Here is a 56,720-nt window from a genome sequence, read left to right as displayed (position 1 = left end):
TTATCGACCCGTTTTTCGTGAGCTGCTGTACGTTGTGGCCGTCGTAATCCATCAGGAAAATCGCCTTGGCGCCGGCCCTGGTGGAAACAAAGGCGATCTTTCCCGTGAAGGGGCCCCGCTCCCCCGTCAGGGCCTCCATCACGTCGTCCGAGAAGGTGTGTGCGATCCGCCGTACGTCACCGGGGCGTCCCGAGTAGCGCTTGGCCAGTATCTCCTTCCCCTGGGTGATGTTGTAAAGACGAAACTCCATGGTCATGGAGTTTCCGGAAACCGTGTAGCCGCTTTTTATGAGGAGATCGACCCCCGCTCCGCGCCAGGGGGAAAAGTCGAACTCACCCGGCCTGATGCCGGCGGCTGCCGCCGAGGCGGGTGGGGCCGTAACGGTGAAGGGTCCCGCCAGGACCATGTCGAACTGGAGGGCTTCGGCCGTTTCACTGGCCACCTTTGCGTCATCCGAGCCGCCCATGCGCCGCGGCGTGTCCACGGTAAGGGTCAGCTTGTGGGCTCCCGATGCCGTCACTTCCCTATACCCTTCCTGGGAATGGAGCAATGCCGGAATCAGGCAGAGGATGATGGTGAAAAGGAAACGTCTAGTCATTTTTTTCCCACTCCCTGGGGTTTGAATATGAAGCCGTATTCGAATTCACCGCCGCCCGGTGGCGGGACAAAGGTCTTTTCGGCCCGGTCAATTGCCTTGAAGACCGATTCGTCGAAGATCCGGTCGCCGCTTGAGCGCTCGATCCTTTTGCGGATGACACGTCCGCCGGCATCAATGGTGAGCCTGACCACCATCTCGGGGGTCTTGCTCTGGTGGGCGATGGTGGACTGGAAAGCGTCCGTGAGCCGCGACTGGATATAGCTGGCGTAGTCGCTTCCGGCTTCCTTTCCGGTGCCGCCCGGGGTCCCAACCCGCTCCGGCTTGCGGCCGCTCCCCGCTGCCTTGCGGCGCAGGGCGTCGAGGGCGGCCTCCTGGCGGCGTTCCTCGATGGCTTCCTGCAGTTTGGCCATCCTCTCCTCGAAGGCACGGTTTGCATCGCTTTCCCGGGAAGAGGCGGAATTCTTCGGAGCGACGGCCTTCGCCATGGTGTGCTTCCGGGGCAGCGCCATCTCCGCGGGCTGCGGGGGAGGCGCAATCGTGGCCGGTTCAGGAGTGCCGCCCGTTGAGGGGCTTCCCGCCTGGGGAGACGCCACCGGCAGGTTCACAACGTCCACGTAGTAGACTGGTGTCTCCAGGGGCGCGGGGGAGGAAAAGCGGAAGAAGAGGATAAAGGCGGCGAGGGAGGCGTGGATGGCAAAGGAAACGGCGAAGCCCCATCCCAGCCCGGTATCTCGTGGCGGGCGGGTGCGGCTCATTTTGTCGGGGCGGGCTCCGTTACCATGCCGAGGCGCTCGATGCCGGCTCCCTTGATTTCGGCCATGGTACGCACCACCTCACCATAGGGAACATCCCGGTCGGCCTTGAGAAAAACCTCTTTTTTCGTCCGGTTGGCCACCATGGTGGTCAGCTGTGCCCTGAGGTCGCCCGGGACAACCTCCGTAGCGTTGATGAAAACCTTGCCGCTTCTGTCCACGGAAACAACCACGGCTTCTTCCTGGGTGGCCATGGCCTTGGTTTCCGCCTTGGGGAGATTCACCTGGACCCCCTGCTGCATCATGGGGGCCGTCACCATGAAGATTACGAGGAGTACGAGCATGACGTCCACCAGGGGGGTGACGTTGATTTGCGACATGGTGCCGCGGTCGCCGTTGTTTCTGCTGCCGATTTCCATGGGGCGCTCCTACTTCTTGGCCACTGTCCGCTGGACGATGTTCAGAAATTCGGTGGAGAAGTTGTCCATGGTGGCAATGAGGACCTTGATCTTGTGCTGGAAATGGTTGTATGCCATTACCGCCGGGATGGCAGCCACCAGGCCGATGGCGGTGGCGATGAGGGCTTCCGAGATGCCCGGCGCCACGACGGCCAGGGATGCGGAACCCGATTCGCCGATTCCCTTGAAGGCGTTCATGATCCCCCAGACCGTGCCGAAGAGGCCGATGAAGGGGGTGGTGGAGCCGGTGGTGGCCAGGAACGTCACGTACTTCTCCAGGCGGGTGATCTCCGAGGTGGTGGCGCGGCGCAGGGCCCGGGCGATGTTCTCTATCCCTCCCAGTTCCGTGCTCATGATGTCCAGCTCTTCCTTTTGGTCGCCCTTTTCCACGAGGCGCTTCAGCTCACTGTAGCCCTCGCTGAACAGGACCGTGAGGGGAGAGTTGGCGAACCGGTCAAGCTGGGAGTTGACGGCATCGAAGCGCTTGGTCTTCCAGAAGAAGTCCAGGAACCGTTCCGATTCGCTGTTGGCCCGGTAGACCTGAAGGAGCTTGAAGAAGATGATTGCCCACGAAACCACCGAGAAGAAGATGAGGATGAGCAGAACGAGTTTTACGACAAGACCGGTTCCCGCAAGGTGTAACACGGCATGAACCTCCGGTATTCATTTAATGAGATATGCAGATGGCTGAACAATAGTACCGGCCGGCTGCCACGTCAACCGTTTTCAGGAAGGCAGGCGGCGGACCGGGGTGTTTCTAGTAACATTCGGGCTTTCTATCTGTAAAACACGGGATCTGGCGGCGCCATGATTCCATCTCGCCGAAATCGAGGGTTGCGCTTATCTCGCAGGGCTCGTACCCTCCTTCGGCCAGGTGCTCCCCCTTGGGGCCTATGATGAGGCTCGATCCGAAAAAGTCTAGCTTCCCCTGGATTCCGCAGCAGTTGGCCGCCACGACGAAGAGCTGGTTCTCGATGGCGCGGGCCTTGAGGAGCGCTTTCCAGTGCTCGTCCCTCGGCTTGGGCCATTCGGCCGGCACCACGATAATCTCGGCTCCCTCCAGGGCCAGGCGGCGGGCCAGTTCCGGGAACCGGAGATCGTAGCAGATGAAGACCCCGATGCGGCCCGCGCTGGTATCCACCACCAGCCACTGGTCGCCGCCGTCCAGGGAGCGGTCCTCGCCCATGAGGGAGAAGAGGTGGATCTTGCGGTAGGTGCCGATGAGGTCCCCACGGTCGAGCACATAGGCGGTGTTGCAGACCTTTTCCCCATGGGGTTCCGGCATGCTTCCGACGATCACCATCCCCAGTTCACGGGAAAGCCGACCAAGCTCCGCCACCACGCCGGGAGTCCGCTTGGCCAGTTCGTTGAGCTCCTTGTAGGCATAGCCCGTGTCCCACATCTCGGGGAGGACCGCCAGGGTGCATCCTGCGGCGGCAAGGCGGCGGAGGGCGTCCTCGACGTAGCGGACATTGGCGTCCACGTCGCCGAGCCTGATGTTGAACTGGACGGCTCCCGCCTTTACGGTGCGTGACATTGCCGGTTTCCTCCCTGGCAGTTGATAAGAGCGCCTTGCAGAACGTCGTTCAGTGTAACGGCATCCCCGGTCATTTTCAACCAAAGATGTTGGACTTCCTCGCAAATCATGGCGTATCATCGGCAATGATGGACAATACGACAGCACTTTATATCCATATTCCATTCTGTGTGCGCAAGTGTCTTTACTGCGCCTTCACTTCCACGGATAAAGTCCCCGGCGATACCGGCGGATATGTGGACCTCCTGCTCAGGGAGATGGAGCTTCGCGCCGACGCCCTGGCGGTGCCCTTGCGCGCCGCAACCCTCTACATGGGGGGAGGGACGCCGTCGCTTCTCGATCCCCCGCTCGTCGGAAATATCATAGATTGCGCCGTCCGGACGTTCAACCTCGACCTTTCTGCCGAGGTTACCCTGGAAGCGAATCCCGGGACCGTTACTGCCGCTTCTCTTGCGGGCTACCGGACGGCCGGCGTGAACCGCCTTTCCCTCGGAATCCAGTCCTTCGACGACCGGATGCTGGCCAGCCTCGGCCGGATCCATACGGCCCTGGAGGGGCGGGAGGCCTTTGCCCTGGCTCGCCGGGCCGGTTTCGACAATGTCGGTATCGACCTCATACACGGGCTTCCGGGGCAGGATTGCGACCACTGGCGGGAGCAGCTCCTGGCCGCGGTGGAGCTTCGCCCGAATCATATATCCACCTATGGGCTCACGGTGGAGGAGGGGACCCCCTTCGCCCTGCTGGAAGCCGAGGGGGGGCTGCCGTTGCCGGATGAGGATGATGCCGCCGCCATGTTCGAGGACATCGCCGATGTGCTGGTGGCGGCAGGCTATGAGCATTACGAGATTGCCAACTTCGCCTTGCCGGGAAGCCGGTCCCGGCATAACCAGGTGTACTGGAAACGGGGCAATTACCTCGGCTTCGGCGCCGGGGCCCATTCGTTCCTGCGGGAGCCCCGGCCCGGTGCTAGATGGCGCAACCCGGACGATATCGGGGAGTATGGCGGTTCGCTTGCGTCAGGGGTTCTCCCGGAGACCGACAGGATTTCTCTTTCGGAAAAGGATGCAATGGCCGAGTGGTTCTTTCTTGGGCTCCGGATGCTCGAAGGGGTTGAGGAAGAGCATTTCCGGGCGGAGTTCGGGGTGTCGCCGGCCGATGTTTACGGGTCCCAGTTTCAACGCCTCTGCGCTTCCGGCCTCCTCATCCGCGAGGGGGGGCGCCTGCGGCTCAGCCGTCGCGGTGTTATCCTCTCCAACCGGGTCTTCGCGGCCTTTCTCTGACCACCTTTCCGTGCCGGAAATATCCTTGACAAAGCGGGGGGGCATTGTTACCTTTACCTCAGTTAGCACTCACCAAGCCTGAGTGCTAATCTTCTTTGTGGGGTCGGTATGGGAGATGGGCTTTCAGAGCGCAATAAGAAGATTCTCGAGGCAATCATCGAGGACTACATTGTCACTGCGGAACCGGTCGGAAGCCGGGCCGTAGCGCGGAGCCACGGTCTTGCCCTGTCGCCGGCAACGGTGCGAAATGTCATGTCCGACCTGGAGGAGATGGGGTTTTTGACATCTCCCCACACCTCGGCCGGTCGCGTTCCCACCGACCAGGCCTACCGCTTTTACGTGGATTCCCTCCTGGCTGTGGGGCGCATCGACAAGGCCGAGCGGGAGCGGATACGCAAGCGCTACACCGGAGCCGGGCGCGACATGGGTGCGGTTCTCCACGAGACGAGCCGGCTGCTGTCGTCGGTTTCCCACTACATGGGGATCGTCCTGGCTCCCCGCTTCTCTTCCACCACCCTCCGGCACATGGAATTCGTGAAGCTGGGGGGGCGCCGCATCCTGGCCATTCTGGTGGCCGATAACGGCGCGGTCCAGAACCGGCTCATCGAGACTGATGAGGAGTTTGCCGAGGCCGACCTGGTTCGGATGTCCAACTATCTGAACGAGCTTCTCCAGGGGGTTCCCGTCGCTGAAGTGCGGGCCCGGATTCTGGAAGAGATGCAGAACGAGAAGGTCCTCTATGACACGCTCCTGTCCCGGGCGTTGAGGCTTTCGGAGCAGACCCTGGTGGAGAGCGGCGCCCAGATATTCATGGAGGGGCAGACCAACATCCTCGATCAGCCGGAGTTTTCCGACGTGGGGCGCATGAAGGAGGTCTTCAAGGCCTTTGAGGAGAAGAGCCAGCTGGTGAACTTGCTGGACCGCTGCATTTCGGCCCAGGGGGTCCAGATTTTCATCGGCGCCGAAACCCACCTGAGCCGCATGGAAGGGCTGAGCATCATCACCTCCACCTACGTGTCGGGGAAAAACACACTCGGAGTTCTCGGGGTTATCGGTCCGACCCGCATGGGATACGGCAAGGTTATCCCCATCGTCGACTACACCGCAAAACTCGTGAGCAAGCTCCTGGAAGACGAATAGAGATTAGCCGGTACGGAAAGGATTATCCTATGATGGACAAGAAAAAGCATGGTTCCCACGCCGGAACCCCCCATTCCGAAGAGCCTGCCGCCGAAGCCGCGGCGCCGGCGTCCGAAGCGGCTCCTGCCGCCGACCGGGTGACGGAGCTGGAAGAGGCCCTGGCTGTCAAGGAGTCAGAGGCGGCCGCCAACTGGGACAAGTTCGTCCGGGAGCGGGCCGACCTGGAGAACTACCGGAAACGGACCCAGAGGGAGAAGGAAGAGCTTCTCAAGTACGGCAACGAGAGCCTAATCGTGGAGCTCCTCCCGGTGGTGGACAACATGGAGCGGGCATTGGACCACGCCAGCGAGGATAATGACTCGGCGGTGATTGAGGGGGTCCGGATGACCCTGGGGATGCTCCAGTCCGCCCTGAAGAAGTTCGGGGTTACGGCCGTGGAGGCCGAAAAGGGGACCCCTTTCGATCCGGCGGTCCACCAGGCCATGTGCCAGGTTGACAATGCCGAGGTTCCGGGCAACAGCGTCGTGGAGATCTTCCAGAAGGGGTATCTCCTGAACGAGCGGCTGATCCGCCCGGCTATGGTTTCGGTATCCAAATAGATTTTTTTCGTCGTCCCCTTGTTTTTCGCCGGGGCGATAACTAGGTTCTGTCTCAGAGACACTCTAAAGGAGGAACAGTAACATGAGCAAAGTCATCGGTATCGACCTGGGTACCACCAACTCCTGCGTTGCCATCATGGAGGGTGGGGAGCCCGTTGTCATAGCCAACTCCGAGGGAAGCCGCACTACGCCGTCCATGGTGGCCTTCGCCGAGAGCGGCGAGCGTCTGGTTGGCCAGCAGGCCAAGCGCCAGGCGGTCACCAATCCGGAGAACACCCTCTTCGCCATCAAGCGCCTCATCGGCCGCAAGTTCGACACCGAAGAGGTCCGCAAGGATATCTCCATATCCCCATTCAAGATCGTCAAGGCCGACAACGGCGACGCCTGGGTGGACGTGCGGGGCAAGATGTACTCCCCTCCCGAGATCTCGGCCATCGTGCTCCAGAAGATGAAGAAAACCGCCGAGGATTACCTGGGCGAGACGGTCACCGACGCGGTCATCACGGTGCCGGCTTACTTCAACGACTCCCAGCGCCAGGCCACCAAGGATGCCGGCAAGATTGCGGGGCTTAACGTCCTGCGGATCATCAACGAGCCCACTGCAGCGGCCCTGGCCTACGGCCTCGACAAGAAAAAGGACGAGAAGATCGCGGTATTCGACCTGGGGGGGGGCACCTTCGATATCTCCATACTGGAACTGGGCGACGGCGTCTTCGAGGTGAAGTCCACCAACGGCGACACCTTCCTGGGGGGCGAGGACTTCGACCAGCGGATCATCGACTGGATCGCCGACGAATTCAAGAAAGAGCAGGGGATCGATCTCCGGGGCGACAAGATGGCGCTCCAGCGCCTGAAGGAGGCGGCCGAGAAGGCCAAGTGCGAGCTCTCCTCCTCCATGGAGACCGACATCAACCTGCCGTTCATCACCGCCGATGCTTCCGGGCCCAAGCACCTCACCATGAAACTCTCCCGGTCGAAGCTGGAGGCCCTCTGCGCCGAACTTCTCGACCGTCTGGAAGGCCCCTGCCGCACCGCCCTCAAGGACGCCGGGCTCTCCCCGTCCGAGGTGGACGAAGTTATCCTGGTGGGTGGGATGACCCGTATGCCGGCCGTCCAGAAGCGGGTCCAGGACATCTTCGGCAAGACCCCCAACAAAGGGGTGAACCCGGACGAAGTCGTTGCCATCGGCGCCGGCATCCAGGGCGGGGTTCTCCGGGGCGATGTGAAGGACGTGCTCCTTCTGGACGTGACGCCGCTCTCCCTGGGTATCGAGACCCTCGGCAGCGTCATGACCAAGCTCATCGACAAGAACACCACCATCCCGTGCCGCAAGTCCCAGGTCTTCTCCACGGCCAGCGACAACCAGCCGGCGGTTACCATTCACGTCCTCCAGGGGGAGCGTGAGATGGCTTCCGACAACAAGACCCTCGGCAACTTCGAACTGACCGGTATCCCGCCGGCACCCCGCGGCGTCCCCCAGATCGAGGTTACCTTCGACATCGACGCCAACGGCATCGTCCACGTGTCGGCGAAGGATCTCGGCACCGGCAAGGAGCAGTCGATCCGGATTACCGCATCATCGGGTCTCTCCAAGGATGAGATCGACAAGATGGTCCGGGAGGCCGAGTCCCATGCTGCCGATGACAAGAAGAAGCGGGAGCTGATCGAGGCCCGCAACCACGCCGATTCACTCGTCTACTCCACCGAGAAGTCTCTCAAGGAGTATGGTGACAAGATCGGCGACGACGAGAAGAAGAAGATCGAAGAGGCCGCAGCCGCCCTCAAGAAAGCCATGGAGGGTGACGACCTGGATGCCATCAAGCAGGCCACCGAAGCCCTGACCCAGGCATCACACAAGCTGGCCGAGGCGGTCTATGCCAAGGCCCAGGCCGAGGGTGCCGCCCAGCCGGGCGCCGAGGCGGCCGGAGATGCCGGCGACACCGGCGCCAAGGGTGGCGAGAAGGTTGTGGACGCCGATTTTGAAGAAGTGAAGGACGACAAGAAATAACTCAATCATAACTGGCTGAAGTCCCGGGGCCAGGGGCACGGGGGGGATGGGCGACACCTCCTCCGGTGCCCCTGGCCCTGAGCTGTTTGCCCCAAAGGATATCCCTTGGCAGAAAAACGCGATTACTACGAGGTGCTCGAAGTCCACCGCAATGCGTCGGATACCGAGATCAAGAAGGCATTCCGCAAGCTGGCCATCCAGTACCACCCGGACAAGAACCCCGGGGACAAGGAAGCGGAGGAGAAGTTCAAGGAGATTACCGAGGCCTACGAGGTTCTCTCCGATTCCCAGAAACGGGCGCAGTACGATCAGTTCGGCCATGCGGGGATGGGGGCCGGAGGCTTTTCCGGCGGCGGTTTCGGCGGTTTTGGCGCCGGCACCCCGTTTGGGGATATTTTCGGCGACATCTTCGGTGACATCTTTGGGGGGCGCCCCCGGGGAAGCAGGGGGCGGCGGGGGGACGACCTCCAGTACAATCTGGAGCTCACCTTCGAAGAGGCGGCGTTCGGCATCGAGAAGGAGATTGAGGTCCCCTTCGGCAAGCGGTGCGGAGATTGCGGCGGCAGCGGCGCCAAGCCCGGCACCGAGCCAAAGGTCTGCCCCACCTGTCGCGGCGCAGGCCAGGTCAGGTTCCAGCAGGGGTTTTTCAGTGTCAGCAAGACCTGCAGCCATTGCAACGGCGAGGGGCGCGTGGTGGAGAACCCCTGCCCCACGTGCCGCGGCAAAGGGATGGTGCGCGATACCAAGACCCTTTCCGTAAAAGTTCCGGCCGGTGTCGAGACCGGCACCCGTCTCAAGATGACCGGAGAGGGGGGGCAGGGGACGAAAGGGGGAAGCAACGGCGACCTCTATGTGGTCATCGCCGTGAAGGAGCACCCCATCTTCACCCGTGAGGATAACGACGTCGTCTGCGAAATCCCCATCAGTTTCGTCCAGGCGGCCCTGGGATGCGAGATAGAAGTGCCGACCCTTGACGGCAAGGTTTCCATGAAGGTCCCCGAGGGTACCCAGTCGGGGAGGATATTCCGCCTCAGGGGCAAGGGGGTTCCCCAGCTCCAGGGCTACGGCCGGGGCGACCAGATGGTGGTGGTCAAGGTTGAAACCCCCTCAAATCTCAACAAGCGGCAGCGGGAGCTTCTTGAGGAGTTTGCCCGCATCAGCGGCGAAGATGCGCACCCCATGAAGAAGAACTTCTTCGACAAGGTAATGGATCTCTTCAGCTGATTTCCCTCCAACGGCTGCGGCCGCCATCTTCTCCTGATGGCGGCCGCGCTTTTTTGTTAAGCCCTCTTTTTCTCCCCTTAAACTGATTCCATCACCCCACAAGTGGATAACTCGCCTCCCGCCGGTGGATGGCCCCCTTTGCCGTGAGGATGCTCGAATAGAGGTGGAATGCGTCCACCATGAACGGCCCGCTCGCAAAGGAGGCGTTTTGCGCCAGGAAGGGGGCGACGTCACCTCCCCGATGGTCCCGCAGGCGGGCCAGGGTGATATGGGGGGAGAAGGGGCGCTCTTCCGTCGGGAGCCCGGCTGCCGCCACTGCCGTTTCCACCTTTTGCTGGAGTTCCATGAGGGGCTCGCTGCTGTTGAGTCCCACCCAGAGAACCCGGGGACGCCGGGGGGAGGGGAAGCAGCCCGTGCCGCTGAGGGTGAGGGGGAATGGCGGGCTTGCGATTGTTGCCAGTCCTTTGCGGATCGCCGCGTTGACGGCATCGTCCGCTTCTCCCATGAACCGCAGCGTCAGGTGAAGCTGCTCCGGCGGCAGCCACCGCACGCCGGCCAGTCCCCGGCAGATGTCAGTCACCGACTGCCTGACCTCTTCAGGAAGATCGATTGCCACGAACAGGCGCATGGGTCCGTCTCCTTTCGCCGGTTCAGCGGACGACGGCGAGGCGCTTCTCGCTTCCGGGGGCCCTGGCAGTGAACCGCTCCGCCGAACCTGAAATCACCGTGCCGAAGGGAAGCGACAGCCGGTTCAGCCGTTCCTTGAGATCTGCCCCCTTCGGCCCCGCCAGTATGGCCGGCTGGTATCGGGTCTCCCGATAAAGGACGTTCAGGGGGATCAGGTCCACGGCACATCCGTCACCGGTGAAGGTCAGCTTTGCCATGACGCTCCGGTCGGCGGCGGTGCTCCGGCTGCCGAAGGCGAAGTTGCCGAGGCTGTAGAGTATCGGCTTGCCCCGGTAGAATTCGATCCCCTGGAGCACATGGGGGTGGTGGCCGATGATGGCGTCGGCGCCGGCATCGATTGCCATCCGGGCCGTCTCCATCTGGTACTGTTTCGGGAATTCCGCCCGTTCCGCTCCCCAGTGGAACGATACCACCACATAGTCGGCTTTTGTCCTTGCCCGCCGGACATCCTCCCGTACGTAAACGGGGTAGCCGGGGGCGGTGCCCGGCTGGTTCACAGTGGCATAGAACTCGGAGGGGAAGGTGAGGGAGTAGGCGAGGAAGGCGACCCGTTTTCCCCTGGCCTGCACCACGGTCTCCCGGCGGGCAACAGCCAGCGACGCTCCTGCTCCGGTATGGGCAATGCCGTGGCGGGCGAGAATTGCCAAGGTGTCACGGAGTCCATCGGTGCCGTAATCCATCATGTGGTTGTTGGCAAGGGTAAGGACCGAAAAGCCCGCCCGCTTCAATGCCGCAGCGGCAGCCGGGTTTGCCCGGAAGCGGTACGTTTTTTCCCGGAACTCCGTACCTCCTGTGGTAAGGGGCGCTTCAAGATTGCCGATGGCGATGTCGGCCATCCGAAGCTCCCTGGCCGTTTTCGCGAAGGGGTGGTCGTACCCCGTCCGGGCAAGGGAAGGGGTGGCGCTGCCCGCGAGCATGATGTCGCCGACGCAGGTGACGACGATCCCGTCGGCGCCGGAGGCGGGGACAGCGAGCGTGGCGATGAGGATGGCAATAATAGCCGGAGTCAGGCGCATGGGGGCTCCGTACGGGAAAAACGGTTGACTCTTCAGGATGCGAATGCTAAGAACTATAGCTTTAATGCCTGAAAAGTAAAGGACTTACCATGCTTGACCCCAAATATCTGCGGGAAAATCTCGAGGTCGTTGAACAGCGTCTTGCCACTCGTGGCGGAGGGCTAAACCTGGGCAGGTTCCGGGAACTGGACTCCCGCCGCCGTGAACTGCTCAGGGAGGCGGAATCCCTGAAGGCAGTGCGCAATGCTGCCTCCGAAGAGATCAGCCGGATCAAGGACAAGAGCCAGGCCCAGCCCCGCATTGCTGAAATGCGCGAAGTTTCGACAAAGATAAAGGCGCTCGATGAGGAGCTTCGGGGGGTTGATGACGAGCTTCAGCCGGTCCTGTTGACGATTCCCAACGTCCCCCACGAATCGGTGCCGGTCGGCGCATCCGAGGCCGACAACAGGGAAGTGCGGAAATGGGGCGAGCCACCGCGGTTCGGCTTTACACCCAAACCCCACTGGGAGATAGGCGAAGGGCTCGGCATTCTTGATTTCGAGCGGGGGGCAAAGCTCACCGGTGCCCGTTTCACCCTTTACCGGGGGGCCGGCGCAAGGCTGGAGCGGGCGCTCGTCAATTTCATGCTTGATCTGCATACCGGCGACCACGGCTACGTAGAAATGCTCCCGCCGTTCATGGTGAACCGCGAGAGCATGACCGGAACCGGTCAGCTTCCCAAATTCGAGGAAGACCTGTTCCGTCTGGATGGCACCGATTACTTCATGATTCCCACGGCAGAGGTGCCGGTGACCAACATCCACCGGGGCGAAATCCTGAAGGGAAGCGACCTTCCCCTTTCTTACACTGCCTATACCCCCTGCTTCCGTAAGGAAGCGGGCTCTTACGGCAAGGATGTGCGGGGGCTGATCCGGCAGCACCAGTTCAACAAGGTGGAGCTGGTCAAGTTTGCCCACCCGTCATCCTCCTACTCCGAGCTGGAGCGGCTTCTGGACAACGCCGAGGAAGTGCTGCGCCGGCTCGGCCTCCACTACCGGGTGGTGGAACTCTGCACCGGCGACATGGGGTTCTCGGCTGCAAAGACCTACGATATCGAAGTGTGGGTCCCTGCCCAGGACACGTACCGGGAGATATCCTCGTGCAGCAACTTCGAGGACTTCCAGGCCCGCCGGGCGTCCATACGCTTCCGTGAAGACGAAAAAGCCAAGCCCGAATTCGTCCATACCCTGAACGGTTCCGGTCTGGCAGTCGGTCGTACCCTTGTTGCAATACTTGAGAATTATCAGCAGGAGGATGGGACGGTTGTGGTTCCGGAGGCCTTGAGGCCCTATATGGGCGGCTGTACGGTCATCGGTCTGTAGAGGTGCGCGGCTAAAAAATCCGTTGCACGCCCCATGAAAGTGTGGTACATAAAACGTTCCGCTTGGATGGCTTTGCACGTAAGAAGAAGGATGTGAAGCCCCTTGCTTGGGCGGTCAAGTGGGATCGGCAGGATCGGTTGGGCTCCCGGAGGAGTGGCCGAGTGGTTTAAGGCGGCGGTCTTGAAAACCGTTGAACGAAAGTTCCGTGGGTTCGAATCCTACCTCCTCCGCCATTAATTATAATAATGAGTTTCAGGGAGAGATGGCCGAGTAGGTCGAAGGCGCTCGCCTGCTAAGCGAGTATACTGGGAAACCGGTATCGAGGGTTCGAATCCCTCTCTCTCCGCCAGTTACTGCGCGTCGGTGGTGGCGCTGCCTAAGGATTGAGGAGGCATTGTGGGTTCGGTTTTAAGGCTGTTTGCCGTAGTTGCCGTTGTGACGTTTGCTCTTTCCGCATGCAGCAAAAAAGAAGAAGCAAAAACCGAGGGAATGCCTTCTCCTCACGAGGGTGTGGCGCCGAAAAAGAAAGAGTCGGTAGTCGTTGTTCCCGACAGCGTCAAGGGTAAGTGGAAAGCGGTCAAAATAGCCGTTACCGACAAAACCGCCAACAAGGAGACCGTCTACACGGTCAATATCGGCTCTTCGCTGACGGTTCCCGATTCCGGTCTTACCATTGCGGTGGACGCGTTCCTCCCCCATTTCACAATGGACGGAACGACTTTGACGTCTCAGTCCAATGAGCCCAAAAACCCGGCCGCACAGATCCGGATTCTTGAGGGGAACAAAGAGCAGTTCAAGGGATGGCTTTTTTCCCTTTATCCGACAACCCACTCATTCAGTCATCCGAAATATGGATTCACGCTGGTGGATTTCATCCCTGCCAGTTAATACGCGCTCGTAGCTCAGCTGGATAGAGCATCAGACTACGAATCTGAGGGTCGGGAGTTCGAATCTCTCCGAGCGCGCCATAAAATCAGGGGGTTACGGCAAATGCCGTAACCCCTTTGTTTTTGGTTTTTCACCCGTCCTGCCCGAGATAATTACTCCTCCTCCCCTTTGCGACAGCCTGTTTTCGTGGGGGTATCCCTGTCGTTTGGCTGGGCCGGATATATGTCCGGGGGAGGGAAGATGGTATAAAACATGCTTCACCAGTCAGTGAAGCGTCCATATCCGATTTGGAGCATCTGTGAAATTCAAGAGTCGATACAGTCTCATTTCGTGCATTTTTCTTGTATTGGGGGCCGTCTGCGTCATCTCCTTCGCCCCTGCAGGATGCAAGCTTAATAAGGTTCAGCGGTCGGATGAACAATCCATTGACACTGCCAAGTCAAAAACTGTCGCGAACAGCGCACTGCCGCCGGCGGAGCCTGTTGCCCCGGAGTTCAAGCCCCTGAGCAGCGCCAAGGGTCCGGTTTCTGCCATTAAGTACAGGGCTGGCGAGGATCCTGTGGCGGCTGCAGAGGCAGGGTGGCCGGTGAAGGGCCCCAAGCAGTTGGCGGGAGCGGTTCTTCCCACAAAGCGCATTGTGGCGTATTACGGCAATCCCCTTTCCAGGAGGATGGGCGCTCTCGGCGAGTACGAGAAGAATGAGATGCTGCACCGCCTGAGGGATGAGGCTGCGCGATGGGAAAAGGCAGACCCGGCGATGCCGGTGCAGCCGGCTCTCCATCTTATTGCGGTGGTGGCCCAGTCTGATCCGGGCAAGAGCGGCAAGTACCGGATGGTCATGCCGGATGATATCGTGACCCAGGTGCACAGCTGGGCCCGAGAAGCGAAAGCGCTCCTGTTCGTGGATATCCAGACGGGACATGAGGATATCCGGACACTTCTCCCGCGGTTCGAGTGGATACTTAAGAATCCCGATGTACATCTGGGAATCGACCCCGAGTTCAACCTTGTCAAGAGCGGTGCAAAACCTGGGACAAAAATAGGTACCTATGATGCCTCCGACATCAATTACGTCAGCGGGTATCTCCGGGACCTGGTGAAAACGTACAATCTTCCCCCCAAGGTGCTGACGGTCCACCGGTTTACGCAGAGGGGCGTCACCAACGCCCGGGACATAGCTCTGCGCCCCGAGGTGCAGATAGTCATGAATATGGACGGATGGGGGGCGCCGTCCCTGAAGCGGGGTTCCTACGATAGATACATCGTCTCCGAGCCGGTTCAGTATGCCGGTTTCAAGCTTTTCTACCACAATGACACCAAGAAAGGGGATCCGCTGATGACTCCCGGTCAGGTGCTCAAGCTGAACCCCAAACCTCTCTACATCCAATACCAGTAATCATGGAAGAAAGCCCAAAGCCGATGGCGCGCACTGCAACCAAAACCGTGCGGGATGATTACTACTGGATGGGGAAAGCCCTGCGGGAGGCGCAAAAGGCTGCCGAGCGGGGCGAGGTTCCCATCGGAGCGGTAATCGTCAAGGACGACAGGGTGATTGGACGTGGGTACAATCTTCGCGAAGGGAAGCAGGACCCGTCTGCCCACGCCGAAATGATTGCCATCCGCCAGGCTGCGAAGCGGATGTCCGCGTGGCGGCTCAACGGCGCGGTTCTTTTCGTGACTCTCGAGCCGTGCCTCATGTGCATGGGGGCCATCATTCTGGCCCGGCTCGACCGGGTAGTCTTCGGCTGCTACGATCCTAAGGGTGGGGCAGCCGGTTCCCTGTATGACCTGTCCGGTGACCAGAGGCTGAACCACCGGGTTGAACTGACACCGAGGGTGCGGGAGGACGAATGCTCTGGCATCCTCAGCAGTTTTTTCAGCGATCTTCGTATGCGAAAAAAATTGGACCGGGAAAAAACGTAGCGGCAACTTTGATGCTCCCCTGCCTTTTATTACCCCCGCAGTACGTATAGCTGCCCTCCACCCTTTTAATCATTCCTTACCAACCTCCAGACAATGTTTCGTCCGAATCAACCGAAACTGTTTTCTGCTTACGCTTTTATCGATCTGCCTGCGTCAAGTCGGTAAAATCGCTACTTGCGGAAGGTCGTGATAGCGATTAAACTTTACGACACTGCCGTTGACCCTCTCATTACGGTGATTTATCCGGCACGTCGGTTTTTCGCCATTCCACAACGAAACGCAAGGAGAAGAGAGTATGAAAAAGATTGGATTTGTCCTTTCCGGATGTGGAGTTTACGACGGCAGCGAGATTCACGAGGCGGTTATCACCTTGCTGGCCATTGACCGGAACGGAGCCGAAGCGGTCTGCCTGGCTCCAGATGTGGATCTACGGGAGGTCAACCATCTGAACGGCCAGGAAACCGGCGCAACCCGCAACACCCTGGTGGAATCGGCCCGGATCGCCCGCGGCAAGATAAGGAACATCGCCGAGGTCACGGCGGGCGATCTTGATGCCGTCATCTTCCCGGGAGGTTTCGGCGCCGCAAAAAATCTCTGCAACTTTGCCGAGAAGGGAGCAGGGGCATCGATTCATCCCGAGGTTGCACGGCTAATTCGGGAGATGGCCGAGAAGAAGAAGCCCATCGGAGCCATTTGCATCGCTCCGGCTCTCATTGCCGCAGCCCTTGGGCGTGACTTCAAACCGAAAGTAACCATCGGCACCGACGCCGGCACGGCGGCAGCCATTAACCAAACCGGCAGCGAGCATGTGAATTGCCCCGTCTCCGAGTTCGTGGTGGACAAGGAGCACAAGATCGTCAGCACCCCCGCCTATATGCTTGCCGGCCGCATTTCCGAAGCTGCCGAAGGGATCGAGAAGGCGGTCAAGGCGGTTGTTGACATGGCGTAAGTTCTTCCGGACACGGCTCTTCAAGGAGGAAGGACAATGAAACGTTTCACCACCTCACTATGCCTCGCTTTGATGGTTGCCGGCTGCAGCGGCACAGCTTTGGCCGACAGCATCAAGGGGAGGCTCGGCATTACCGGTCGGCTCGGTTTCATCGCTCCCGCCGAAAATGATTTCGATGACCGCAAGCTGGAGACGGACGCTGGTTTCATCGGTGGCGGTGGAGTTATCTACGGCATTACCGACAGCCTGGCAGCCGAGATCGAAGTGACGCATACGGAGTTTGATGCCGAGGGTGTATCAGGTCATGACGAAGGGAATTTTGAGGTCGTGAACATTTCTATGGGGGGGCAGTACCGTTTCCTGATGCCCCAGACCAGATTTGTCCCCTATGGAGGGTGTGGCCTGGATGTCCTGATCGGCGACTATACGCGCCCATCCGGGAAGGATGCCCATGTGGATACGGCTATCGGCGTTCATATCAGCGGCGGCGTTGATTACTTTTTTAACAGGCAGTTGGTCTTTACCGCCGAGCTGAAGGGAATAGTCGCACCGGAGGTGGATATGTCCGCTGAAGGGACCTCTGGGAATTTTGATCCGAGCGCCATTGTGGGCACTGTCGGGGTCCGGTACTTTTTTAATTAGCTGCACCCGGTTGGAGGGAGTCCCATGGCTTCCCTCCAACCGGGGATCCCCCCTTTTTTGCATTGACACAAAAATATCCAGAGGCACTTCGCACTATTGCGAATTGCCCTACAGCCCCCCATACTCCGCAAAGGCCCGCCACGCAACGTTCCGAGTTGCTTCACGGCAAAATCTGCTGACTGTCAAGCAAAGTTCCAAAAGTGTAGTAAAATAATATACAAGTCCGAATTGCCTGTTACTACTGAAGAAAAACCATTAAACGCGAGGAGCGGGACGCCTGGCACGATTTATGTAGAATGTGAGTGCAGATGTTGCGAAATGATAGGGAGTGGCAGAGAACAACATCATTTCGCGACATTAACGGCTGTTTCCACCGGAGAAAGTTTCCGGCTTTCGTATTGCAACGAATGGGAAAGTAGACACAGGGGTGGCGTATGGACACGACAGTCATCGACGAAGCCATTGACAAGTATGTGAACGAACGGATGAAAACGGGCAGGAAGTCTGCCGCGGAGCGCCTCATTTCCTATGCATACCTGAAATATGCAGGGGATGAACTGGCTGAATTCCTCAAAAAGGTTCGGGGCCTTTCCCGCTACTACGTCGATTTCCTTACGCTTATGGAGAACCCCTTTAAGGGACCCGAGCTGGCCTGGCTTGCCTCCATGATCGCCGTTGGCATTGCTTCGTGCTACATGATGGGGAACGAGGACCTTCGAATTGCCGGAATCTTCGTCTTCTCCGGCACATTGGTCCATGCCTGGTCCCTGGTCCTCATGGTTGCCAAAAAGTGGCGCGATATCGGGGTTATGATTGCCATCTACCGGGAGATTATCGAGATAGTTGAGGGAGAAACTGAAACCATGGCGTAGATCGCGGGTGACAGATAATCTACCATGCGGAGTGATTCAAGAGGGCGGCCTTCAGGGGCCGCCTTTTTCGTGTCCTGGAATCGGGGTGGTCAGGGAAGTTCCTTCTTTTCGAAAAGGGGGAATACGCGAGAAAGCATCCAGAAGAGAACGAAGGGTACCGATCCTATCATCATGGCGCCGAAAAGCCCCTCTTTGAAGGTCTCCGCGTCGTGGGGCCAGATGGGGAGGTGGTAGTGCATGAATCCGGCAAAGGAGGCGGAGAAGGCCTGGCCGCCGATGACCACGTTCCACCGCATCATGAAGACGCCGAAAAGCACCAGGAGCGTCCCCACTACCGCCCGCCGGATGGTGAGTCCGGGGAGGAGGAAGAGGATGAAGGGGACCAGGTTGCCGAGTCCGTACTGGAGGATGAAGATGGCGGTGAAGTCCTTGCCATAGATGACGCTCCGGAGGATGTCCCACGATTTCACCGCCGTGTACCCCCGGAAGATCAGGTCGAGAAGCTCCAGGGTGATGGCGAGTATGAGGAACATGATGAGGTATTTCGACGTCATCCGCACCACCTGGGTCTCCACCCCCCCAAGGTCATCCGGGTAGGTATTCTGTCGCCGGCGTCCCGCGATAAGTTTCCGCAACTCCATGGTGACGATATAGGTGAGGATGCAGAGGGCGATCCCCGAGACCACCGCCGAGCAGATGAAGATGACCGGCATGAGGGGGGTCATCCAGAGGGCGTTGGCCTTCACCGAACCGAAGATGAAGCCGGCGTAGCCGTGGAGGAAGCAAGCCACGGGTATGCCGACCGCGGCCAGAACCTTCACTGCCCTCTCGTCCTGTTCCAGGGCGTGGTGGCTCACATCCCAAGCCCCCATGATGAGGATCGAGTAGAGGCCCATGAGGATGGTTTCGGACCAGGTGCGGTCCTGCTTGTTCCGCAGTTCGCGGGCGGTGGCGACGAAGTATCCCCGGTAGACGAACCAGAGCTCCGAGGCAACGATCATCCCGTAGGTGAGAAAGACGATGCCGAAGGCGGCAATGGCCGAGGTGAAGTGGGGGGTCATGAGGACGTGGTGGTTGCGCAGGGGCTGCTGCAGGTGCAAGAGCAGCGGCATGGGGGCGCAGGGGAGCAGCGCGAAGGAGAAGACCAGGGAGAAGCGGGCGATCTCCTTCAGCTTAGTGACGCCGAAGACGTGGTAGAGGGACGAAAGCACGAAGGCCCCGGCCACTAGCCCCGTGAGGAACGGGTACATGACGATCTGGATGGTCCAGTAGATGTACTCGTTGGGATAGACGAAGAGCTCCTTGACGGTCCAGGCTTCCCCATGCACCATGGCTAGCGCACCTCCCTGGACAGGCCGATGTAGTAGACCTGGGGCTTGGTTCCGTACTCTTCCTTGAGGATGCCGACCCGCTCGGTCATGATAATCCTGGTGACCGGGTCATCGGGGTCCCGAAGGTTGCCGATCTGCCTGGCGCCGAAGGGGCAGGCGTCGACGCAGGCCGGCTTCATCCCCCTGGTGATCCGGTGGTAGCAGAAGTTGCATTTTTCGGCAACCTTGTGGACGGGATGGAAGAAGCGGACCCCGTAGGGGCATCCCATTATGCAGTAGCCGCAACCGATGCACCACTTCCGGTCCACCAGCACCACGCCGTCGGCGGTGGCGTAGGTGGCCCCCACGGGGCAGACCTGGACGCAGGGGGGATTCTCGCACTGGTTGCAGAGCTTCGGCACGAAAAAGGCCTTTTCGATCTCCTCGTCTTTCACTTCCCGGTATTTTCCGTCCCCAACCTCGATCTTCTTCGTGATGAAACCATCCCGGGCCGCCTTGGGGGAGTCGATGAGCACTTCGCCGTCCTTTTTCACCACGTAGCGCTCCACCCAGGTGCGGGAAACGTTGGCCTCGTAAGGGACCTCGTTCTCCAGCTTGCACGCCTTGACGCAGAAACCGCAGCCGACGCATTTGTAGGCATCCGCCAGGAAAGCCCAGCGCAACTCCGGCCTGGCCGCCAGGAGCCGTTTCGGGTCGATCAGCTCCAGGGCTGCCGCCGGCACCGCCATGCCGGCCACTATGACCATGCTCCGCTTGAGAAACTCGCGTCTATTCATGGCGTTTCAGCTCCTCCAGGTTCGGGTGGTGTGGGTCGTGGCAGAGGCTGCATTCGGCCCCGCTATTATGCTTTTCGGGGTCGATGCCGCGTATTTCCGCCCTGGCACTTGAGGGGGTGGAGAGCTTTGCATGGCATCGGATGCAGAGCCGGCGGCTACGGTCGATGGTGAGGGTCGGAGGGTCCTTGGGATGATTGAAAGCCGGGCCATGGCACTCTTCGCAGGGGATAATCCCATGGGGCGAGCGGCCGATGCTTTCCACCTTCCCGGCGTGGCATTCCTTGCAGTAGGCGTTGGTCCTGTATTTGACGGCGATCTGCCGCCACTCTTCTTCGTTGCTCTGACGATGCCAGCCGTACATGTAGCCCCGCTCTCCGATGCCGAAATCCGCAGGGACAACGAAGGCCCGAACCGCCAGGATGACAATGACGAGGCCGATGGCCACGAAGAGGGGGCGCAGGACATGACTTCTCACCGGAATGCCTCCTTCCGGGCTTCAGGGCGCCGGTTTCCTTCCGCAAGCGTGGTAATCACGGGTTACCCCCGCCATCATGCAGAGCCCGGAGCGAGTCGAGTATGGCGGCAGGCTCAAGGCGCCGGGTATAATCGGCATCAACGAAGGAAAACCTGATCGTCATGTCCTGGCCGATGACGAAGCTGCCGGGGAGGGGTAGCTCCCAGGAGTTGTCGCCGTTGTACTGCGCCAGGTCGATGCCGAAACTCAGGTAAAGCCGGCGCATTTCGGCACCCAGCGGGTAAACGAGGCCATAACTTCGCGCGATGTGGTTGCCCACGTCGCTCAGTACTTCGTATTCGAGAAAATTTTTGAGGAGGGTCGCTTGGGACTTGTCGGGTGTCTGGGGTGAAACGGCGAGAAGCTCTCCCCCGAGGCGCTTGATCTGGGGGAGGATTTTCTGGTAGGCCCGCAACTGCAGGCTGCAGTACGGTCACCAGGCCCCACGGTAGAAGGTCAGCACCACCGGGCCCCTGGCGATAACGGTTGCGAGGCGGATTTCCCGGCCGACGGCGTTGGGAAGGGTGAAATCGGGGGCAGCAGCCCCCTTTGGCACAACCCGCTCCATGATCCCGGAACGGATGATTTCATCCGCAGAGCGCTCCAATGCTGCGGCAACGCCGGGAGGAGCCGAAGCCAGGAAGTTTTGCCGCAGATTGTCCAGCTCCTTCTGCAGCTCGATGGTAAAGGTCGTCCCGTTGCCGTTCATGGGTGATTCCTGTCAGGCTGCCCGTGGGATGTTATTTTCCCGCTGGCGCCGTTCCGGCCCAGTATAATTGCCCTTGTCATGCCGGAGCTGATCGCTGCCGACGGTTACCCAGCCGTCGCTGCGGTAAAAAGCGACAATTTTCCCCGCTGCGATGTATTCGCCCAGGCGCCATGCTTTAACCATGTCATAGGAATTGTCCTCATACCTGACTCGTATTAGCATCCGTGCCACCTCCTGCGAAGGTTTAAGCGGAACAACCGGTTAAGTCACATTCTAGCAGCGTCCCGGGGCGTGTCAAACCGTAGGGAAACATGGTGTGGGACCCATGGTGACAGCTTCCCTTTGATGGGGCCTGCTACTCCACTCCGGCATCCTCGTGTCCTCTCGGTGCGAAGCCCCGCCGCATGGTATTTTCGGTCACCACCCTCGGGTCCATGAAGTGGAGGAGGTAATCGGCCCCCCCAGCCTTGGTGCCGACCCCAGACATGCGGGAGCCGCCGAAGGGCTGGCGCTCCACCAGGGCTCCGGTGATGCCCCGGTTCAGGTAGAGGTTCCCCACCCGAAACTCCCGCCGGGCCTGCTCAAGATGGGCGGGGCTGCGGCTGAAGACCCCCCCCGTCAGGGCGAAACGGGGAGCGTTGGCCCACCGGATGGCCTCATCGAAGTCCCTGGCCCGCATCACCGCCAGCACCGGGCCGAAAATCTCCTCCCGGGCGATGCGGTGCTCGGGGAGGATGCCGTCGATGATGGCCATGGGAACGTAGTATCCCTCCCCCTCCGGAACCGGCCCCTCGTAGAGGAGCTGCCCCTCCGTTTTCCCCAGCTCGATGTACCCCCTGATCCTCGCCGCGGCTTTCTCGTCGGCCACTGCTCCCATGAAGTGGGCGGGGTCCTCCGGCGGTCCCGCTGTGGTGGCCCGGGCCATGGCCACGAGCCGCTCCGCGAACCGGTCATGGATTGCGTCCAGCACGATGACCCGGGAGCAGGCCGAGCACTTCTGCCCCTGGAACCCGAAGGCCGAAAGGAGCACCTGGGGGACCGCCTCGTCCAGGTCGGCGTCGTCGTCGATGATGATGGCGTTTTTCCCTCCCATCTCGCAGATGACCTTCTTCACGTTTTGCTGGCCGGGATGGACCGTCGCGGCCCGCTCGATGATCCGAAGCCCCGTTTCCATGGAGCCGGTGAAGGCGATGAGGCTCACGGCCGGGTGGTCCACCAGGTAGTCCCCCATGGTGGCGCTGGGCCCCGGCGTGTAGTTGAAGACCCCCGGAGGGAGCCCCGCCTCCCGGAAAAGCTCCGCCAGGCACCGCCCCATGAGTGGGGTGAGCCCTGACGGCTTGTAGACCACGCAGTTGCCGGTGACGATGGCCGCTGCAGCCATGCCGGTGCTGATGGCCAGGGGGAAGTTCCAGGGGGCAATGACGGCGGCCACTCCCTTCGGCTCGTAGAGATAGTGGTTCAGCTCTCCCGGCGCGTGGCCGAGCCGCCGTGGCTCTCCCAGGCGCACCATCTCCCTGGCGTAGTATTCCAGGAAATCAATGGCCTCGGTTACGTCGGCGTAGGCCTGGTCCCACTGCTTGCCGATCTCCAGAATCTGCCAGGCGGAGAGCTCGAAGATCCGTCCGCGGGCCGCCTCGGCCGCTTTTAGAAGATATCCTGCCCGCTTCCGGGTATCCGTGTCGCGCCACGCCGGGAACGCGGCGACGGCAGCGGTGATGGCGTCATCCACCTCCTTCGTGCCGGCCTGGCAGATCTGCCCCAGCACTTCGGAGAGGCGGTTGGGGTTTACGGTGGGGAGGAGGTTGCCGGTCATGATATCCCGCCCGTTGATGAAGAGGGGATAGGTCTTCCCGAGTTGTCCACGAACCTGGGCCAGGGCCTTGGGGAAGGCGGCCCGGTGATCCGCCCGGGTAAAATCCGCCATGGGCTCATTACGGAAGGGGGGGAAGCCGCCGAGGCCTTTCCGCGCCATCTCTGGCGGTTCGGAACTGGCTTCCAGTTTCCGCTCTGCCGTCACGGCCGGGTCTTCCAGGAGCTGCTCTATGCGGGCTTCCTCGGCAAAACTCCGGCGCAGAAACGATTCGTTGGCGGTGTTCTCCAGGAGCCGGCGCACCAGATATCCCATCCCCGGCACCATGTGGCCGTAGGGGGCGTAGAGGCGGACGCGTCCCGCCACCTTGAGGATTCCCTTGCGGACTGGCTCTGCCATGCCGTAAAGGACCTGGAACTCGTAGCGGTCATCTGGCACGTTCAGCTCCCGGGCCATCTCCATGACAGCGGCAATGGTGCGGATGTTGTGGGAGGCGCAGGCGAAGTGGCAGATCCGGTGGTTTTCCAGAATCGTGCGGGCCTGGCGCTCGAAGGCGGCGTCGCTTTCGGCCTTGACGGTCCAGACCGGCACCTCCCAGCCGTTCTGCCCGGCCCTGACGGTTTCGTAGTCCCAGTAGGCCCCCTTCACGAGGCGGATGGAGACCGCGACCCCGTGCTCCTTCGCCCAGGCCAGGAGGTTGTCCAGGTCCCGGTCCGTATCCTTCAGGTAGGCCTGGAGCGCGATTCCCAGGTGGGGATAGCCGGGATGCTCGAGCCTGAGGCGGCGGAAGACCTCCAGGGTGATATCCTTGAAACGGTACGATTTCATGTCGATGCAGAGGAAGCCGTTCACCGCCATAACCTTGCGGAAGATGCGGCGCATCCGGTTCAGGATGGCGGCCACCGACCCTTCGAAATCCTGGGGATTGGCCAGGCAGAAGAGGGCCGTCGGCTTCACCGCGATGTTCACTATCGGGGCGTGGCCCCAGTCAAGGGCCGGGTCCCCCCCCGCCTCCGGAAGCCCCTGCCACTGCCCCTGCTCCCCATGGAGGGCATCCAGAAGCTCCAGGTAGGTGTTCGTATAGCTCTCGGCTTCCTCCTCGGAGAGGGTTGCCTCGCCGAGGACGTCCACCACGGCGGCAAAGCCGCCGCTGCGGAGTTTCCTCAGGTTTTTCACCGCCTCCGCCGTGGTCTCTCCCACGATGAACTGGCGGGCCATCTCCTGGATGTTCGAGGTGAGCACCTTGCCCAGCACCGCGCCGCCGAGGGAGCCGAGCATCCCCGCCACCCTGGCCCCCGTGGCCATGAAGGGGGGCATTTCGCGCTCGTCGCCGAAATATTCCCGGATGTGGCCGGTCAGGAGCTTCCCCGTGGTGAGGGAGGGGAAGACGTCCACGAAGCGGAACATCTGCACCTTGAACTGCTCGTTCCCTATGCTCCAGTCCACCATCTTTCCCACCCAGCTCCCCTTGTCGAAGAGGGAGGGCTTTTCGCCGGCGATGCTGGTGAAAAAGTCCCTGCCGCGTTCGACGATCCGTGCATTCAGTTCGCTGCTGTGCATGGCGTGCTCCTTGCCGTGTTGCCTGCCTTGTGAAAAAGCTCTGCGAGGTGCTATAAGGGTACAACCATTGTAATCCTGCCTGACAATGATGCAACGGGAGGGAAAACGAGTGCCGACCATGACCTATGACGACTTGCAGGAAGCGCTTAGAACCCTTGGGCTTGGCGACCGCGCCAGCCTCAAGGAGATAAAGGCCCGGCATCGGGAGCTGGTAAAGCGGTACCACCCCGATGCCGGCAATATGGCCGATCCGGAGCGGATTCGCCGGATCAACGCCGCCTACCGGATACTCGCCGACTATGTCGGCGCCTACCGTTTTTCCTTCACCGAAGAGGAGTTCTACACCCAGTGCCCCGAGGCGCGGATACGGATGCAGTTCGCGGACGATCCCCTCTGGGGGAAGGGTTGACTCACTGTTCCTCCTCGATGTTTCTCTTTTCAAACCACCCGTACACCGAAGGAATGACCAGCAGCGTCAGCAGGGTTGACGTTACCAGCCCGCCGACCACCACCGTTGCCAGCGGCTTCTGGATTTCGGAGCCGGTTCCGCCGGCCAGGAGCATCGGGACCAGGCTGAAGATGGCGATGGATGCGGTCATCAGCACGGGCCGCAGGCGGTCGGCAGCTCCTTTCTTTATGGCCTCCTCCAGTTCCAGCCCTTCCTCCCGCAGTTGGGAAATCCGCGACACCAGCACCAGCCCGTTCAGGACGGCAACCCCGAAGAGGACCACGAAACCCACCGATGCCGGCACCGACAGGTACTGCCCGGAGATGAAGAGGGCGAAGACGCCGCCGATCAGGGCGAAAGGCAGGTTGGCGATAACCAGGGACGCCAGGCGGATGGACCGGAAGGTGACGTAGAGGAGCAGCAGGATCAGGCCGATGGCCACCGGCCCGATGATCATCAGCTTATTCATGGCCCGCTGCTGGTTCTCGAACTGCCCACCCCAGGTGAGGTAGTATCCGGCAGGGAGCTTCACCCCTTCCCGGATCTTCTGCTTCGCCTCGGCTACGAAGCTGCCGATGTCCCGGCCGGTGATGTTCATCTCGATCCCGATCCGGCGCACTCCGTCCTGGCGGCTGATCTGCACCGGCCCTTCCACCATCTTCACCTCGGCCAGCTGCTGGAGGGGGACGTTGACCCCGGTCTTCGTGGTGATGATCAGGTTGTTGATGGCCTCCAGGGAGTTCCGCTTCTCCTCCGGCAGGCGCACCGTGATGTCGAAGCTGCGGTTCTCCTCGTAGAGCTGCGATGCCGCCTTGCCGGCAACGGCGATTTCGATCACCTTCTGCACGTCGCTGATGTTGAGGCCGTAGCGGGCAATCCTCGCCCGGTCGATGTTCACGGTCAGGTAGGGCTGGCCGGAGACCTTTTCGGCATTCAGGTCGGTACCTCCCTTGATGGTGGAGAGCACCCTGGCGATCTCCTGGGATTTCTCGCTGAGCACGTCGATGTCGTCGCCGAAGAGCTTGACGATCAGCTGCGCCCTGGTTCCGGCCACCAGTTCGTCGATGCGGCACTGGATCGGCTGGCTGAAACCGAAGGAGATGCCGGCTACGGACTCCAGGGACTCGCGCATCTCGTTGGTGAGCTCTTCCTTGGAGATGTCCCGCGGCCACTGGTCCTTAGGCTTCAAAATCCCCACGTAGCCGGTCTTGTCCGACCCCCTGGTGTCCAGGGCCACGCCGGTCTGGCCGGTTCGCGACACAATCGTTCCCAGTTCGGGGAACTGCTTCAGCTTCTGCGCGACCCGCTGGTTGACCTCCATGGCCTTGTCCAGGGAGACGCCGGGAAGCATGGAGACATCCATGTCGAAGGAGCCTTCGTCCATGGTCGGGATGAACTCCGTCCCGAGTCGGGTCACCATGACGAGGGAGGCAACCAGCAGCGTGCCCGCCACCCCCAGCACCACGCGCTTCCTGTTCATGGCGTAGTCGAGGAGCGGCAGGTAGAGCCGGTGGGCCCGCTGCATGAGGAAGCTTTCTTTTTCCGGCTCCGGCTTCAGGAAGAGGCTGCAGAGCACCGGGATGATGAAGATGGAGAGGAGCAGGGACGCCAGGAGCGCAATGGCCACGGTGATGGCCAGGGGGCCGAACATTTTCCCTTCGATCCCCTCCAGGGCCAGGATCGGGATGAAGGTGATGGCGATGATCATTTCGCCGAAGATGCTCGGCTTTCTCACCTCCATGACCGCCTTCAGCACCGTAGTCAGCTTCGAATGGCGCTCGCCCCCCTCGCTCAGGTGCCGCTGGACGTTTTCCACCTGGATGATGGTGGTGTCGATGATCATCCCGATGGATATGGCGAGCCCCCCCAGGGACATGAGGTTGGCGCTGATTCCCGTGAGCCTCATGACGATGAACGTGGCCAGGAGGGAGAGGGGGAGGGCGATGAGAACCACGATGCTCCCCCGGATGCTGTTCAGCAGCAGGTACAGGACGATCAGCACAAGGATCGACCCCTCGATGAGCGCCTTGTTGACCGTCCCGACGCTGGCCTTGACGATGTCGCTCCGGTCGTAGAAGGGAACGATTCTGATACCCTCCGGCAGGACGTTGTTTCCGTTGATTTCCTTTACTTTTTCCGCAACCCGGCGCACCACCTCGCGGCTGTTCTCGCCGCGCAGCATCATGACGATGCCCCCCACGCACTCATCCTTGCCGTCCTTCATGGCGGCCCCCATGCGAACTGCCTCACCCACCTTCACCTGGGCCACGTCGCGGATATAGGTGGGGGTACCTCCCGCCGACCTGAGGACGATGTTCTCGATGTCGCTCACGTCCTTGATGAGGCCGACCCCCCGGACGATGTACTGGTCCGTCCCCCGCTCCAGGAGGTTGCCGCCGACGTTCTCGTTGTTGCTGCCGATGGCGGTGTAGACGTCATCCACGGTTATGCCGTACTTCAGGAGCTTTTCCGGCGCCACGAGCACCTGGTACTGCTTGAAATAGCCGCCGAAGGAGTTGATCTCGTTGACCCCGGCAACGCTCTTCAGCTGGGGCGTCACGATCCACTCCTGAATGGTCCGCAGGTTGGTCAGGTAGGCGATCTTCTGCTGGGGATCAGTGGGCATCTTCCCTTCCAGGGTGTACTGGTAGATCTCCCCCATGGCGGTGCCGATGGGCCCCATGGCGACCTCGACCCCCTTCGGAACCTTCTCCCGGGCCTCGGCCAGGCGCTCGAACACCAGCTGCCGGGCGAAGTAGATATCCACGTTGTCCTTGAAGACGATGGTGACTATGGAGAGGCCGAACTTGGTGACTGAGCGCATCTGTTCGATGTCGGGGAGCCCCCGCATGGCCATCTCGATGGGGTAGGTGACGTTCCGTTCGATTTCGATGGCCGACAGGCCGTCGGCGTGGCTGACCACCTCCACCTGGATGTTGGTCACATCGGGGAAGGCGTCGATGGGGAGCTTCGCGTAGGAATAGAGCCCCGCGACGATGATCACCAGCGCCGCGAAGAGGATCATCCCCTTCTGCCGCAGGGTGTAGGCTATTATTTTTTCCAGCATCGAATTCCCTCGCATTGTAGGGGCAAACCTTGTGTTTGCCCTGAATCCGGGCGATCACAAGGATCGCCCCTACGGGTCGTTGTCTCAGTGGCCGTGTTCATCCGTCATCTCACCCTTCTTGAGCTCCGATTTGAGGATGAAGGAGCCCTTGACGGCGTAGTTTTCCCCCTCCGCCAGCCCCGACACGATCTCCACCAGGCCGCCGGCAGCCCGCCCGGTCTGCACTGGACGGGCCGCGAATTCATCGCTCCCCTCCGCCACGAAAACCACCTTTTCCCCGTCCAGATCCTGCACGGCATCCTCGGGAACCGCCAGGACCGGCGGCGCGTCGGCAGCCAGGGCCAGCTCCACGGAGGCGAACATCTCCGGCTTCAGCTTGCGCCCCGGATTGGCCACCTCGACCCTTGCCTTGACCGTGCGGGTCGCTTCGTCCACCAGGTCGGCGATGTAGGTGATCCGCCCTTTCAGCTTCAGCTCGGGAAAGGCGCTTACGGTTACCGCTGCCGGCTGGCCCCGGTGAACCTTGGCCAGATCCTTTTCGTTGATGTCCACCATCACCCAGACCGACGAGAGGTCGGCCACGGTGTAAAGGCTTGTGGAGGGGTCGGCCAGCTCGCCGACGATGGCGTGCTTTTCTGTGATGATGCCGCCTATGGGGGAGCGGACCGGCAACAGCGGCTTCCGGTGGTTGGCGTTTTTGATGTCGGACGGTGCGACGCCGTAGAGGGAGAGGCGCTCTTCATCGGTGTGCAGCTCCGTCCTGGCCATTTGATAATCGGTCTCCGCCTGGAGGATATCCTTGCGGGCCGCAATCTTCTTCTCCACAAGGGCCTTGATCCGGTCCATGCTGGACTGGGCCAGGGCAAGCCGTGTTTTCGACTGGCGGTAGCGGTTCAGGGCCTCGCCCAGTTCGACGCTGTCCAGGGTTGCCAGGGGCTGGCCGGCGGCGACGGCGTCACCGAGGGATGCCCGGACGCTGACGATTTTGCCGGCGATGCGCGGCGAGACATGGGCGATGCGGTCGGCGTTGGCCTCCACCTTGCCGGTGGCGCTGATTACGCCGGCGAGCCGCTGCTTTCCGGCCGCGGCGACGGCCACGCCGTTTTGCTTCTGCGCCTCGGCGGCCATTTTGACCAGCCCTTCCCCGCCGTGCTCGTCATGACCTTCGTGACCTTCCTTTTCACCCCCGTGCTCCTCGCTTTCATGGTGGCCGGCTTCTTTCGTTTCGGCGGGTTCGCCGCCGGTCATATGGGCAGAACGATAAATGAAGGCACCCCCGATGGCCAAGGCCAGGATAATGCCGATGATGATTCCTTGTTTCCGGTTCACTGCGCACCTCCGCTGGTTTTGTTCTGGAAATCGATTCCCACCGAGGCTTCGAGCCGCGCCAGGGCAGTCTGCCGCTCGGCCAGGGCGGCGAGGTAGCCGTCATGGACTTCGATGTATTTCTTCTGCTCTTCGATCACCGGGAGGATTCCCGCCTCGCCTAGCTGATAAGCCTCCCGGGTCAGCTTCAGGTTCTCCTCCAGCTGGGGGAGGATGCTGCCTACGTAGAGGTCGAGGGCCTTATCCGCCGCCGTCAGGCGGGCATAGTCCCCTTCGACCTCCCTGGCCACGCCGGCGCGGGCGAATTCCAGCCGGTGCCCGGCGCCCTGCTCCCTGGCCCTGGCCTCGCGGATGCCGGCCTGGTTCCGGTCGAAGAGTGGGATCGGAATCGAGAGTTTTATCCCCACGAGGTTGTCGCGGGTTTTCTCCTCGCCGAGGCCGGTGGCATCCACGCTCCGCTCGTGGGTGTAGCCGACTCCCAGGGTCACGTTCGGAATCCGTTCCGCCTCGGCCAGGGCCACTGCGGCATCACGCCCGGCGCGGGCAGCCCGGAGGGCCTTCAGGTCGGGGCGGTTTTCCAGGGCGAGGCGGGTCAGCTCGGCGGGGGGGATGGCAAGGTGGTGCCGTTCGGGAGAACCTTCGAAGCCGACGTCATCGCCGGCCGGGAGCCCCAGCAGGGCCCGCAGCCGGGCCTGAAGCGGATCTAGCCCGCGTTCGGCCTCGATCTTGCGCCCCTCGCTCCGGGCTACCTCCACCCGGGCGAGATTCACCTCCAGTTCCGGGATATCCCCCGCCGCCAGGCGCTCCTGCGTTATCTCCAGCAGTTTTCCGTTCAGCTCCACGGCCCGCAGGGCCAGCTCCCGCCGCTTTTGCGCCAGCATGAGCTCGGCAAAGGTACTCTTCACCTCCAGGGCGAGGAGCCGCTCCCGGTCGGCAATCTGCTGGAGGACTTCCTCCAGCTCCCGCTCGGCAACGGCCCGGCGCTTGGCCCGCTTGCCGACGGTGGGGAGTTCCTGGGAAAGGCCGATGGACGCGGTATTCTCGTCGGAGCTGCCGGTCATGGCGCCGGTGTCGGCCGACAGATCCAGGGTGGGGTTGGTGAAGAGCGCGGCCCGCTCCACCCCGGCCCGGGCCACCTCTTTTTCGGCGCGCAGCGCCTGCAACTCGCCATTGTTGGCCAGGGCGTACTCGACGGCCCTGGAAAGATTCAGCGGGTGAACTTCGCCGTAAGCCCCCCGGGGGACAAGGATTGCGGCTGCCAGGAGCAGATGGACTGCTCCGGACACGAAGCGATATGCTCGCATCAGGACAGAACCTCCTTATGGATTTATTCGGTTTCAGTTGGATTTCGGGATTAAAAATGGTGCTGGTGAGGTTTCGGCGAAGAGCGCACGAATATCCCCTGGGGCCGTGGAGGCCGCTGCTTCAGCACATTATGCCGTCAGCTGGGGAGGGACGAAGATGGGGCGATAAACGTCGGGCGGAGCGTTGAGATGTTCCGGGGACGACAGGCTGATGACCAGGGGGGAATAGGACAGGAGTGCCCCCTGGCTGTTCAGGGGGGCGTGGCATGGGCATGAGAGGCAACTGCCGCAATGATCGGAAGAGGATTCGTCTTCATCGGGGCAGCAGGGGGCGTCTCCCCCGCAATTTGCCTTGGCGGCCGCTTCATCGGCCGTGCCGCAGGATGTTTCAAGGGCGTGACCCGCGTCCCGGGCGAAACAAAGGCCGTTGCCCGCCATGACCGCAACGGCCACGAGGAGCACAACTGCAATTATTCTCTTGAACGGGTGAGTTCGCATAGGGCCGGGCCATGTTTTCATTAAGTTGAGTGATGATAGCCGTGCGTTGTTGAGCATGTCAATAGGCAATTCGCAAGTCATAGTTGCCCGGGCGTTTTGCCGTTGTTCTTCATGGCCCGCCGGTTGACACGGGTGAATTTCATGGCATTACTTCCTCAGTGGTTGACAAATCAACCGTCACTGCACCGGATATGGCTGAAGTGCGGTCAGTAGCTCCCGGCAGATGCCGGCCAGTCCTGAAGAATATCATGTAACGCCTGTAGAATATTCCCCACCAGCGACCGCCCGTCCTTTTCGGTTAAACACGATATAACGTGAAATCAAATAGATAGATGCATGGCACGGCTCGTGTAATGCCATGAACCATCATCCCGGAATTCAGGAGAAATCATGACATCACGCCTGGCAATCGGCTTCGTCCTCTTCGCCACGCTGGCGCTCCCCTGGGGGGCCAGGGCCGAAGAAGCAAAATCTTTCGAAAATCTTCCGCAGCTTGTGGAAACCGCCCTGACCAACAACCCCGAGCTGAAGGCGTCGGAGGCCCAGTGGGAGATGTTCCGCAATCGCGTGGTGCAGGCGGGCGCCCTCGAAGACCCGATGCTCATGCTCAAGCTCCAGAACTTCCTGATTCGAGATCCCTTGAACTCCGGGCGGGACCCCATGAGCCAGCGGGTGATCGGCATATCGCAGCAGCTTCCCTTCTGGGGGAAGCGCGATCTGAAGACCGAAGTGGCAAAGCAGGAAGCCGAGGCCCTCAAATGGCAGGTGGAGGAGCGGAAGCTGGAGCTGGCCCGGATGGTAAAGGAGACGTACTACCAGATCTTCATGACCGACAAGGATCTGGAGATTATCGGAAAGAACATCCGGATCATGGATGATTTCATCGCCCTGGCCGAAACGAAATATTCGGTGGGGCAGGGAGCCCAGCAGGATGTCTTCAAGGCCCAGACTGAGCGCTCGAAGATGCTCAGCATGAAGATTACCCTGGAGCAGCAGCGCCGTACCCTCCAGGCGACCCTCAACACCCTCCTGTTCCGCCCCGCCGAGACGCCGGTGGGGAGCATCGCAGACTTCGAACTGAAGCCCCTGGCCTGGTCGCCGGAGCAGCTCCGGGACATGGCCGGGGAAAACCGGCCGCTGCTCAAGAGCGTCCGCGCCCGGATCGAGGGGGGAAAGGCGGGGCACCGCCTGGCGGAGAAGGAGTTCTTCCCCGATGTGAACGTCTCCTTCGAGTACATGCAGCGGGATCCGGCCATGGCCGACCCCGGGTACGACATGTACGCCCTGGGGTTCACCTTCAACCTCCCGGTTCAGCGGGCGCGGCGCCACGCCATGGTTCGCGATTCATCGGCGGGGATTGCCATGGCCGAGGCGGAGCTTAATACCGTGAACAACGCCATAAATCTGGGGATTGCCGACAACCTGGCCCGGATGGAGCAGCGGGAGAAGCTTGCCGGGCTTTTCAAAACCGGGATCATCCCCCAGGCGGAGCAATCCCTGGAGTCGGCCACCATCGGCTACCGGGTCAGCAAGGTAGATTTCCTCACGCTGCTGGACAACCGGCTGACCCTGTACAACCTGGAGCGCGAGTATTACGAGTCCCTGGCCGAGTACCAGATGCGCCTCGCCCAGCTTGAGGCCCTGGTGGGCAAGGAACTGCAGGAGTAGGGCTTGCCGGGCAGGGGATGAGATTTTCCAATAAACCGTGAGGTATTGATCATGAAATTGAGCGCGAAGGTTGCCATTGCGGTGGCGGTGCTGCTGGCTGCGGCAGGGGGGGGCTACTACCTGTGGCAAGGGCGGCAGGGGGAAACCGCAAAGGGGGAGAAGACTTCCAAGGGGGAGGTGCTCTACACCTGTCCCATGCACCCCTTCATCATCAAGGATAAGCCCGGAACCTGCCCCATCTGCGGCATGGAGCTCGTCAAGAAGGTGGAGGGGACCCAGGCGGATGCCAAGGCGCTTGAGATGCTGGGGCACGTCTCCCTCTCCCCCACCCAGCAGGTGATGGCCAACGTCGCCACCGTGGAGGCGAAGGCGATCCCCCTCACCAAGGAGGTGAATGCCGTCGGCATTGTGCAGTACGACCAGTCCCGCCAGGCGAAGGTCACGGCGTGGGTTTCGGGGCGTATCGACCGGCTCTACGTCAACAGTGTTGGTGCGTACGTCTCACGGGGGAAACCGGTGGCCGAGGTCTATTCTCCCGATCTCGTCTCCGCCCAGCAGGAGTATCTTCTGGCGCTACGCAGCCGCGACCGCTTCAAGGATTCCCCCATCGCCTCCATCTCCCAGGGGGGGGAGGGGCTGGTGGCGTCGGCCCGGCAGCGGCTCCTCCTCATGGGGGTGAAGGAGCGCCAGATCGCCGGACTGGAAAAGGCCGGCCAGCCCAACATCCGCCTCCCCATCTACACACCCCTTTCCGGGGTGGTGATTGAGAAGCTGGTGCTCCAGGGGCAGTACGTGAACACGGGGGACCCCCTCTTCAACATCGCCGATCTTTCCACCGTATGGGTGGAAGTGGAAGTCTACGAGAACGAGTTCTCCTTCATAAAACTCGGCCAGCGGGTGGAGATAGTTTCCCAGTCCTGGCCCGGCAAGACCTTCTCGGGGCAGGTGTCGTTCGTCTACCCCTTCCTGGATCCCAAGACCCGCACGGTCAAGGTGAGGGTGCAGCTTCCCAACCCCGGCATGAAGCTCAAGCCGGACATGTTCGTGAACGCCATGATCAAGGTGCCGCTGGGGAGCGCCGTGGCCGTGCCGGTGGCGGCGGTGATGGACACCGGTACGCGGCAGGTGGCCTGGGTCGAGACGGAACCGGGCATGTTCGCTCCCAGGGACGTGAAGGTCGGCGCCCGGGTGGGGGATATGCTCCAGGTGCTTTCCGGGCTCAAGGAGGGGGAAAAGGTGGCGGCGAGCGGCGCGTACCTCATCGACTCCGAGTCGCAACTGACCGGGAACGGTGGCGGCCATGCCGGCCACGAGGGTCACGGCGCCGCGCCCCAGCCGGGCGCGCCCGCGCCGCCAAAGAAGAACGACGGCATGAACATGGATGACATGAAAATGTAATTAATCGGGGACCGGTTTCTGGTCCCGGGAGTCCCCTGTGATTGAAAAAATCATCGAATATTCCGCCCGAAACCGCGTGGTCATCCTGATGATCTTCGCCCTGGTCGTGGCCTGGGGAGTCTGGGCGGTGTACAAGACGCCGGTGGACGCCATACCGGATCTCTCCGACAACCAGGTGATCGTCTTCACCGAGTACCCCGGCCGTTCGCCCCAGGTGGTGGAGGACCAAGTGACCTATCCCCTGGCGGTGAACCTCCAGGGGCTCCCACGGGTTAAGGCGGTGCGGGCGTCGAGCGCCTTCGGCTTCTCCATGATCTACGTCATCTTCGAGGACAAGGCCGACATCTACTGGGCGCGGACCAGGGTGCTGGAGCGGCTAAACTACGCCGCCTCGCTCCTTCCCCCCAACGTCCGTCCCACCCTTGGCCCCGACGGCACCGGTGTGGGCCACGTCTTCTGGTACACCCTGGAAGGGAAGGGGTACGACCTGGAGCAGCTCCGGACCCTCCAGGACTGGTTCGTCCGCTACCAGCTGAACACCGTCCCCGGCGTGGCCGAGGTTGCCTCCATCGGCGGGTACGTGCGCGAGTACCAGATCGACCTGGACCCCCACCGGCTATTCGCTTACAACATCAAGGTCGATCAGGTGATGGAAGCGGTGAAGCGCTCCAACAACGACGTTGGCGGGAGGCTCCTGGAGCAGGCCGATGCCGAATTCCTGATCCGGGGTAAGGGGTACATCAAATCCCCCAAAGACCTGGAGGATATTGTGGTCGGGGCCGACATGCGCGGCACCCCGGTCTACGTGAAGAATCTGGGCACCGTGCAGATGGGGGGCGCCATCCGCCGGGGGCTCCTGGACCTGAACGGCGAGGGTGAGGCGGTGGGGGGCATCGTGGTCATGCGCTACGGCGAGAACGCCAAGGACGTCATCGACCGGGTGAAGGAGAAGATTGCCTCCCTTGAGCAGGGACTCCCCCCCGGCGTGAAGATCAAGGTGGCCTACGACCGCTCCGATCTCATCATGCGGGCCGTGGACACCCTGAAACACGCGCTGCTGGAAGAATCGGTGGTGGTTTCCCTTGTCATCCTCGCTTTCCTCCTCCACTTCCAGAGTTCCCTGGTGATCGTGCTGACGCTTCCCATCGCGGTGCTGATCTCGTTCATAACCATGAAGCTCATGGGGGTCACCTCCAATATCATGTCCCTGGGGGGGATCGCCATCGCCATCGGCGTGCTGGTGGATGCCGGGGTCATCATGGTGGAGAACTGCTACCGGCACCTGTCGGAACTCCCCCCCGAGGAGCGGCAGGAGCGGCGGCTGGAGGTGATTATCTCCTCGGCCAAGCAGGTGGGGCGGGCAATTTTCTTCTCCCTGGCCATCATCGTCCTCTCCTTCGTGCCGGTCTTTCTCCTGGAGGGACAGGAGGGGAAGATGTTCCACCCCCTCGCCTTCACCAAGACCTTCTCCATGGTGGGGTCGGCCTTCATCGCCATAACGCTCGTGCCGGTTCTCATGTACTTCTTCATGCGGGGGAAGATGCCGCCGGAGAGCGCCAACCCGGTCTCCATGTTCTTCATCCGCCTCTATTCGCCGGTCATCAAGTGGGTGCTGAAGTGGAAAAAGACCACAATCGCCCTCAACGTGGCGGCCCTGGCCATCGCCATCCCCATGTTCATGTCCCTCGGCTCCGAGTTCATGCCCCCCCTGGATGAGGGGTCGCTCCTCTATATGCCGGTGACCCTCCCCAACGTCTCCATCACCGAGGCGAAGCGGCTCATCCAGGTGCAGGACAAGATCATCAAGGGGGTCCCGGAGGTGGAGCACGTCCTGGGGAAGGTGGGGCGCGCCGAGACCTCCACCGACCCGGCGCCGGTCTCCATGTTCGAGTCGATCATCATCCTGAAGCCTAAGGAGCAGTGGCGGGCCGGGGTCACCAAGGCCGACATCGTCGCCGAACTGGACGCCAAGCTCCAGCAGATAGGGGTCAGGAACGGCTGGACCCAGCCCATCATCAACCGGATCAACATGCTCTCCACCGGGGTGCGGACCGACCTGGGGGTGAAGATCTTCGGCAACGACCTGAACGTCCTGAAGGAACTGGCGGTCCAGGCGGAAGGAATCCTGAAGGGGGTTCCCGGAGCCGCCGATGTGGTGGCCGAGCGGGTCACCGGCGGCAATTACATCGACATCGACATCGACCGGGAGGCCGCGGCCCGCTACGGGGTCAACGTGGGCGACATCCAGGACGTAATCGAGACCGCCCTGGGGGGCGAGATGCTCTCCACCTCGGTGGAGGGGCGCAACCGCTTCCCGATCCGCATCAGATACATGCGCGACTACCGGGACAGCATTCCGGCCATCCAGCGGATTCTCGTGGGGGGGATGGAGGGTGCCCAGGTGCCGCTCTCCCTGGTGACGAAGCTCAAGGTCTCCACCGGCGCCCCGGAGATCAACAGCGAGGGGGGGCTTCTCCGCTCCATCGTCTTCCTCAACGTGCGGGGGCGCGACATGGGGGGCTTTGTGGGGGAAGCCAAAACGGTGCTCGAAAAGAACCTGAAGCTACCCCCCGGCTACTACGTGGCCTGGTCCGGCCAGTGGGAGAACCAGATCAGGGCCAAGCAGCGGCTCCAGATCCTGGTGCCTGCCGGGATGCTGATAATCTTCATCCTTCTCTACTTCACCTTCCACTCGGCCCTGGAGGCGAGCATGGTCATGCTCTCGGTCCCCTTTGCCCTGGTGGGAGGGGTCTATCTGGTGACGGCCCTGGGCTACAACCTCTCCGTGGCGGTCTGGGTCGGCTTCATCGCCCTCTACGGCGTGGCGGTGGAGACCGGGGTGGTGATGGTCATCTACCTCCACGAGGCTCTGGACAAAAAGCTCCTCAAGGGGCCGGTGACCGAGCAGGACATCTACGACGCCACCTACGAGGGGGCGGTGCTCCGGCTGCGCCCCAAGCTCATGACCGTGGCGGTGGCCCTCCTGGGGCTGGTGCCGATCATGTGGTCCTCGGGAACCGGCGCCGACGTCATGAAGCCCATCGCCGCCCCCATGATCGGCGGGATGATAACTTCGGCCATCCACGTCCTCATCATGACGCCGGTCATCTTCGTGCTCATGAAAAAGCGCGATCTCAAAAATGGGAAACTGCACTATTCGGGAATGAAGCACTAATGCGGCTTCGCTCAACACATATCGAAGCCGGTAAGCAAGGAACAAATCACAAAGGAAAAGGAGAAAACATCATGAAGAAACTCGCAGTTATCATTGCCGCCGTAACATTCGCCCTTTCGGCCCCTCTGGTCGTTCTTGCCGCCGAGCACGGCCACGGCTCCATGAAGATGGACCACGGCATGCACGGTGGCAACGTGGCCCACGAGGAAGTAGTGGACGGCGTGAAGACCTCCTTCAGGGTCATCAGCATGGCCGAGCATATGAAAGCCATGAAGATGGCCATGCCCAAGGGAATGAAAGAGACCCACCATCTTGCCGTCGAGTTCAAGGATGCCAAGAGCGGCAAGGCATTGACTGAAGGTGAAGTGAAGGTTAAGGTGCAGGGGCCGGATAAAGCCGTTCAGCAGAAGGATCTCATGGGGATGCAGGGACACTTCGGGGCCGACTTCGATCTGTCGAAGAAAGGGAAGTACGGGGTCATGGCCAAGTTCAAGCTCTCCGACGGCAAGGTCAGAAGCGCGAAGTTCTGGTATGAAATGAAGTAGGGCTAGGGGGCTTCCATGCAAGACCGATCCGTTTTTGGTCTGTGTTTTGCTTAGTGCTGATTCATGATACGTAAGCTTCTCGTTTTCTTCGGGGTCGGGCTCTCCCTTCTTCTTGCGTGGTTCGCCGTTGACAATTACCGCACCGCGGGGTTGGTGGCAGAGGAAAACCTGAGCGGTACCGCCCTCTCCATAGCCGCCGCAGTGGAGACGCTGGTGGAGCGCGACCCCTCCCTCAAAACTCTTGCCGGATTTCATCCGCCTGATGTTGCGTCCCTGTCGCTCGTGGACCGGTCGGGCAGGTACCGCTTTCATTCCAATTCCGATCTAATCGGAGTCCGTTCCACGGAAAAGGTACCGCCGGACATGGGCCGGAGCATGGGGCCAATCGCACGGCGCGTAACGCTCCGTACCGGCGAGACGGTCTTCGAGTACGTCACCCCGTTCCCTCTCCGCGATGAATATGTCCAGCTTCGGCTGAAGCTGCACACCTATCGTGCCGATGCCGTTGTGCGGCGGGCACGCCTCACCCTGGCGGTGCTCCTCTCGCTGCTCGGTGCCGCATGGCTGCTGGTCGGGGTCATTCACCGCTTTGCGCGCCGCGAGGAGCAGCACCGTCTGGAACTCACCCGGCGCGAGGGGCTCGCGCGGCTGGGAGAGATGGGGGCAATGCTTGCCCATGAGATTCGCAACCATCTGGCTGGAATCAAGGGTTTTGCCCAGTTGATCGAGAGAAAACCCGTCAGCGAGCGCAATGGGGAGCATGCCGGCCGGATCGTGGCCGAGGTCCGGAGCCTGGAAGAGTTGGTCAATGACCTTCTTGCCTTTGCCCGGAGCGACGCCATCGACGTCAAGCCGGTGCAGGTCAGGGATCTCTTCTCCCGCCTCCTTTCCCTCATAAGCCCCGATGCCGAGGCCCGGGGGGTCGTCATGACCTCTTCATGCCCACGGGATTTGACGGTTGCCGGCAGCAGCGACCATCTTTTCCGGCTGTTCCTGAACCTCTGCCAGAATGCCCTGCTGGCCATGCCCGATGGGGGAAGCCTCCATCTGGCGGCGGAGTTGGAGAAGGGGACGGTCAGCATGCGCGTCATCGACACCGGCGAGGGGATGCCGCCGGAGGTGCAGGAGCGCATTTTCGAGCCGTTTTTCACCACCCGCGCCCGGGGGACGGGGTTGGGGCTCGCCCTCTGCGAAAAGATTGCCCGGCAGCACGGGGGGGAGTTGAGAGTCGTCAGCACCCCCGGAAAAGGGTCGGTTTTCACGGTCACGATGCGGGTGGCCGGCGTGGACGATAAACAGAAGGAGGAGCCATGAAAGGGCGTATTCTGGTTGTTGAGGACGACTCCACCTTCAGGATATTTCTCGAAACCATCCTGACCGATGACGGCTATGAGGTGGTGACCGCCGCCGATGGCGGACAGGGGTTCGACCGCCTGCGCCGCGAGAGCTTCGACCTGGTGGTTTCGGATATGAGGCTCCCCGTCAAAAGCGGCCTTGAGCTTTTCCGCGAGACCCGCGCCGACGCCAACCCTCCGCGCTTCATCTTCCTGACCGCGTTCGGGACGGTGGAAGAAGCGGTTGCCGCCATGAAGGAGGGTGCGGTGGATTTTCTCACCAAGCCCCTCCATGATCCCGAGACCCTTCTCGTCCTGGTTCAGCGGGCAATCGGAGAGCTGGGAAATTCCAGGGAGTACCAGGCCCTCAAGGCAGCCGCGGCCGCGGGGCTCCCCCCCGAGGAGCTCATCTTCGCGGGGCGCGCCATGGGGGGGGTGCGCGACCTGGTCCGGAGCGTCGCCCCCACCGCCGCCACGGTGCTCATCTCCGGCGAGAGCGGCACCGGCAAAGAGCTGGTGGCCCGCACCATCCACCTCCTGAGCCCGCGGGGCAAGGGGGCATTCGTGGCCCTGAACTGCGCCGCCATACCGGAGACACTTCTGGAGAGCGAGTTCTTCGGCCATGAGCGGGGAGCGTTCACCGGCGCCGTCCAGGCCCGCCCCGGCAAATTCGAGCTGGCCGCCGGAGGCACCATTTTTCTCGACGAGATCGGAGAGCTGCCGATGCCGCTCCAGGCGAAACTCCTGCGCGTGTTGCAGGAGCGGGCCTTCGAACGCGTGGGGGGGCGGAAGGAGATAAAGGTGGATGTGCGGGTCATAGCCGCCACGAACCGCGATCTCCAGGGGGAAGTGGCGGAACGCCGCTTCCGCGAGGATCTCTTCTACCGGCTCAACGTGTTTCCCGTGACGCTGCCGCCCCTGCGTGACCGGGCAGACGCGCTCCCCCTGCTGACGGACTACTTCCTGCGGCGCTTCAGCCGCGAGATCGGCAAGCGTCTGGCGGGCATGGATGCCGCCGCCATGGAGCTGCTCCGGGCATACCCCTGGCCGGGGAACGTCCGTGAACTGCAAAACGTCATCGAGCGGGCCGTGATTCTGGCCCGGGAGCGCGTCACGCGGAGCGACCTCCCCGAGGGGGTGTTGAGCGCCTCTGCCCACAAAGGGCAGGATGGGCGGGGGCTCCTCCGGGAGGCGGAGCGGGAGATCATCATCAAGGCGCTGCGAAAGCATTCCGGCAACCGCCGCCTCACCGCCGCCGAGCTGGGAGTTTCGCGCCGGACGCTGCAGTACAAGCTGAAGGAGTTCGATCTTCTCTCTGAGAAGTGAGCCTCAAGTGAAAGTATGTGTGCAATGGTTTTCCCTTCAGGTGCAATGAATTGCACAATTTTGGGGCGGAACGCTTCTTGTTGTGGGTGGTAACACTAAAGATACAACGGTCTTGCGCATTTTTTGTATTGTGGCATGACTCATGAAGATAAAACCGGTAAACGGCAGTTGGCTACGGGCTGTGAAATTGTTCCCAAGGACGGTTGAATAATTTTTGATGGTGTTTCCATGATGCTACGGCGTTTTTTCACATTTTTCGTATTGGGGATGCTTTGGCAGTGCCTGCCGGCTGACACGAGCTTTGCCGGTTTCGGTTTCGGCTTTGGCGGGAACGATTCGGATAAGAGCGGCCTGGACTTTATCCGTGGTTATGATCCGGAAACGGTAACTATGGTGACGGGCCGGGTGGTGGGCACGCCCCATGGCGGAGAAAGCAATGGCACTTTCATCGACGTGCAGGCCGGCGGCGAGCTGGTGATGCTCCAGGTGGGACCCGCGTCGTACTGGGAGAAAAACGGGATTCCGGTCCGGCTCAATGACGAGGTTTCAGCCAAGGGGTCCAAGGCCCAGGGGAAAGACGGGAAGTCCTATCTCATCACCCGCGAGCTGACTAACAAGACGGCCGGTGCCAGTGCAGAAGTAAGGGGCGATCGGGGTGAACCCCTCTGGGGATCGAGGAGCGTGGGGGGAGTCCGTTCCGAGCGCTCCGGGGGGGGCATGGGGGGGCGCAGCGGCGGCATGCGTTTCCGTGGCGGGATGATGATGCGGCATTGATACGGTTCGGCCCGGCGGTCGAATTTCAAGGAGATGTGATGCTGAAAAAGTTGCCTGGCGTCGGAAAATTCGTGGTGTGTGCCACCCTGGCATCGGCCCTGTTGCAGCCGGGGGAAGGTGGAGCCGCCGAAACGGGGTTCTCCGTGGGACTCGGGGCGGAATATGCCAGCGGCACGTACCGTACCGGTACCCGGACCGAATCGGTCTATGCCCCGCTCACCATTGCCGTCTATCCCACCGAACGGCTCGATTTTTCGGTGGAAATACCCTACGTCTACCAGAGCAGCGGCACCGTCACCAGCGGGGTCTTCGGCCGGGTCGGATCGGGGGGGACGATGGCCATGGCGGGTGCATCCGCCTCAGCGGCCGCCATGCGCGGCCCCCAGGGGGGGGCCAGCCCGACTTCGGCAGTGCCAGAATCATCGGCCGACAAATCCCAAAGCGGCCTTGGGGACATCATTGCCAAGGCCGGCTATATCATCGTAACCGAAGGGGAGCGGCTGCCGGAAATCCGTCCGACAGTCTTCGTGAAGTTCCCCACCGGCGATCGGGACAAGGCCCTCGGCACCGGAGAATATGACGCCGGGGCATCCATCGAGGCGACCAAGTGGTTCGGAGACTGGGTCGTCTGGGGCGAGGGGGGGTACGTCTACCAGGGGAAATCGGAACTGCTCGCCCTCAAGGATTATGCGGTCTACAACGGGGCCCTCGGCTACCAGTTGACCAACCGGCTCCGCCCCATGGTGATCATCAAGGGGGCCACCGCTCCGGCGGAGGGGGCCACTTCCCTGCTCGAAGCGCGCGCACGCTTGAAGTGGCAATTGACGGACAGCGTTGGGCTTGACGGATATCTAGGCAAGGGGATCACCGATTCGAGCCCCGATTACAGTGCCGGTTTGTCGGCATATTACGATTACTAGGAGCCTGTCGGACTTAGGTAGCAGGGAAACCAGTAGAGGAGGAAACATGCAGTTAGCAATTGGCAGCAAGGGACAAAAGGCAGTAAAAATTCTGGCGGCAGGGGCACTGGCTGCGGCTGTGGGTATCATCGCCGCCTGCGGCGACGGGGGCTCGTCGTCCAGCGACACCGCAACCGTATCTGGGACCGTGGCCGACGGTTACCTCCGGAACGCCGAGGTGTTCCTGGACATGAACGGTAACTACCAGTGGGATGAGGGAGAGCCGAAGGCCATGTCGGGTGCCGGCGGGCACTACTCTTTCCAGGTATCTTCAGGGGATGCTGGGCAGTATCCGGTGGTCTGCCGGGTGATAGCCGGGACGACCGTGGATGAGGATAATCTGAACACGCCCGTGACCGGCAGCTACGTCATGTCGGCCCCGGCCGGGACCACGGCGTTCATCAGCCCCATGTCTACGCTTTTGCGTGAAAAGCTTGAGGCCGATCCCACCATGACCATGGAGCAGGCCATGACCCAGCTCCGCAACCAGCTCAACCTGGCCGCCGGCCCCAACATGCTCGCCGACTACATTGCCGGCACGGATGCCGCTTACGACACCATCCACGAGGTGGCTCAGCAGATGGCAACCCTCATGGCCCAGCAGAGTTCTCTGGTCATGAATGGAACAACCGGCGCTGTTTACCGGGAGCGTTACCGCGCCATGATGGGGCAGCTCAACCTGGAGATGCCGTACATCACCGATAATGTCGTTTCGGCCCCGACTGACGTTGTCCGGCCCATGGATACCATCCGGCAGGAAATGATGACCTACCTGGGCCAGGTTTCCACAACGGGTACGTTCACCAACTACACCGCCATGTTCCGCAACATGACCTCCCAGCAGCATTTCTGGAATTACTCCGGCAGCAGGATGCGCCCCGGCAGCATGATGGGGTGGAGGTAGCCCCGCTAAACCAGCCGGTTCTTCAAACATCTCCTGTGATTTGGGAGGGCATTTGCCAATGCTCTCCCTTTTTTTATCCTGCGTACGGATTTTTAGATTGATTCCTATCTGGCAAGGATGGTTTCGACCAGGTCGAAGAGGGGACCGGGGAAGACGCCCAGGGCCAGGATGGCAAGGGTGACGACGCCGAGGCAGAGCGCCTCCGCCGGGGTGGGAAGGGTGCCGGGGCTCTTTTCTTCGGCAGGTTTCATGTAGAGGTTCACCACCACCCGCAGGTAATAGTAAGCCGAGGCCGCCGCCGTGAGGATGCCGATGACCGCCAGGGGGATTTCTCCCGCCTTGAGAGCCGCGAAAAAGATGGCGAATTTCCCGGCGAATCCCACCGTGGGGGGAATCCCCGCCAGGGCGAACATGGCTACCGCCAGCACCACACCCTGGAAGGGGCGCCGGTAGCCGAGCCCCCGCAGTTCATCCACCAGCTCCAACGGCTTTTCGTCCTCCAGGGAGGCCAGGGCGCCGAAGGCCGCCAGTACCATGGCGCCGTAGGCCACGGCGTAGAAGGCCGCCGCCTCGTACCCCCGCTCCCCCGACAGGAGCGCCAGGGCCACGTATCCCATCTGGGCCACGGAGGAGTAGGCGAGCATCCGCTTCACGTTGGGCTGGAGGAGTGCCGCCAGGTTTCCCACGGTCATGGAGAGGAATGCCAGCCCCCATAGGGGGGGGCGGAGGGGGCCGATTCCCCCGAGATGGGGGAGGATGAGAAGAAAGAGCGCAATGGCCGCTCCCTTGGAACCCGAGGCCAGAAACGCCACCACCGGCGTCGGTCCCCCCTGGTAGACGTCCGGGGTCCAGAGGTGGGCCGGTGCCAGGGAGACCTTGAAGGCGAGTCCCGCCAGCAGGAGTCCCCACCCGGCCAGGGCGATTCCTCCTCCGGCGGCGGAGGAGGCCACGGCCCGCCCGATCTCCAGCGTTCCCGTGGCCCCGTAGAGGAGGGCGATGCCGAAGGCCACGAAGGCTGCTGACACGGCTCCCATGAGGAGATATTTGAGCCCCGCCTCCCCGGACGCTGGACGGTTATGGTCATAGGCCACCAGGATGTAGAAGGCGAAGGTGAGGGCCTCAAGCCCAAGAAAAAGGGTCAGGAAGTTGGCTGCGCCGGCCACCACCCCCATGCCGAAGGTGCCGAAGAGGACCGTGGCCGGGTACTCCTCCCCCCCAAGCCCCTGGCGCACCGCATGGTCGTGGGCCAGGAGCAGGGAGAGGCCCGCCGTCGCCGCGAAAAAGACCAGGAAGAAGCGGGCAAAGGGGGTGAACGCCACCCCCAGGGTCGGCGCCATGGGCTGCGGAGGCGTTTGCAGCGCCCAGAGGGCCGCCCCGGCGCAGACCGCAACACCGATGGCGGTACCGTAGCGCCCCGGCACGATTGCCCCGAAGAGCAGCACAAGGACGCTCCCGCAGGCGAGGATCAGGAGGGGCATTATTGTCCAGAGGTCGGCTATCGACATAGATTCTTTCTAAAAGCAGCTAACCACAGAGGACACGGAGGGCCTCAGAGGACAACCCTCTTTATCCCGTCTCTGAGGTGCATGACGTTGAAATTGATGAGAAGGCCAAGTTTTTTACCGCTTAGTTTCATATAGGAAAGCAATTGAGCCTGATGCACGGGCGAAACTTTTTCCACCGCTTTCAACTCAACAATCACCTTGTTTTCGACCAACAGGTCCAGCCGATAACCCAGTTCGATTGTCACTCCATCGTAATTCACTGGCAGGGCTACCTGAGATATTACCTTAACATCACGTTTTTTCAGTTCATGAACAAGACACGCTTCGTATGCACTTTCCAGAAGTCCCGGCCCAAGGGCTGAATGGACCTTCATGGCCGCCCCGATAATCTCACCGGAAATATCATCATATCCAAGATTCACCCTCTGTGTTCCTCCGTGTCCTCTGTGGTTAATGCTTTCAAGGTAGTGAAGTTCCCGTCAAAAGAGCCACCGGCACTTTGAGGATATCCAGGAGCGGCTTCGGGTGGACCCCAATGTACAGGTCGATTACCGCCAGCGTCGCCAGGATCGCCCCTTCCCGCAGGGTCACGTCGGTTAGTTCCAGGGGCTGCCGCTCCGTCTGGAACAGCACCTGCTGCACCAGCCGCACGGTGTAGATGAGCGGCAGGATGATGCCGAGGAAAGCAATGGCCCCGGCAGCCGGCGTGGTCCGGAAAACCCCCACCAGGATCAGGAACTCCCCCACGAAGTTGTTGAGCCCAGGCAGTCCCGCCGAGGCCATGGCGAAGAAGAGGAAGAAGAAGGAGAGGACCGGCACCTTCCCCCAGAGGCCGCCGAAGGCCGCCACCTCCCGTGTGTCGGTCCTCTCGTCCAGCATCCCCACCAGGGCGAAGAGGGCGGCGGTGGTGAAGCCGTGGTTCATCATCTGGAGGATGGAGCCCGACAGGGCTACCGGGCTCCAGGAGGCGATTCCCAGTGCCACGAATCCCATGTGCCCCACGCTGGAGTAGGCCACCATCCGCTTCATGTCCTCCTGGGCATAGGCGATCCACGAGGCGTAGAGGATGCCGGTAATGGCCAGCACGTAGAGGAGCGGCGTGAATCCCTTCGCCGCCTCCGGGAAGAGGGGGTAGCCGAAGCGGACCAGGCCGTAGGCCCCGGTCTTCAGCAGGAGCGCCGCCAGGATCACACTTCCCGCCGTGGGTGCGTCGGTGTGGGCGTCCGGGAGCCAGGTGTGGAGCGGGAAGAGTGGAAACTTTATGGCGAAGGCCAGGAGAAACGCCCCGAAGAGCCAGGGTGCCGCGCCATGGACCATGGGTGTCTGTGCCAGGATGGGGAGGGCGAAGGTGTAAGTGCCGGTGGCGTTCCCGTGGATGAGGTAGACCCCCATGATTGCCAGCAGCATCAGGAGCGACCCGACCAGGGTGTAGAGGAAAAACTTAACCGCCGAGTAGATGCGCCGTCCGTGCCCCCAGATGCCGATCAGGAAGAACATGGGGATCAGCATCACCTCCCAGAAAAGGTAGAAGAGGACGAGATCCAGGGAGAGGAAGACCCCCATGATACCGCTCTCCATGAGGAGGATGAGGAAGTAGTGGAGCGTGGTCCGCTCGGTTACGGCGCGCCACGACACCGCCATGGCCACCACCGACGTGAAGGCCGTGAGCGTCACCATAAGGAGGCTGATCCCGTCCATCCCCAGGAGGTAGCGGATGCCGAACCGCCCGATCCACGGGGCATCCTCCCAGAGGAAGTACCCCGCCGGGGCTCCCGCCGCCGTGGTTAGCCCCGACGCGGCGAACAGCAGCCATCCCGCCAGGGCCAGCTCCGCCACGGCAAACCCCAAGGCGATGGGGCGGGCCGACTTCCGGCAGTTCCAGACCGGCGCCAGGCAGAGGCATCCCGCCAGGGGGAGGAGGATGAGGATTGTGAGGATCGGGTAGGTGGTCACCATTGCGTACCCATTTTCTGCATCAAGGTTTGCGGTTGCTCGTCATCGTCACAACTCGTGCCGGAAACGGATCAGGAGATAGAAACAGGCGCAGCCGGCCGCACCCATGAGTATATCGCGAAACCAGGGAATCGGCTTGTCGAGCATGGAATAGATGAGCGGATCGAGCAGGGCGCTCGTCAGAAGGCCGACGGCGCCCCAGGAAAGAAGCTTTTTCATGGTTTATCCATTTGACGTAAAATCACCATCTATCCTCGCATATCAGCGGCTATAGGGGCGCACCGGCGCGTCACGGTCAATAACCGCGGATACTCCCCCGTTCCGGCATGCATACGTGGAAGATTGCAGCTTCAACCGCGGTGCGCCGCCTCGATGACAGCGATGTCGATCTTTTTCATCTTCAACATCGCATCGAAAGCACGCTTGGCGGCGGCGATGTCAGGATCGGTTATCGCTTTGGTCAAAGCAATGGGAGTAATCTGCCAGGACACGCCCCACTTGTCCTTGCACCAGCCGCATTCAACTTCTTCGCCGCCGTTGCCGACGATGGCGTTCCAGTAACGATCCGTTTCAGCCTGGTCAACGGTTGCAACCTGAAAAGAGAATGCCCAGTTGTGCTTGACCTCGGGTCCGCCATTGAGCCCGATGCAGGGAATTCCCATCACGGTAAACTCCACCGTCAACACATCCCCTTTCTTTCCGGACGGAAAGTTTCCCGGTGCGAGATGCACCGCGTCAACGGATGAATCGGGAAATGTCTCGGCATAAAATCGCGCCGCTTCCTCGGCATCGCCATCGTACCAAAGGCAAATGGTATTCTTCGCTGGCTTAGTCATGTCACCCTCCTGGTCTGTGGACTTGTTACTGCTTCGCAAATTCGGGTTTTATCTACCGGACACGCAGTAATTTAGGTTCAAAAAACAGCCTGGTCCCTTCAGTCGCTCCAGACCAAGAGGATCAGGATTGTGAGGATCGGGTAGGTGATAGACATCATGCGAGCCGATAATAACCTTTCTTCGGTGCCCCGACGAATTCGATCATGCCTTGCTTCTTGAGTTCGCTGATGTCGCGCTTGGCGGTCTTTTCCACTACACTCCAGTGTTCGCACAAATCAACGGCCTTGACATGCCTGCCGGCGGCGAGCTCGTCAAGGAACCACTGTTGCCTTGCATTTACAGGGACATTTACAGGGACATTTACAGGGACATTTACAGGGACATTTACAGACTCTTCAGCCCCTGTACTACGAAACTCCGGATGCACCTGCAAAATGGCCAGGAAAAACGTCCGGTCGTCATCGGTCTCGAAGACCGGTTCGGGAGAACCGTTTATCTGCATTGCCTTCTTGATCTTCGGAATGCCGGTTGCTTTTCCCTCGGTCAGGTCCAGTTCCTTGAGAAACTCACCGATTCGCCGGTTACGGTAGCGCCGGGATACGATGTTCCCCTTCTCGATGTCCTCTTTCCGCACCGACCGATCCGGCCCCGGAAAGCTGAGGATTTCGATCCGCTCTGGATGAATCCGCACCTCCACCGGTTCCCGCAGCTCGTAACTGCGGTGGTAAACGGCGTTCACCAGAACTTCTTCGAGCGCTTCGTAGGGATAATTGAAAAACCGCTGTGCCTCGGCCTGCCCAGGCACTTTGCGGACCCGCTCGACAATGAAGGTGTTCTTGATGAAACTCAGGGCATTTCGGAGTTGCTGATGGAGCGGCCCTTCGAAGTACTTTTCCGTCAGAATGTCGTCGGCGGGCGAGGTCCTGAAATGGACGAGCTCGATACGGGCATAGGGAAAGAACTGGCCCGGACCATCGTTAAAGAAGAGAAGCCCCGCATTACGCGGCTTCAGATACTCCGGTGGCCCGTCAACGATACGCATCTGTTTGCACAAGCGCGCGAAGGGGAGTTGCGTGGACTGCTCAAACAGGTCGCTGCCGATCTCCTGAAGAAACGAACGGATGAGACCGAGATTCAGATCATTCAGCTCGGCCCGGTGATTGATCCGGTCGTCAAAGGGGACGTTCGCCGCCAGTTCCATCAGCTCCCGCTCGTCATCGGGGCGCGCTTTGACCGTGCTGGCAAAGCGGCGGATGTAATAAGCGCAGGGAGCGTGCTTCGCCAGGGAGACAGGTGCTTGATACGGCCGGTTCTGCCCGCCGGGCGTCCAGATGATAAAAAGCTGCTTTCCCTGGAAGGTAATCGGCTCGGCCACGGGGAAAAAGGCGGGCTTCAGTCGATTGCAGAGGTTGAGGAGTTCCTTCTGGATTCTGTCGATGGCGTCCGGGTTGATGCCGACCGGCGGCAGTACCGGCCTGCCGTTTTCCTCGCGGACCCCTATGATGATGTAGCCGCCGCCCCAGTTATTGAGATCGTTGGCAAAGGCGCAGAGGGTATGGATCACCTCTTCCGGGTTCCACCCTTCCTTGAACTCGATCCGCTCGCATTCTACGGTGCGGCAGGTTATTAAGTCGTTTATGTTGATGGGGAGGGGCATGGTCAGTTTTTCTCTTTCCTTGGTCGGTGCGGGTCAACGGGGTCGAGGCGCACCGGCGTAGCGTTAGCGAAGACCGTGTGCCGCCGCGTGGTTAGGCATTCTTCTGTTAATAAGCTTGAGCCCACTTCATTGCTTCTGATTTTTCCGCAATCAGGTATTTATTGAACCACTCCCATTTGGCCTTTGCTTTTTCAGGGAGTTGGCTAGAAATTCTCCGCGTCACTAATTGCTGATATTCGTCGAAGGTTTTTTCAATAACACCTCGCCTAGTATTTCCTGGTATGTAATAATCGTGTAAGCCGTTAACCATCACAATATTATCTTCATTTATGATGCACATTCTTGAGCCGTAACCCTTCCACCGTGCTTTTGCGGATTCTGACAATACGATACAAGGATGACCCCCTATCTTTTCTAATTCATATGCCTCTTGGTACGCTGGTCCTACAATATTTGATTTATTGTGCCAGACTTTGCCAGTTGAAATGCCGCCTCGCAGCAAATATCCTGCCTTCAAAAAATGATGTGTGAGTTGAATGCAGCGCATGACGACAATATTTAATCCATTGTAGCTCTTCATGGCGTCATCCTTAAGTGGAGCACTCAATATTATAGAGTCTGATATGTATGTGTGCTCTGGGATCAGATGAACCGGAACAGTATTACTTACACCTTGATCCAGATATGGGACAACGGATGAGAGTAGGTTCACCAGTTCTTGTAGTTCGTCAAAAGTAGTTGGGTTTAATGCAGCGGATGTAACTAATGTAGAAAATCCAAGCACATCTAAAAAAGCAACAGCCCTCTCTTCAAATTCAATTTTCATAACATACCCCCATCAAATTATTACAATTCTAGTGACTGCTGCACTAGGCGTCTTGATGATTGCATCTGTTCACGGGCGAAAGCAAAGAGCTTTTGTAAAGTGCCTTCACCAATCCCTTTAACTCTTGCAAGGCAATTCAGTTGGCGTATTGACGGATTATTCAATGCATCTAGGACGTGCTCCACATAATTTGCTCTTAAACCTGTCGCGTTTTTTATTTCTGCTATTGTCATGCTCGAAATGGTTGTCTTGAACCTATCGAAGAGGTCGTCAGGTGCCATTGGATCGTAAAGGTAGATTTCCACCGGAATCGAGCATTTCCTCAGATACGACTCCATGATTTCCTGCGAACGTTCTTTGTCAATTCCTCCGTGCTGCGCACCCAATAGAGGAAAGGCAATGGTTTCAATGCCTTTTTCTTCGTAAGTCACCAAGAATTTTTGCAGTCCTTTATGCAAATATTCTTCACGACTCGGATCTTTCCAATGTTTTTTCGTTGGGAAATTTAGTATCCATCTCTCTGGACTTTTGTAGAGCCAAAGCGCACCAATGTTAATCATTTGTTGATTGCATAGTGAAACGTATTTTTCATACATCTCGGGATAACGTAGTTTACATTCCAAAGCTATACCTGCACCCATAACACCAACGCAATTTACCGTATTGACGATAGTTTGGCATTTTGTTGTGAATATATTCCCTTCATAAACTGAAATACCCATGAATGACCTCAAAAGAAGATTGTCGGTGAAATTTTCCGTGGAAGACCAAAGCTGCGGACTTGTGATGATGCTCTGTCGTTTATGAAATGCATCCGCATAATATACTCTGCCGAAATCGATGGAAAGATAAGAAACTCCGCGCATCTCTTTCTTTTTCCGTCAGTGAAATCATTCCAAAACTTGCTTTTCAAGACATCCCACGGCAATAGGTGTAACTGATCAAGGTTGCAAAAGAATTGAGTGTCATGAGCTGCTGCGTTGCCGTCGGTAAACAGATATTCGTTTTCTTCAAGTATGGAAACACTCACTTCAAGGATGCAGATTTTTTCTTGCATCTCTTTCCTTACATACAGCATTGGATTCCGAGGATTTAAGTACAGTGGCACATAAGCATGAATCGGCCGGTTATAACGAGGATCAAGTTTGTCACGCAAGCATTGAACTGAAGGATCGGAGATGTCGGAAGCGATTAATTGCCGGTGATGTGCTTCGTGGTTACTTAAAATGCCATGAGTAAATATACCTTCGAGGTTCGATATGTGAGTCATGTGGAACAGAGCAAATATTCCACTTTTCTGAATTTTATAAAACCATTCATCTCCCATTTTAGTCCTTGCCTAACTCATAATTGACCGGTTCACGCGCATGTGCGCGTGAACCGGTAATCTACCCCAGAGGAGTACTTCTCCAGCTTGCCCCAGCCGGCATTCATTCTTACTACCTCACAAGCAGCCACCACCAGACCGGCATCACCTCGATGGTTTTGCCGTCTGTCTTAACCGTGTCGAACTCCTCGCGGGTGAGAATCAGCCCCCGGTCGAGCCCGAATTCATTCATCGCCTCCAGGGCACCGGCCAGCTCGCGCTTTTTCGTGGCCTCATCGGCGAGGGAGTGGCAGACCTGGATGGCGGAGGTGACGGCGCCCCGATCCAGCACCACAAAATCGCACTCCTTTTTCCCCTTCCAGTAGTAGCACTCGTGCCCCCGGCGCTTCAGTTCCGCGTGGACCTGGTTTTCCAGGAGTTTTCCCCAGTCGTCCGAAAACCTGAAGGAGGCGGCTTCGATGAACCCGTTGTCCACGCAGTAGACCTTGCGCGGATAGGTGAGCTGCCTCTTGACGGAAAAGGAGAAATGCTTCAGGGCAAAAAAGAGGTAGACGTCCTCCAGAAAGCCCAGGTATTCCTCCAGGGTAGTCGGGTTTATGGAAAGCGCCGGTGCAAGGCCCTTGGCGCTGAACAGCCCGGTGGTGTTGCTGATCAGCCAGTGGGCGGCCGATTCGTATCGGGCGGTCTGGCGTACCGGATGCCGCCGCAGCACATCCCGGGTGAGGATGGCGTTGTAGTATTCCTTCAGGAGGAGCCTCTTGACCTTCGAGTCCGGTTCGGTGACCACCTCGGGGAAACCCCCATAGATGAGGTATTCCCCGAACAGGTGCATGAGCCGCGTTTTCTCCTTCAGGAGCAGGTGCGGTTCCGGCGAGGAAGGACCGCCGCGGAGGGCGACAAACTCCCGGAACGAGAAGGGATAGACCTCGCAGAAAAGGGTGCGGCCGGTGAGGAGGGTGGCGTTCTCACCCTTCAGGAGCGACGAGTTGGAGCCGCTGATGACCAGCTTCACGTCCCGCGGGCCGTCGTAAAGCTTGCGGAGGTCCCGCTGCCAGCCGTCCGCTTCCTGGATTTCGTCGAGGAAGAGGTAGACCTTCCCTTCGGGATTCATCAGCTCCAGATATTTTTCGTAGAGGGCGAAGACGCCGAGGTCCCGGAACGCCGGGTCCTCCAGGTTGAGATGGAGGATGTTTCCAGCTGGGGTCCCCTTGTCCAGGAGCGATTTCGCCAGCAGGTGTAGGATGGTGGTCTTGCCGCTCCTCCTGACGCCGCTGATGGTGAGGATCTCCTTCCTTTCGAGAAGGGTTCTCAGGTGCGGCACCGCCTCGCGCTCAACGGCCCGCAGCCATTGTCCCTCGCCGCTCCACCACGGGTTCCAGTAGACGAGCGATTCGTTAAGGTTCATTGTAGTGCTCCATTTTTAATTATATGGCGCACTATACTATTCCATTTTTCATTGTCAAGGTTCGTCATTTCATCCCTAAACCAGCCACCCCCACGCCAGCCAACCCAGAATCAGCGCCAGCCCCGCCGCGAAGCTGAGGAGGTAGACCGAGACCCGTCCGCAGCTCCAGCGGCCCAGCCCCTGGCCCGTCCTGCCGAGGCCGTCGGCCAGGCGGTCGAGGGAGTCGTCGATGACCCCTTCGTCAACCCGGCGCCAGAGGAAGCCGGCCAGGGCCTCGTAGGGGCGGATGAAGATGAGCCGATAGAGGGCATCCGCGTACCAGCCGTTCAGGAGGAAGGCGGTGATCCCTTTGGGTTCCGCGGCGGCAGCCTCGATCCGCGCCCCGCGCCGCACCCCCCCGTAGCGGAGGTGGGCGGCTATGAGCCCGGTGATGGCCACAAGGGCGGCGATTGCCTCCACGGCCATTTCCTCGCCGTGGGAGAGGTGGGCGGCCCCTTCGGTGAGGGCCGTGGCCAGGAAGCGGCCGAGCCAGCCGTCGGCCAGGAATGCCGGCAGATGGATGAAGCCCCCCAGGAGCCCCAGGATCGCCAGGGGGAGGAGCATGGTGTCCATGATGCGGGGGGTATGGTGGACCTCTTTCACCCCCTCGCCGCCGAAGACGAGATAGACCATCCGGAATGTGTAGAAGGAGGTGAGGAGCGCCGCCGCGAGGCCGACACCGAAGAGCCCGCCGTAGAGGAGTCCCCCCTTGGCCCAGACCGCGGCCAGGATGGCGTCCTTGCTGAAGAAGCCGCCGGTGGGGGGGAGCCCCGCCAGGCAGGCGGCCCCGGCCAGGAAGGCCCAGAAGGTGACCGGCATCCGCCGGCGCAGGCCACCCATCCGGAAGATGTCCTGCTCGTGGTGGAGGGCGGCGATGACGCAGCCGGCCCCCAGGAAGAGGAGCGCCTTGAAGAAGGCGTGCTCCAGGAGATGGAACGTGGCGGCGGTGACGGCCCCGGCCCCGACCCCGAGCATCATGTAGCCGATCTGGCTGATGGTGGAGTAGGCCAGCACCCGCTTGAAATCCCGCTGCACCAGGGCGCACGAGGCGCCGTAGAAGGCGGTGGCGGCGCCGGTCACGGCCACGGCGGCCATGACCACGGCGGAGGCGCTGAACAGGGGCGACATCCGGGCCATGAGGTAGACCCCGGCGGTGACCATGGTGGCGGCGTGGATCAGGGCCGAGACCGGAGTGGGGCCGGCCATGGCGTCGGGTAGCCAGACCATGAGGGGGACCTGGGCCGATTTCCCCATGGCCCCGGCCAGAAACAGGAGCCCCAGGGCGGTGATGACCCCCACGGGGACCACGGCTCCCATCTGGTTGATCTGGGTGATGGATGCAGTCTGGAAGAGTTGGAAGCACCAGACGATGCCGATGCCGAAGGCGGTGTCGCCGATGCGGGTGGTGATGAACGCCTTGCGGCCGGCGGTGGCGTTCTTGGGATCGTCATACCAGAAGCCGATGAGGGCGTAGGAGCAGAAGCCGACTCCCTCCCAACCCAGGTACAGCAGCGGCAGGTTTTCCGCCAGCACCAGCACCAGCATGGCGAAAACGAAGAGGTTCAGGAGGGCGAAGAACCGGGCCGGGCTCCCTTCCTCCGCCATGTATCCCACGGCGTAGAGGTGGATGAGTCCGCAGACGAAGGTGATCATCACCGTCATCACCAGGGAGAGGGGATCGAGATAGAGGGCGATGGGGGCGGAGAAGTCGAAATCCTCCAGCCAGGTGGCCAGCTCCACCGTCACCGGGGCCTTGTAGGCGACAAAGGCCAGGGCCGCACAGACGAAGGCCCCCCAGACCGCGGCGCAGGCCAGCACCTCGCACGCCCGGCGCGGCAGCTTGCGTCCCGCCAGGGCGTTGACGGTGCCTCCCAGAAGCGGCAGCAGGAGTATGAGAGAGAGGTAGAGCTTCATCCTTTCAACTCCCGGAACTCATCCGCATCCACCGTTTTCTTGCGCCGGTGGAGGTAGACCACCATGGCAAGGGCCAGGGCCACCTCGGCGGAGGTCATGGCCATGATGATGAGGGAGAAGACCTGGCCGTCGGCCATCCCCCAACGGGCCGCTCCCCCCACGAAGGCGAGCATGGCGGCGTTGAGCATGATCTCGATGCCGATGAGGAGCATGATGAGGTTCATGCGCCAGACCAGGACGCAGACGAGCCCCAGGGCAAAGAGGATGCCGGCGAGTATCAGGATATGCTCGAAGGGTACGATCACCGCTCCCTCCTTTTGGCCAGGTAGAGTGCCCCCACCAGGGCGAAGAGAAGCTGCATGGAGACCACCTCCACCGCTACGCCGTATTTCCCGAAGAGGGCCAGGGCGAACTCCTTGACGCCGACGGCCTTCCCCGTTGCCGTCACCGCCGGGGCGCGGGAGGCGACGAGGGTAAGCCCCGCCGCCACGGTCACGATGCCGAGCACGAGGGCCGGCCACCAGTCGCGGCCGCCGGGAAGCCGGGCCCGCTCCGGATGCCCCAGATCGAGCATCATGATCACGAAAAGGAAGAGGACCATGATGGCGCCGGCGTAGATGATCACCTCGAACACCGCCACCACCGGCGCGCCCAGCAGGAAGAAGATCACCGCCAGGGCGAAGAACGAGGTGACGAGGTAGACGATGGCGTGCACCGCGTGCTTTTCGGTGATGGCCAGAGCCGTGGCGATGATGGTAACGGCGGCCAGTATGTAGAAGAGAGCCTGTTCCATAATAGACTAAAAGCGTAAACCACAGAGGACTCAGAGGGGCACGGAGAAAGACGAAACCCGAACCCGTTCTTGTTGTTCTAAAACCTGTGAGTATGTTGCCGGGTTTCCTCTGTGATCCTCAGTGTCCTCCGTGGTTAGTGCTTTGCTTTAAGCGCGTCAGGGCATCAGCCCCCGAACGTCCACCGGTTCCTCCTCCCGTTCTCCCGTTCCCCGTGGCTGGGCGATGCCGATGCCGGCGTGGCGGTAGAAGTTGTAGGCCGGATCCTTGCCGCAGCCGTCCGTGAGGAGGTCTTCCTTCTCGTAGACCAGTTCCATGATGTCCCGTTCGCAGATCTCGTAGTCGGGGGTCATCTGGATGGCAAGGGTGGGGCAGGCCTCGGCGCAGAGGCCGCAGAAGATGCAGCGGGAGAAGTTGATCCGGAACCAGCGGGCATGGCGGCGCCCGTTTCCGTCCTCCGCCGCTTCCATGGAGATGCAGTCAACGGGGCAGGCGGCGGAGCAGAGGTAGCAGGCCACGCAGCGCTCGCCGCCTTCCGGGTCGCGGGTAAGCACGATCCGCGCCCGGTAGCGGGGGGCCGGGGTTCGCTTTATCTCCGGGTACTCGATGGTAGCCGCCTTCCGGAAGATGTGCTTCCAGGTGACGAAGAGCCCCGTGGCGATAGCTTTGAAATCGGCGAAAATGGCCATAGTTGCCTTGGCGGGGGCGAGGGAGAGCCTCGCCCCGCGGCTGTTACCGGGTCAGGCGGTGCCCGCCTTGGCCCGTTGGGCTTTTTTTATGAGATCCAGGGTGTCGGGGTGTCCGTTCGCTTCCGCATAGGTCAGGGCAGTATTGCCGAGCTTCATCTTGGCCAGGGGGTCAGCGCCGGCCGTCAGGAGGGTTTCCACGCACTCGTTGCATCCGTAATTTGCCGCCAGCATAAGGGGGGTATGCCATTCCTGGTCCCGGGGGTCCACTTCAGCGCCCGCCTCCAGCAAGACCTTGATGGCCGCCACCTGGCCGTTGGCCGCCGCGTAGTGCAGGGCGGTCTTTCCCTTTTCGCTCTTGGCCTCCATGTCGGCGCCGTGGGTCAGGAGTTCCTTGATCGTATCCGCGTTCCCCGTTTTT

At 60.8% G+C, this 56,720-nt stretch carries 54 protein-coding genes and 3 tRNA genes (2 of these 57 only partly in view); 25 read left to right on the top strand and 32 right to left on the bottom strand.

The window, feature by feature from the left end; translation table 11 throughout:
* The 5 genes from tolB to JZM60_RS05285 form a co-directional block, all read right to left on the bottom strand.
* Window positions 1-598 carry the 5' portion of a Tol-Pal system beta propeller repeat protein TolB gene (gene tolB / locus JZM60_RS05305; protein WP_207164470.1) on the bottom strand. The gene continues 686 nt to the left of window position 1, outside the view, so only the first 598 of its 1,284 coding nucleotides appear in the window; it begins with the start codon at window positions 596-598; its stop codon lies off the left edge, out of view.
* Window positions 595-1,353, bottom strand: coding sequence for a TonB family protein (locus JZM60_RS05300; protein WP_207164469.1), 759 nt, complete (start codon window positions 1,351-1,353; stop codon window positions 595-597). Before JZM60_RS05300 ends, tolB begins: the two co-directional genes overlap by 4 nt.
* The gene (gene tolR / locus JZM60_RS05295; RefSeq protein ID WP_207164468.1) at window positions 1,350-1,769 is read right to left on the bottom strand and encodes a protein TolR; all 420 of its coding nucleotides are present in this window, start codon (window positions 1,767-1,769) and stop codon (window positions 1,350-1,352) included. The genes JZM60_RS05300 and tolR overlap by 4 nt, the downstream gene beginning before the upstream one ends.
* A 9-nt stretch (window positions 1,770-1,778) precedes the next feature.
* The gene (tolQ, locus tag JZM60_RS05290; protein ID WP_207164467.1) at window positions 1,779-2,453 is read right to left on the bottom strand and encodes a protein TolQ; all 675 of its coding nucleotides are present in this window, start codon (window positions 2,451-2,453) and stop codon (window positions 1,779-1,781) included.
* Between the two features lie 112 nt (window positions 2,454-2,565).
* Window positions 2,566-3,345 carry a carbon-nitrogen family hydrolase gene (locus JZM60_RS05285; RefSeq protein WP_207164466.1) on the bottom strand — a complete coding sequence of 260 codons (780 nt, stop codon included), beginning with the start codon at window positions 3,343-3,345 and terminating at the stop codon, window positions 2,566-2,568.
* A gap of 128 nt (window positions 3,346-3,473) precedes the next feature.
* On the opposite strand from JZM60_RS05285, the gene hemW reads away from it, so the two are divergent.
* The 5 genes from hemW to dnaJ all read left to right on the top strand — a co-directional run bounded on the left by hemW (window position 3,474) and on the right by dnaJ (window position 9,596).
* Window positions 3,474-4,625: a radical SAM family heme chaperone HemW gene (gene hemW / locus JZM60_RS05280; RefSeq protein WP_207165495.1), complete on the top strand. Its 1,152-nt coding sequence runs from the start codon at window positions 3,474-3,476 to the stop codon at window positions 4,623-4,625.
* 108 nt (window positions 4,626-4,733) lie between these two features.
* Window positions 4,734-5,765 (top strand): heat-inducible transcriptional repressor HrcA, encoded by a 1,032-nt coding sequence (gene hrcA, locus JZM60_RS05275; RefSeq protein ID WP_207164465.1) that lies wholly within the window; start codon window positions 4,734-4,736, stop codon window positions 5,763-5,765.
* Between the two features lie 32 nt (window positions 5,766-5,797).
* Window positions 5,798-6,364: a nucleotide exchange factor GrpE gene (grpE, locus tag JZM60_RS05270; RefSeq protein ID WP_207165493.1), complete on the top strand. Its 567-nt coding sequence runs from the start codon at window positions 5,798-5,800 to the stop codon at window positions 6,362-6,364.
* An 82-nt stretch (window positions 6,365-6,446) separates the two neighbouring features.
* Window positions 6,447-8,372 carry a molecular chaperone DnaK gene (gene dnaK / locus JZM60_RS05265; protein WP_207164464.1) on the top strand — a complete coding sequence of 642 codons (1,926 nt, stop codon included), beginning with the start codon at window positions 6,447-6,449 and terminating at the stop codon, window positions 8,370-8,372.
* 105 nt (window positions 8,373-8,477) lie between these two features.
* On the top strand, window positions 8,478-9,596 hold the full coding sequence (gene dnaJ, locus JZM60_RS05260; RefSeq protein WP_207164463.1) for a molecular chaperone DnaJ: 1,119 nt from the start codon (window positions 8,478-8,480) through the stop codon (window positions 9,594-9,596).
* Between the two features lie 91 nt (window positions 9,597-9,687).
* On the opposite strand, the gene thpR is transcribed toward dnaJ, so the two are convergent.
* Complete coding sequence (thpR, locus tag JZM60_RS05255) at window positions 9,688-10,224, bottom strand: RNA 2',3'-cyclic phosphodiesterase (protein ID WP_207164462.1); 537 nt, start codon at window positions 10,222-10,224, stop codon at window positions 9,688-9,690.
* Window positions 10,225-10,246: 22 nt separating this feature from the next.
* On the bottom strand, window positions 10,247-11,299 hold the full coding sequence (locus JZM60_RS05250) for a CapA family protein (RefSeq protein ID WP_207164461.1): 1,053 nt from the start codon (window positions 11,297-11,299) through the stop codon (window positions 10,247-10,249).
* Window positions 11,300-11,388: 89 nt separating this feature from the next.
* Here JZM60_RS05250 and serS point away from each other — a divergent pair, with 89 nt between their 5' ends.
* The 10 genes from serS (at window position 11,389) to JZM60_RS05200 (ending at window position 17,934) form a co-directional block, all read left to right on the top strand.
* Window positions 11,389-12,660 (top strand): serine--tRNA ligase, encoded by a 1,272-nt coding sequence (gene serS / locus JZM60_RS05245; RefSeq protein ID WP_207164460.1) that lies wholly within the window; start codon window positions 11,389-11,391, stop codon window positions 12,658-12,660.
* Between the two features lie 147 nt (window positions 12,661-12,807).
* Window positions 12,808-12,893: transfer RNA gene (locus tag JZM60_RS05240), tRNA-Ser, on the top strand.
* A 23-nt stretch (window positions 12,894-12,916) separates the two neighbouring features.
* A tRNA-Ser gene (locus JZM60_RS05235) sits at window positions 12,917-13,009 on the top strand.
* 47 nt (window positions 13,010-13,056) lie between these two features.
* On the top strand, window positions 13,057-13,548 hold the full coding sequence (locus JZM60_RS05230) for a DUF2155 domain-containing protein (RefSeq protein ID WP_241426377.1): 492 nt from the start codon (window positions 13,057-13,059) through the stop codon (window positions 13,546-13,548).
* A 3-nt stretch (window positions 13,549-13,551) separates the two neighbouring features.
* Window positions 13,552-13,628 (top strand) — tRNA-Arg (locus JZM60_RS05225).
* A 218-nt stretch (window positions 13,629-13,846) separates the two neighbouring features.
* Window positions 13,847-14,944 carry a hypothetical protein gene (locus JZM60_RS05220; RefSeq protein ID WP_207164459.1) on the top strand — a complete coding sequence of 366 codons (1,098 nt, stop codon included), beginning with the start codon at window positions 13,847-13,849 and terminating at the stop codon, window positions 14,942-14,944.
* 23 nt (window positions 14,945-14,967) lie between these two features.
* Window positions 14,968-15,471, top strand: a complete 504-nt coding sequence (gene tadA, locus JZM60_RS05215; RefSeq protein ID WP_207164458.1) for a tRNA adenosine(34) deaminase TadA — start codon at window positions 14,968-14,970, stop codon at window positions 15,469-15,471.
* A gap of 295 nt (window positions 15,472-15,766) precedes the next feature.
* Window positions 15,767-16,420: an isoprenoid biosynthesis glyoxalase ElbB gene (gene elbB / locus JZM60_RS05210; RefSeq protein WP_207164457.1), complete on the top strand. Its 654-nt coding sequence runs from the start codon at window positions 15,767-15,769 to the stop codon at window positions 16,418-16,420.
* A gap of 36 nt (window positions 16,421-16,456) precedes the next feature.
* Window positions 16,457-17,062: an outer membrane beta-barrel protein gene (locus tag JZM60_RS05205; protein WP_207164456.1), complete on the top strand. Its 606-nt coding sequence runs from the start codon at window positions 16,457-16,459 to the stop codon at window positions 17,060-17,062.
* A 434-nt stretch (window positions 17,063-17,496) separates the two neighbouring features.
* Window positions 17,497-17,934, top strand: coding sequence for a GSU0071 family protein (locus JZM60_RS05200; protein WP_207164455.1), 438 nt, complete (start codon window positions 17,497-17,499; stop codon window positions 17,932-17,934).
* 89 nt (window positions 17,935-18,023) lie between these two features.
* Here the strand turns inward: JZM60_RS05200 and nrfD are convergent, their stop codons facing one another.
* The 6 genes from nrfD to pruA form a co-directional block, all read right to left on the bottom strand.
* Window positions 18,024-19,265 carry an NrfD/PsrC family molybdoenzyme membrane anchor subunit gene (gene nrfD / locus JZM60_RS05195; protein WP_207164454.1) on the bottom strand — a complete coding sequence of 414 codons (1,242 nt, stop codon included), beginning with the start codon at window positions 19,263-19,265 and terminating at the stop codon, window positions 18,024-18,026.
* Window positions 19,266-19,267: 2 nt separating this feature from the next.
* Complete coding sequence (locus JZM60_RS05190) at window positions 19,268-20,041, bottom strand: 4Fe-4S dicluster domain-containing protein (RefSeq protein ID WP_207164453.1); 774 nt, start codon at window positions 20,039-20,041, stop codon at window positions 19,268-19,270.
* Window positions 20,034-20,516: a cytochrome c3 family protein gene (locus JZM60_RS05185; RefSeq protein WP_207164452.1), complete on the bottom strand. Its 483-nt coding sequence runs from the start codon at window positions 20,514-20,516 to the stop codon at window positions 20,034-20,036. The genes JZM60_RS05190 and JZM60_RS05185 overlap by 8 nt, the downstream gene beginning before the upstream one ends.
* Before the next feature lie 55 nt (window positions 20,517-20,571).
* Window positions 20,572-21,264, bottom strand: coding sequence for a peroxiredoxin-like family protein (locus JZM60_RS05180; protein WP_207164451.1), 693 nt, complete (start codon window positions 21,262-21,264; stop codon window positions 20,572-20,574).
* Between the two features lie 12 nt (window positions 21,265-21,276).
* Complete coding sequence (locus JZM60_RS05175) at window positions 21,277-21,486, bottom strand: GSU3473 family protein (RefSeq protein ID WP_207164450.1); 210 nt, start codon at window positions 21,484-21,486, stop codon at window positions 21,277-21,279.
* 133 nt (window positions 21,487-21,619) lie between these two features.
* On the bottom strand, window positions 21,620-24,634 hold the full coding sequence (gene pruA / locus JZM60_RS05170) for an L-glutamate gamma-semialdehyde dehydrogenase (RefSeq protein WP_207164449.1): 3,015 nt from the start codon (window positions 24,632-24,634) through the stop codon (window positions 21,620-21,622).
* Window positions 24,635-24,752: 118 nt separating this feature from the next.
* Here pruA and JZM60_RS05165 point away from each other — a divergent pair, with 118 nt between their 5' ends.
* Window positions 24,753-25,043: a J domain-containing protein gene (locus JZM60_RS05165; RefSeq protein WP_207164448.1), complete on the top strand. Its 291-nt coding sequence runs from the start codon at window positions 24,753-24,755 to the stop codon at window positions 25,041-25,043.
* A gap of 1 nt (window position 25,044) precedes the next feature.
* Here JZM60_RS05165 and JZM60_RS05160 read toward each other — a convergent pair whose 3' ends face one another.
* The 4 genes from JZM60_RS05160 to JZM60_RS05145 all read right to left on the bottom strand — a co-directional run bounded on the left by JZM60_RS05160 (window position 25,045) and on the right by JZM60_RS05145 (window position 31,277).
* Window positions 25,045-28,149, bottom strand: coding sequence for an efflux RND transporter permease subunit (locus JZM60_RS05160; RefSeq protein WP_207164447.1), 3,105 nt, complete (start codon window positions 28,147-28,149; stop codon window positions 25,045-25,047).
* 84 nt (window positions 28,150-28,233) lie between these two features.
* Window positions 28,234-29,478 (bottom strand): efflux RND transporter periplasmic adaptor subunit, encoded by a 1,245-nt coding sequence (locus tag JZM60_RS05155; RefSeq protein ID WP_207164446.1) that lies wholly within the window; start codon window positions 29,476-29,478, stop codon window positions 28,234-28,236.
* Entirely contained in the window at window positions 29,475-30,782 is a 1,308-nt protein-coding gene (locus tag JZM60_RS05150) for a TolC family protein (RefSeq protein ID WP_207165489.1), read from the bottom strand. The genes JZM60_RS05155 and JZM60_RS05150 overlap by 4 nt, the downstream gene beginning before the upstream one ends.
* A gap of 126 nt (window positions 30,783-30,908) precedes the next feature.
* Window positions 30,909-31,277 (bottom strand): hypothetical protein, encoded by a 369-nt coding sequence (locus JZM60_RS05145; protein ID WP_241426375.1) that lies wholly within the window; start codon window positions 31,275-31,277, stop codon window positions 30,909-30,911.
* A gap of 390 nt (window positions 31,278-31,667) precedes the next feature.
* Here JZM60_RS05145 and JZM60_RS05140 point away from each other — a divergent pair, with 390 nt between their 5' ends.
* From JZM60_RS05140 to JZM60_RS05100, 9 genes are all read left to right on the top strand, one after another.
* Window positions 31,668-32,945, top strand: a complete 1,278-nt coding sequence (locus tag JZM60_RS05140; protein ID WP_207164444.1) for a TolC family protein — start codon at window positions 31,668-31,670, stop codon at window positions 32,943-32,945.
* Between the two features lie 51 nt (window positions 32,946-32,996).
* Window positions 32,997-34,343: an efflux RND transporter periplasmic adaptor subunit gene (locus JZM60_RS05135; RefSeq protein WP_207164443.1), complete on the top strand. Its 1,347-nt coding sequence runs from the start codon at window positions 32,997-32,999 to the stop codon at window positions 34,341-34,343.
* Between the two features lie 37 nt (window positions 34,344-34,380).
* Window positions 34,381-37,518: an efflux RND transporter permease subunit gene (locus tag JZM60_RS05130; RefSeq protein ID WP_207164442.1), complete on the top strand. Its 3,138-nt coding sequence runs from the start codon at window positions 34,381-34,383 to the stop codon at window positions 37,516-37,518.
* A 71-nt stretch (window positions 37,519-37,589) separates the two neighbouring features.
* Window positions 37,590-38,063 carry a hypothetical protein gene (locus JZM60_RS05125; RefSeq protein ID WP_207164441.1) on the top strand — a complete coding sequence of 158 codons (474 nt, stop codon included), beginning with the start codon at window positions 37,590-37,592 and terminating at the stop codon, window positions 38,061-38,063.
* Between the two features lie 63 nt (window positions 38,064-38,126).
* A complete protein-coding gene (locus JZM60_RS05120) occupies window positions 38,127-39,377 on the top strand; it encodes a two-component system sensor histidine kinase NtrB (protein ID WP_207164440.1) in 1,251 nt (416 codons plus the stop codon).
* Window positions 39,374-40,723, top strand: a complete 1,350-nt coding sequence (locus JZM60_RS05115; protein ID WP_207164439.1) for a sigma-54-dependent transcriptional regulator — start codon at window positions 39,374-39,376, stop codon at window positions 40,721-40,723. Before JZM60_RS05120 ends, JZM60_RS05115 begins: the two co-directional genes overlap by 4 nt.
* Window positions 40,724-40,990: 267 nt before the next feature.
* Window positions 40,991-41,497: a MamS/MamX family magnetosome protein gene (locus JZM60_RS05110; RefSeq protein ID WP_207164438.1), complete on the top strand. Its 507-nt coding sequence runs from the start codon at window positions 40,991-40,993 to the stop codon at window positions 41,495-41,497.
* 38 nt (window positions 41,498-41,535) lie between these two features.
* Window positions 41,536-42,417 carry a transporter gene (locus JZM60_RS05105; protein WP_207164437.1) on the top strand — a complete coding sequence of 294 codons (882 nt, stop codon included), beginning with the start codon at window positions 41,536-41,538 and terminating at the stop codon, window positions 42,415-42,417.
* Window positions 42,418-42,463: 46 nt separating this feature from the next.
* Window positions 42,464-43,360, top strand: coding sequence for a hypothetical protein (locus JZM60_RS05100; protein ID WP_241426374.1), 897 nt, complete (start codon window positions 42,464-42,466; stop codon window positions 43,358-43,360).
* A 104-nt stretch (window positions 43,361-43,464) separates the two neighbouring features.
* Here the strand turns inward: JZM60_RS05100 and JZM60_RS05095 are convergent, their stop codons facing one another.
* The 15 genes from JZM60_RS05095 to JZM60_RS05025 form a co-directional block, all read right to left on the bottom strand.
* The gene (locus tag JZM60_RS05095; RefSeq protein WP_207164436.1) at window positions 43,465-44,865 is read right to left on the bottom strand and encodes an NADH-quinone oxidoreductase subunit N; all 1,401 of its coding nucleotides are present in this window, start codon (window positions 44,863-44,865) and stop codon (window positions 43,465-43,467) included.
* A 44-nt stretch (window positions 44,866-44,909) separates the two neighbouring features.
* Complete coding sequence (locus JZM60_RS05090; protein WP_241426373.1) at window positions 44,910-45,287, bottom strand: GxxExxY protein; 378 nt, start codon at window positions 45,285-45,287, stop codon at window positions 44,910-44,912.
* 37 nt (window positions 45,288-45,324) lie between these two features.
* A complete protein-coding gene (locus JZM60_RS05085) occupies window positions 45,325-46,818 on the bottom strand; it encodes a complex I subunit 4 family protein (RefSeq protein ID WP_207165483.1) in 1,494 nt (497 codons plus the stop codon).
* A gap of 48 nt (window positions 46,819-46,866) precedes the next feature.
* Window positions 46,867-47,037, bottom strand: a complete 171-nt coding sequence (locus JZM60_RS05080) for a hypothetical protein (RefSeq protein ID WP_207164435.1) — start codon at window positions 47,035-47,037, stop codon at window positions 46,867-46,869.
* A gap of 131 nt (window positions 47,038-47,168) precedes the next feature.
* Window positions 47,169-47,654, bottom strand: coding sequence for a VOC family protein (locus JZM60_RS05075; RefSeq protein ID WP_207164434.1), 486 nt, complete (start codon window positions 47,652-47,654; stop codon window positions 47,169-47,171).
* A gap of 154 nt (window positions 47,655-47,808) precedes the next feature.
* Window positions 47,809-49,311 (bottom strand): RNA-binding domain-containing protein, encoded by a 1,503-nt coding sequence (locus JZM60_RS05070; protein WP_207164433.1) that lies wholly within the window; start codon window positions 49,309-49,311, stop codon window positions 47,809-47,811.
* A gap of 106 nt (window positions 49,312-49,417) precedes the next feature.
* Window positions 49,418-50,137, bottom strand: coding sequence for a hypothetical protein (locus tag JZM60_RS05065; protein ID WP_207164432.1), 720 nt, complete (start codon window positions 50,135-50,137; stop codon window positions 49,418-49,420).
* A 20-nt stretch (window positions 50,138-50,157) separates the two neighbouring features.
* A complete protein-coding gene (locus JZM60_RS05060) occupies window positions 50,158-50,859 on the bottom strand; it encodes a macro domain-containing protein (RefSeq protein WP_207164431.1) in 702 nt (233 codons plus the stop codon).
* 8 nt (window positions 50,860-50,867) lie between these two features.
* Window positions 50,868-51,464: a DUF4433 domain-containing protein gene (locus JZM60_RS05055; protein ID WP_207164430.1), complete on the bottom strand. Its 597-nt coding sequence runs from the start codon at window positions 51,462-51,464 to the stop codon at window positions 50,868-50,870.
* 112 nt (window positions 51,465-51,576) lie between these two features.
* A complete protein-coding gene (locus tag JZM60_RS05050) occupies window positions 51,577-52,869 on the bottom strand; it encodes an ATP-binding protein (RefSeq protein ID WP_207164429.1) in 1,293 nt (430 codons plus the stop codon).
* A 75-nt stretch (window positions 52,870-52,944) separates the two neighbouring features.
* Window positions 52,945-54,822 (bottom strand): NADH-quinone oxidoreductase subunit L, encoded by a 1,878-nt coding sequence (gene nuoL / locus JZM60_RS05045; protein ID WP_207164428.1) that lies wholly within the window; start codon window positions 54,820-54,822, stop codon window positions 52,945-52,947.
* Entirely contained in the window at window positions 54,819-55,127 is a 309-nt protein-coding gene (gene nuoK / locus JZM60_RS05040; RefSeq protein WP_207164427.1) for an NADH-quinone oxidoreductase subunit NuoK, read from the bottom strand. The genes nuoL and nuoK overlap by 4 nt, the downstream gene beginning before the upstream one ends.
* The gene (locus tag JZM60_RS05035) at window positions 55,124-55,615 is read right to left on the bottom strand and encodes an NADH-quinone oxidoreductase subunit J family protein (RefSeq protein ID WP_207164426.1); all 492 of its coding nucleotides are present in this window, start codon (window positions 55,613-55,615) and stop codon (window positions 55,124-55,126) included. Before JZM60_RS05035 ends, nuoK begins: the two co-directional genes overlap by 4 nt.
* Window positions 55,616-55,771: 156 nt before the next feature.
* Window positions 55,772-56,302: an NADH-quinone oxidoreductase subunit NuoI gene (nuoI, locus tag JZM60_RS05030; protein ID WP_207164425.1), complete on the bottom strand. Its 531-nt coding sequence runs from the start codon at window positions 56,300-56,302 to the stop codon at window positions 55,772-55,774.
* Between the two features lie 51 nt (window positions 56,303-56,353).
* Window positions 56,354-56,720, bottom strand: the 3' portion of a protein-coding gene (locus JZM60_RS05025) for an ankyrin repeat domain-containing protein (protein ID WP_207164424.1). Its footprint extends 59 nt past the window's final position; 367 of the gene's 426 nt are visible here — the last part of the coding sequence; its start codon lies beyond the right edge, outside the window; it ends in the stop codon at window positions 56,354-56,356.

This window comes from Geobacter benzoatilyticus, assembly GCF_017338855.1.
Classification (GTDB): domain Bacteria; phylum Desulfobacterota; class Desulfuromonadia; order Geobacterales; family Geobacteraceae; genus Geobacter; species Geobacter benzoatilyticus.
Note: the sequence above shows the minus strand (reverse complement) of the source record. Positions and strands in the feature narration are given on the sequence as shown.

Excerpts from the sequence above, each read along its gene's own strand:
- JZM60_RS05300 (WP_207164469.1), bottom strand. The coding sequence starts at position 1,353 with ATGAGCCGCACCCGCCCGCCACGAGATACCGGGCTGGGATGGGGCTTC.
- tolR (WP_207164468.1), bottom strand. The coding sequence starts at position 1,769 with ATGGAAATCGGCAGCAGAAACAACGGCGACCGCGGCACCATGTCGCAA.
- JZM60_RS05285 (WP_207164466.1), bottom strand. The coding sequence starts at position 3,345 with ATGTCACGCACCGTAAAGGCGGGAGCCGTCCAGTTCAACATCAGGCTC.
- hemW (WP_207165495.1), top strand. The coding sequence starts at position 3,474 with ATGGACAATACGACAGCACTTTATATCCATATTCCATTCTGTGTGCGC.
- hrcA (WP_207164465.1), top strand. The coding sequence starts at position 4,734 with ATGGGAGATGGGCTTTCAGAGCGCAATAAGAAGATTCTCGAGGCAATC.
- grpE (WP_207165493.1), top strand. The coding sequence starts at position 5,798 with ATGGACAAGAAAAAGCATGGTTCCCACGCCGGAACCCCCCATTCCGAA.
- dnaK (WP_207164464.1), top strand. The coding sequence starts at position 6,447 with ATGAGCAAAGTCATCGGTATCGACCTGGGTACCACCAACTCCTGCGTT.
- thpR (WP_207164462.1), bottom strand. The coding sequence starts at position 10,224 with ATGCGCCTGTTCGTGGCAATCGATCTTCCTGAAGAGGTCAGGCAGTCG.
- JZM60_RS05250 (WP_207164461.1), bottom strand. The coding sequence starts at position 11,299 with ATGCGCCTGACTCCGGCTATTATTGCCATCCTCATCGCCACGCTCGCT.
- serS (WP_207164460.1), top strand. The coding sequence starts at position 11,389 with ATGCTTGACCCCAAATATCTGCGGGAAAATCTCGAGGTCGTTGAACAG.
- tadA (WP_207164458.1), top strand. The coding sequence starts at position 14,968 with ATGGCGCGCACTGCAACCAAAACCGTGCGGGATGATTACTACTGGATG.
- elbB (WP_207164457.1), top strand. The coding sequence starts at position 15,767 with ATGAAAAAGATTGGATTTGTCCTTTCCGGATGTGGAGTTTACGACGGC.
- JZM60_RS05205 (WP_207164456.1), top strand. The coding sequence starts at position 16,457 with ATGAAACGTTTCACCACCTCACTATGCCTCGCTTTGATGGTTGCCGGC.
- JZM60_RS05200 (WP_207164455.1), top strand. The coding sequence starts at position 17,497 with ATGGACACGACAGTCATCGACGAAGCCATTGACAAGTATGTGAACGAA.
- nrfD (WP_207164454.1), bottom strand. The coding sequence starts at position 19,265 with ATGGTGCATGGGGAAGCCTGGACCGTCAAGGAGCTCTTCGTCTATCCC.
- JZM60_RS05190 (WP_207164453.1), bottom strand. The coding sequence starts at position 20,041 with ATGAATAGACGCGAGTTTCTCAAGCGGAGCATGGTCATAGTGGCCGGC.
- JZM60_RS05175 (WP_207164450.1), bottom strand. The coding sequence starts at position 21,486 with ATGCTAATACGAGTCAGGTATGAGGACAATTCCTATGACATGGTTAAA.
- pruA (WP_207164449.1), bottom strand. The coding sequence starts at position 24,634 with ATGCACAGCAGCGAACTGAATGCACGGATCGTCGAACGCGGCAGGGAC.
- JZM60_RS05165 (WP_207164448.1), top strand. The coding sequence starts at position 24,753 with ATGACCTATGACGACTTGCAGGAAGCGCTTAGAACCCTTGGGCTTGGC.
- JZM60_RS05160 (WP_207164447.1), bottom strand. The coding sequence starts at position 28,149 with ATGCTGGAAAAAATAATAGCCTACACCCTGCGGCAGAAGGGGATGATC.
- JZM60_RS05145 (WP_241426375.1), bottom strand. The coding sequence starts at position 31,277 with ATGCGAACTCACCCGTTCAAGAGAATAATTGCAGTTGTGCTCCTCGTG.
- JZM60_RS05140 (WP_207164444.1), top strand. The coding sequence starts at position 31,668 with ATGACATCACGCCTGGCAATCGGCTTCGTCCTCTTCGCCACGCTGGCG.
- JZM60_RS05135 (WP_207164443.1), top strand. The coding sequence starts at position 32,997 with ATGAAATTGAGCGCGAAGGTTGCCATTGCGGTGGCGGTGCTGCTGGCT.
- JZM60_RS05125 (WP_207164441.1), top strand. The coding sequence starts at position 37,590 with ATGAAGAAACTCGCAGTTATCATTGCCGCCGTAACATTCGCCCTTTCG.
- JZM60_RS05120 (WP_207164440.1), top strand. The coding sequence starts at position 38,127 with ATGATACGTAAGCTTCTCGTTTTCTTCGGGGTCGGGCTCTCCCTTCTT.
- JZM60_RS05115 (WP_207164439.1), top strand. The coding sequence starts at position 39,374 with ATGAAAGGGCGTATTCTGGTTGTTGAGGACGACTCCACCTTCAGGATA.
- JZM60_RS05110 (WP_207164438.1), top strand. The coding sequence starts at position 40,991 with ATGCTTTGGCAGTGCCTGCCGGCTGACACGAGCTTTGCCGGTTTCGGT.
- JZM60_RS05105 (WP_207164437.1), top strand. The coding sequence starts at position 41,536 with ATGCTGAAAAAGTTGCCTGGCGTCGGAAAATTCGTGGTGTGTGCCACC.
- JZM60_RS05100 (WP_241426374.1), top strand. The coding sequence starts at position 42,464 with ATGCAGTTAGCAATTGGCAGCAAGGGACAAAAGGCAGTAAAAATTCTG.
- JZM60_RS05095 (WP_207164436.1), bottom strand. The coding sequence starts at position 44,865 with ATGTCGATAGCCGACCTCTGGACAATAATGCCCCTCCTGATCCTCGCC.
- JZM60_RS05080 (WP_207164435.1), bottom strand. The coding sequence starts at position 47,037 with ATGAAAAAGCTTCTTTCCTGGGGCGCCGTCGGCCTTCTGACGAGCGCC.
- JZM60_RS05075 (WP_207164434.1), bottom strand. The coding sequence starts at position 47,654 with ATGACTAAGCCAGCGAAGAATACCATTTGCCTTTGGTACGATGGCGAT.
- JZM60_RS05070 (WP_207164433.1), bottom strand. The coding sequence starts at position 49,311 with ATGCCCCTCCCCATCAACATAAACGACTTAATAACCTGCCGCACCGTA.
- JZM60_RS05065 (WP_207164432.1), bottom strand. The coding sequence starts at position 50,137 with ATGAAAATTGAATTTGAAGAGAGGGCTGTTGCTTTTTTAGATGTGCTT.
- JZM60_RS05060 (WP_207164431.1), bottom strand. The coding sequence starts at position 50,859 with ATGGGTATTTCAGTTTATGAAGGGAATATATTCACAACAAAATGCCAA.
- JZM60_RS05055 (WP_207164430.1), bottom strand. The coding sequence starts at position 51,464 with ATGGGAGATGAATGGTTTTATAAAATTCAGAAAAGTGGAATATTTGCT.
- JZM60_RS05050 (WP_207164429.1), bottom strand. The coding sequence starts at position 52,869 with ATGAACCTTAACGAATCGCTCGTCTACTGGAACCCGTGGTGGAGCGGC.
- nuoL (WP_207164428.1), bottom strand. The coding sequence starts at position 54,822 with ATGAAGCTCTACCTCTCTCTCATACTCCTGCTGCCGCTTCTGGGAGGC.
- JZM60_RS05035 (WP_207164426.1), bottom strand. The coding sequence starts at position 55,615 with ATGGAACAGGCTCTCTTCTACATACTGGCCGCCGTTACCATCATCGCC.
- nuoI (WP_207164425.1), bottom strand. The coding sequence starts at position 56,302 with ATGGCCATTTTCGCCGATTTCAAAGCTATCGCCACGGGGCTCTTCGTC.